Origin of the sequence: Acinetobacter sp. T_3_1, assembly GCF_025377055.1 — a bacterium.
Lineage (GTDB): Bacteria > Pseudomonadota > Gammaproteobacteria > Pseudomonadales > Moraxellaceae > Acinetobacter > Acinetobacter kookii.
Genome location: NZ_JACHVD010000020.1, coordinates 1 through 40,726 on the forward strand (window position 1 = coordinate 1; position 40,726 = coordinate 40,726).

Genomic DNA, 40,726 nt, shown 5'->3' on the forward strand with positions numbered 1-40,726 from the left:
TTTGGGCAGAAGCCAGGTCTTTGATTGAGGGAGCAAGTGAAGCAAGAGGATTCATATTGAGCTTTACAAGGCTGTTATAGCGTTTAATCAGACGCTGATCCAGACCGGAGATGTTAAATTGAAGAGCATGCTCTTCAATTTAACGCAAAGCTCGGGAATTGTGTAGATACCTATGCCTACAAGGAGAGGGAACTCCTCTTAAGAAGATCTATTCAGCATAGAATAAAATTACTGAAACTCGCCTGTAGCACGTTCTTTGGCCCAGTCACGCAAGATGAATTTTTGCAGTTTGCCGGTTGATGTCTTTGGAATCTCGGTAATCACCACATCTTTCGGTACTTTAAAGCGTGCTAAGTGTTGTTTGCAGAACTCAATCAGTTCTTCAGCTGTTGCCGTTTTACCTTGTTTAAGCTCCACAAAGGCACATGGAACTTCCTGCCAGCGCGGATCCGGTTTCGCTACGACTGCTGCCGTCAGGACTGCAGGGTGCTGGTACAGTACTTCCTCCACTTCAAGAGAGGAAATATTTTCGCCACCGGAAATAATCACATCTTTAGAGCGGTCGGTAATCTTGGCATAGCCATCCGGTTGGCAAACCGCCAAGTCGCCAGTGTGGAACCAGCCACCGGCAAAGGCTTCTGCCGTTGCTTCCGGATTCTTTAAATAGCCTTTCATGACGATATTACCGCGGAACATAATTTCGCCCATGGTTTTACCATCATGCGGAACTTCCTGCATGGTGTCCGGATCAAGCACTTTCATACCGTCTTGTAATGGGTATGGAACGCCCTGACGGGAGTGCAGTTGTGCCTGTTCCTGAATCGACAGTTCGCTCCAGCCCGCTTGTGAGGCACACAGTGCAGAAGGGCCGTAAGTTTCAGTTAAACCATAGACGTGAGTGACGTTAATGCCAATATTACGCATGCCTTCAATAATCGCTGCTGGCGGCGCAGCACCAGCAACCATCACTTCGACACGGTGATCAATCTGGGTCTTTTTCTCTTCCGGGGTGTTGATCAGCATTGACAAAACAATCGGTGCGCCACAGAAATAATCGACTTTATGTTCGGCAATCAGTTTAAAAATCAGTTCAGCATCGACTTTGCGCAGGCAGACGTTGGTACCGCCATTGGCCGCCATGGTCCAGGCAAAGCACCAGCCATTGCAGTGGAACAATGGCAGGGTCCATAAATAGGTCGCGCGAGGCATCATGCCGCAGGCAATGATGTTACTGGCGGCATTAATGTAAGCTCCCCGGTGATGGTACACCACGCCTTTCGGGTTGCCCGTGGTGCCCGAGGTGTAGCTTAAGCTGATGGCATCCCATTCATCCGTGGGTAAATGCCATTCAAAATTAGCATCGCCTTGCTCAATCCAGTCTTCATATTCGATCTGGCCAATACGGGTATCTTCACCCTCATATTCTTCATCGGCTACATCAATGACATAAATTTCTTGCGGGATCAGCGCCAAGGCTTCTGTGGCAAGCTTGCTAAATTCAGGGTCAACCAGCAGCACCTTAGTTTCGGCGTGTTCCAGCATGAAGGCAACTGTTTTGGCATCCAGACGGGTATTTAATGTATTCAGTACGGCACCGGCCATCGGCACGGCAAAATGTGCTTCAACCATTGCAGGGACATTGGGCAGCAGTACCGAAACGGTATCATTTTTACCGATTCCGAGTTTTTGGAGTTGGTGCGCAAACTGGCGGCAACGATTATATTTTTCACGCCAGGTAATACGGCGCTTACCGTGAATAATCGCATTTTGGTTCGGGTAAATATAAGCAGCCCGATCCAGATAGCGTAAAGGGGACAACGCTACAAAATTTGCGGGGGTACGCGGTAATTCATCGTATGCGCTAACCATGTTAAAAACTCCGTTATATATATTTATTTTGATATCCTTTTGAAAAAGATATGCACTTCTTGGAAATCTTGCATTTATGCTTTAGTCGAGTGCTATTTGATAATTTTTAAAATATTGAAAATTAAAATATTATTTTATAGCATGGATTTTTTTTGAACGCATGGGTTCCCATATTTGCTTTTTTAGGTATTTTACTCTAAACGGGCAATTAAAATAACATCAGCCAGGGAATAATAATGAAAATACAACAGGCGGATAACCGATGGCAGAACTGGTCTGGAAGCCAACAGGCACATCCAGAAATTTTGCAACCTCGGCATGTGAATGAATTACGAAAAATAGTGAAGTCCTATGCCCATATTCGTGTTGTGGGGGCAGGACATTCGTTTAGTGCTTTGGTCAAGACGGATAAAATTCTGCTTAATCTCGATCAGTTAAAGGGTGTGGTAGCCTTTGATGAAGATAAGAGCCAATGCACCGTTCAAGCGGGTACACGCCTGGAGGATTTAGGCGAATATCTTGCTCCTATCAATCAGGCACTGATGAATCAGGGGGATATTGACCAGCAAAGTCTGACCGGTGCGATTTCTACCGGCACGCATGGCACCGGCATAAATTTGCCCTGTCTATCTGCCTTTGTGAAAGGCTTTGAATTGTTGACTGCAGAGGGCGAGTTGCTGCAATGTGATGATCAGCAAAATACCGCCATCTTTCAAGCCGGACGTGTCGCCCTGGGCAGCCTGGGAGTGCTGACCAAAATTACCCTGCAAAATCGGCCCCGTTATAAATTAAAAGAGCAGATTCGCTTATGTCCAATTCAGGACGTATTTGCCCATATCGATCAATGGAAAAATCAGCACCGGCATATTGAATTTTGGGCCTTCATTCATTCGGATCAGGTGATGCTCAAAACCCTGGATGAGACGGATGAAGCCATTCAACCCCGACAGGATTCATGGCCTTCGGAAGATGCCTTGTTAACGCTGTGTTCTGAATTGACCCGGGTGATTCCGGCATCTAATCCCTATTTGCAAAAACTGCTGAGGGTCTTTGTCAAACCGACTCGTCATGTGGATTGGTCCAGCCAGATTTTTCCCACACCGCGCCATACCAGATTCAATGAAATGGAATATCAGGTTCCTGTCGAACTCGGTTTGCAATGCCTGGAGGAAGTTTTAGCGACTTTAAGGAAGCATCAGGTCGCGATGTTTTTCCCCATCGAGTTCCGTTATGTCAAAGGTGATAATATCTGGTTAAGTCCTTTTTATCAGTGCGATTCGGTTTCCATTTCCATCCACCAGTTTTACAAGCAGGATTATCACGCGATATTTGATTTGGTCGAGCCTATTTTGCAGAAATACCAGGGCCGGCCGCATTGGGGAAAATTGCACTCCATGACCGCAGCCTCGCTGCGCGATCTTTACCCGAAATGGGATGATTTTATGGCATTGCGCCAGCAATTGGACCCTCAGCAAAAATGGCTGAATCCCTATTTAAAGCAATTATTTCTGCTCTGAAAACGAGGAAAGGGTGATGCAATTCAACTACTTTCAGCAATTGACGCAGGATTTACAACAGCAGGGCACAGGCACGCCACAACTGATTCTGGATCTGGCGGCGTATCAGCATAATCTGGATATTGTGCAGTCACACTTGTCTGCACAATTAAAACCGCGTTTAGTGGTGAAATCCCTCGCCAGCCTGTCACTGCTTAAACTGGCCAGTGAAAAACTGAACACCCGGCGCTTTATGCTGTTTCATCTTCCACACATTTTCAGTATTCATGCAGCATTCCCCCAGGCTGATATTCTGCTGGGCAAACCGATGCCGATACACGCTGTAGAGCAGTTTTATCAGGCTGCAGGTGATCGGCAGCCAGATATTCAGTGGCTGATTGATGATCTGGGGCGCTTGCAGCAATATTTGCAGCTGGCACAATGGTTTAACATCTGCCTGAATGTGAATATTGAGATTGATGTGGGACTGCATCGGGGTGGGGTACAAAACCCGCAGCAATTTCGGGCCTTGCTCAAGCTGATCCAGCAACATTCGGCCCATCTTAAATTCACCGGTTTAATGGGTTATGACGCGCATGTCGCCAAATTGCCCAGATTTTTAAAGTCTGCGGAAAAGAGTTATCAACAATCGCAGCAAAGTTATCAACACTACATCGACATTATTCGGCAGCAATTCCCCAATTTATGGCATGAAGATTTATGTTTTAACGGTGGCGGCAGTCCCACGTTTATGCAGCATTGTCAGCAGAGTGTCTGTAATGATCTGGCTTTTGGCTCGTTGCTGCTCAAGCCAGGCGATTTCGAGCTGGCCAGTCTGGCTGAACTGCAATGCGCGTTATGGATAGCCACGCCCGTGTTAAAAGTTTTGCGCTATAGCCAATTGCCGGGTCTGGAAGTCCTGAACCATTTTCCGCATAAATATAAGGCCCTGTTTGTGTACGGCGGTTACTGGCAGGCCGATTATCTTTATCCTGAAAAAAGCAAGCTGCATGGTTTGTATGGACGCAGTAGCAATCAGGAAATGCTGCTGGTGCCGAAATCCTGTGAGATCGATCGGGATGATTATGTGTTTTTAAGACCCACCCAGAGCGAAGCGGTAATTCCGCAATTTGCCAAGCTATATGCCTATGCACAGGGCAAGTTCGAAGCATGGGATAGCTTTAGAGAATAAAAAGTGAAGTGGAAATTGCTGGATTGAGCGAGAGCTAAGGCATTGGCAAATAAATTCAAAATGTGCCAAATTGCGAATTTTATAGGTGAAAAGGTTTAATCCTGTGGATAAGACGTGTAAAATTCTAGGCGATTTTTATTTATCCACCGTTTTTATCTTTTGAGGTTCTCCTCGATCATAATCTCGCGGTGACATGCCCTATGGTACGGGGCATCACTCCTTAAGGATTTTTTATGCCAATTATCACTTTGCCTAATGGCGATCAAAAACAGTTTGATCAAGCCGTATCTGTGATGGACGTTGCACTGAGCATTGGTCCGGGTCTTGCAAAAAATACAGTTGCGGGTCGTGTAAACGATCGCTTGGTTGATGCGTCTGATCTCATCACCGAAGATGCAACCTTACAAATTATCACGCCTAAAGATGAAGATGGTGTACACATCATTCGTCACTCTTGTGCACACCTGGTTGGCCATGCGGTTAAGCAATTGTTCCCAGAAGCAAAAATGGTGATTGGCCCGGTCATTGAAGAAGGTTTCTACTATGACATCTGGATGCCACGTCCGTTTACTTTAGACGACTTGGCGGCAATTGAAGAGCGCATGAAAAAGCTCATCGACCAGGACTATGATGTCATCAAAAAAATGACACCGCGTGATGAAGTCATTAAAGAATTCACTGCACGTGGCGAAGAATACAAACTCCGCTTGATTGAAGACATGCCTGAAGAAACGCAAATGGGCTTGTACTACCATCAGGACTACCTGGATATGTGCCGTGGTCCGCACGTACCGAATACCAAATTCTTAAAATCGTTCAAACTCACTAAAATCTCTGGTGCTTACTGGCGTGGTGATGCGAAGAATGAACAGCTGCAACGTATCTACGGTACAGCCTGGGCGGACAAGAAACAGCTCGCAGCTTACATCAAGCGTATCGAAGAAGCTGAAAAGCGCGATCACCGTAAAATCGGTAAAGCCCTGGACTTGTTCCATATGCAGGAAGAAGCACCGGGTATGGTGTTCTGGCATCCAAACGGCTGGACCATTTACCAGGTACTGGAACAGTACATGCGTAAAGTTCAGCAAGAGAATGGTTACCTTGAAATCCGTACCCCACAAGTGGTCGATTTCACGCTTTGGGAAAAATCAGGACATGCTGCAAACTATGCAGACAACATGTTTACGACTCATTCAGAGAACCGTAACTATGCGGTAAAACCAATGAACTGTCCATGTCATGTACAGGTGTTCAACCAGGGGCTGAAATCTTACCGTGACCTGCCAATCCGTTTAGCGGAGTTTGGTTCATGTCACCGTAACGAGCCATCAGGTTCATTACACGGTATTATGCGTGTGCGTGGCTTTACCCAGGATGATGCGCACATTTTCTGTACCAAAGAACAGATTGGAACTGAAGTTGCAGACTTTATTAAACTGACTTTAGACGTTTATAAAGACTTCGGTTTTGAAGATGTTCAAATGAAACTCTCTACACGTCCAGAAAAACGTGTCGGTGATGACGCACTTTGGGACATGGCGGAAAAATCTCTGGCAGATGCTTTGGATGCTGCCGGTCTTGAATGGGAACTGCAACCGGGTGAGGGCGCATTCTACGGTCCGAAGATTGAATTCTCATTGAAAGACTGTCTGGGCCGTGTATGGCAGTGCGGTACCATTCAGTGTGACTTCAACTTGCCGGAGCGTCTGGAAGCATCTTACGTAACAGAAGATAACGACCGTGATCAGCCTGTTATGTTACATCGTGCAATTCTTGGTAGTTTCGAACGTTTTATTGGTATACTGATTGAACACTACGCAGGCTTTATGCCACCTTGGTTGGCACCTACACAAGCATGCGTAATGAACATTACCGATTCTCAAGCGGAAGCATGTGAGTCAGTCGTCGCTAAACTTAAAGAAAACGGAATTCGTGCCATTTCCGACTTGAGAAATGAGAAAATCGGCTTTAAGATTCGTGAACGTACTTTAGAGCGTATTCCTTACTTGCTGGTACTTGGGGACCGTGAAGTAGAGGAAGGTACAGTAAATGTGCGTACCCGCTCAGGAAAAAATTTGGGTACTATGTCAATCGATGCCTTCGTTGACCTAGTGAAAGCAGCCGTTGCCGAACGCGGCCGGTACATTGTGGAGTAAAAGCGATTAAACAGCCTGACCGTAATCAACAGGGCGGTAACAAATCAAACCGTCCTGCTTTGAATGATGAAATTCGTGCGAAAGAAGTCCGTCTTGTAGACGAAAATGGCGAGCAAAAAGGTATCGTAAGCTTAAATGATGCTTTACGTGCAGCTGAAGCTGCCGATCTTGACCTGGTTGAGATTGTTGCAAATGCTGAGCCACCTGTGTGCAAAATCATGGACTTCAACAAGCATTTGTTTGATCTGAAGCAAAAGCAGAAAGAAGCGAAGAAAAAACAGCATCAAGTACAGGTGAAAGAAATCAAGCTCCGCCCTGCGACTGATGTTGGTGATTACAACGTAAAATTACGTGCCATTATCAAGTTCCTTGAAGAAGGCAACAAGGTAAAAATCACTTTACGTTTCCGTGGTCGTGAAATGGCTCACCAGCAGCTTGGTCTGGCTCAATTGCAAAAAGTTGAAGCAGATGTGGCTGAAGTCGGTGTAGTTGAACAAGCGCCAAAAATGGAAGGTCGTCAAATGGGTATGCTGCTTGGTCCTAAAAAGAAAAAGTAAGCCTCTCTTGATGAAGAAAGCCCTGCAAAAGCAGGGCTTTTTTATGGCTATGACTTTTGAATTGGCTTTTTAACAGTATTCAAAAGAGCCGTCATTGACCTGTTTCTTGAGGACTTGTTTCGCCGTTTTCCTGTTGAGGTGAAGCGAGCTGCTGCGTGGTTTTGCTGCCGATTGGAATCTGGCGCGGCATGGCTTCTTCGGGAACACTGCGTTGCAAATCGATTTTCAGTAAACCATTTTCATAATCGGCTTGTTGGACCTCTATATGTTCATCCAGGCGTAGCGACAGTTTAAATGAACGGCTGGAAATCCCTTTATGTAGAAACTCGACCGTGCTGTCTGAAGACTCGTCCACGGCTTTGCCGGTAATGGTCAATAACTGGTTTTCCAGATTAATCTCGAGCTGGTCCTGATTAAATCCGGCAGTGGCAACAACAATACGGTAATTATTATCGCCTGTTTTTTCAATATTATAGTGTGGATAATTGGGAGTATCGCTTTGCATTGCATAATCGAACAGGTCATTGAAGCGATCAAAGCCAATACTTCGGCGAAATAGCGGACTAAGGCTGAAACTGCTCATTGATAGAACCTCCTGAGGATCACGAAGTTTTTACAAACAGGAAAAAAATCCTGTTTGCTATTGCATTCACAGTATTTCAAGCAATCTCTGAAAAGATCATTGCCTTATTTTTATATAAGACTGTTTGGCATATTTTCAATCACGGATATTCATTTTTTAAAGGATGCAGAAATCTGGTCAGGCTAAAGCAGAATAAGTGTTGAGATTGGTAATTTTACTTCTAAGCGTTGCTAAGGATTTAAGATTTGTCCATAAAAAACATGCTATAACTAAGTACGCAGTTCAATAACGTCATGTAAAACGAAAAAGGCAAAAGGTAGCAAACATGATTGATCTCTATTATTGGGGAACGCCCAATGGTCATAAAATTACAATAGCATTAGAAGAAATGGGTTTGGAATATCAAATTTTTCCAGTCAATATTTTAGAAAATGATCAGTTTCAACCTGACTTTTTGCGTATTTCTCCCAACAATAAAATTCCCGCGATTGTGGATCAGGATGGACCGCGTGGTGAAGCCATTTCAGTATTTGAGTCTGGGGCAATTTTGCAGTATTTAGGCCGTAAAACCGGGTTGTATTATCCTGTCGATGAGCAACAGCGCGTTGAAGTTGAACAATGGCTGATGTGGCAAATGGGTGGACTGGGACCGATGCTGGGACAGAACCATCATTTTGGCCGTTTTGCGCCGGAAAAAATTCCTTATGCCATAGACCGTTATGTAGCCGAGACCAAGCGTCTGTACGGGGTGCTGAACAAGCAGCTGATCGGGCAGAAGTATGTGGCGGGCGAGTATTCGATTGCCGATATGGCAATTTTACCTTGGATATTGCGCCATGAATGGCAGCAAATTCAGCTTGAAGATTATCCTTATGTGAAAGAATATGTAGATCGTCTGACTGCACGTCCTGCCATTCAGAAAGCATTGTCGATTCAGGTCACTGGCTAAAATGACTTGAACCTCAGTTGTGTTAAGATGGCGGTATAGAAAAATAAACCACCCATGCGGTGGTTTTTTATTGGATCAGCACCTTATGAAAGCATTCTTTTTAAATTCAACGCGTATTCTGGAACACAATACCAAAATCTATTGGAGCATTATTTTTGGTATAGCGGCCTGTCTAATCCTTTTTATTGCCGAAGCCGTGCACATCCAGAATTTTATGGCGACTTTAAATACCCAAGACCAGAATGCTTTATACGCAGCCATCCAGCCTTTGACACAGCGCTATAGCTATAGCCGTTATCTGGTTCTGGTTTTAGCTTTGCTTTGGACAGTTTATGAATATATCTCGACCAAGAAAAAACTCGGGCTTTAAACCGGTCGCAGCCTGATGCCGGCTTACCTGCTGCTGTTTATTTCGGCCTTTGGTGCGGCAACTTTATTGCCTTTGCAGTCCGAAGCGGTTTTATTGGCTTTATTGGCGGAGTGTAGTCATTCAGTTCCGTGGCTATTGTTTGTTGCAAGCTTGGGAAATATTCTGGGATCCTGCGTGAACTGGTGGCTCGGTTTTAAGGTTGAACACTACAAAGACAAAAAATGGTTTCCTGTTTCACCTCAGCAAATGGTAAAAGCACAGGCGAAATATCACAAATATGGCTACTGGTCATTACTGTTGAGCTGGGTGCCTATAATTGGCGATCCGATTACCCTTATTGCCGGTTTGCTAAAAGAAAATTTTGCCCGATTTTTATTGATGGTTGCAATTGCTAAAATAGGGCGCTACTTGTTTATCTATTTGGCTTTTAGTCTGTTTTAAAAAAACGGGATGCTTGCGCATCCCGTTTTAATTTTGCTTATTCACAGTGATTTAGGTCGAACTTAATTTCATCTTTAAATTTAGATTTTTTATACATCCATAAAGTGCTGGCCGTACGTTTTACATTAATTTGGCTATTGGATACGGCTTGAACAACTTTTTGGTCTAAAGCGTAAATTCCCGAACCCTGAGTAACTTTGACCTTTTTCACATCACCGTGTTTATTCACCTTTAAATTGAATTTAACGCTACGATTGTGGCCAGCCAGTAAGTCAGAATCAAGCTCTAGCTGGGGCTGGGCACGGTATGAAAAAGCTGTTTTTCTGTTCTGCTGTTGAGCCTGCCAATTTTTCGATTCAAACTGATAGGGACAGGCTTCAACATCCTCCTGGTCTAACTTTAAGCTAAAGGTTTGATAGCCAATGAGGGGCGTTGCTGTGTCATTTTCGATATGGGGTTTGACACGTGCTTCACGCACGGCTTGAACCAACAGGTTATCCAGATGGGCTAAGCCGGTACTTTCCTGTACGCTGGCCTTGCTGATATTGCCAGTTTCATCGGCATAAATGCGGATAATGGCACTGCGGTTCTGGTCTTTTAAATCTTCATTTTTATAGTTTGGACGCGGAAATTTGGTCCACTGAATGCGCGTGGTCAAATGCGCGGGAAGGGCTGCACTTTTCTGAACGGCAAGCTGTTTGGTTGCTTTGGATTCAGCACTATAAACAGTACTGAAGGGAAAGCACATGAGTAGAGAAAAACACAGTATTTGCTTCATAAATATTTATTTCTTAGTCAAACCAGATATTGCAGCGGTAGCCGGGTATTGTGAGTACGCAGTATTTCCTGAATTGGAAATACTGGCAAGTCTAAAAATTCAATTAATGTTCATGATCATGCACTTTGGTAATGTCGATGCCAAATAAATCGCGAGTTTTTGCCCAGCTCAGCGCCACTACAATCATGGTCATACAGCCCCCAAAGACGGTTGCCATAATGGTGCCCATATATTTCGCGGCTAAACCGGATTCAAAAGCGCCCAGTTCATTGCTAGATGAAACAAACATGCCATTCACCGCAGCGACACGGCCACGCATATTTTCTGGCGGGTAAATTTGCAGAATGGTCTGGCGGATGACCACTGAAATACTGTCACAGGCACCGGTCATGGCTAAAGCAAACAAAGACAGCCACAGGTTATTCGAGAAGGCGAACAGCAGGGTAAATAGGCCAAACCCGGCAACCGCGAGCAACATATTCCGCCATGCATTTTGGGTCGGTGGAAATCTGGTTAAGGCAATCATGGTGATGAGCGCGCCAATTGAAGGTGCTGCACGCAAGTAACCCAAACCTTCAGGCCCGACTTTTAAAATATCTTCGGCAAAGATCGGCAGCAAGGCAATGACCCCACCAAACAGCACCGAAACCAGATCCAGCGAAATGGCCCAGAGCACGATTTTGGTTTTCCAGATAAAGCGAAAACCATCTCCCAAACTTTCGATTAAATTATCTGTTTCGATTTTGGGAAAACTGCGCTTTTGTAGCAGGTTAATCAGGATAAAACAGATGGCCAATAGCCCGGCGACTGTCCATAAACTGTTTTCACGGCCTAAAAAAGCCAGCATAAAACCACCAAGCATGGGACCAATAATCACGCCGCTTTGCCAGCCAATGGTGGTCCAGGTCGCGCCATTCGCATAAAGCTCGCGCGGGATTAGAAAAGGCTTGAGTGAAGTGGCAGAAGGATTATAGAAGCCACGAATAGTGCCTAGAGCAAAAATCACCGCATAAATTCCCCAAGACAGGGCATTTACGCTAATTTGAGTCAAGCCATAAGCATGAAATAGCCACCATAAAACCACAGGCAAGGGCACGGCAAAGAACAGGCAGATTTTCATGATGGTCTGTTTGTTAAAGCGGTCGGCAAAATAGCCACCCCATAAGGACAAGGCAATAAAGGGAATGGCTTCGGCCAGGCCAATCAAACCCAGCGTCAAAGGGTCTTTGGTAATCTGATACAGCGAATACGCGACAATAATTTCTTGAATTAAAATGGCGAGCGTCAGGCAGAACTGGTTAATCGTGACAATGGAAAAGTCACGATAACGCAGGGCGGCAAAAGCATCCTGTGCAGGGTTCATAGCAGTCCAGTATTCTTATGGTGTGATAATTATAATGCCGAATAGTGGATTTATTAATAAAAACATCCCGCTTTTGATAGTGAAAATAAGACTAAGTGAAACAGATGATTGGCAGACTATTTTCAGTATATCTGCTTTTGTTTTGAACAAAGATGCTTTAGAATGTTCGCTCCCTTACCTGCAGGTCGTTTTTGCAATGGTGCAGACGTGCCGAACAGGTGTTTAAAGAGGTTGTTATGGCTAAGTTAAAAACTCGCCGTGGTGCAGCTAAACGTTTCAAAGCGACTGCTAACGGTTTCAAGCGTAAACAAGCGTTCAAACGCCACATTTTGACCAAAAAGTCTTCTAAACGTATCCGTCAGTTGCGCGGCTGTGTAATGGTTCACGTGAGTGACGTTGCTTCAGTTCGTGCTATGTGCCCATACATCTAAGGAGATTATAAATGGCTCGTGTAAAACGTGGTGTACAGGCTCATCGCCGTCACAAAAAAATTCTTGCTCGTGCTAAAGGTTACTATGGCGCGCGTTCACGTGTTTATCGCGTAGCGTTCCAGGCAGTAATCAAAGCTGGTCAATACGCTTACCGTGACCGTCGTCAAAAGAAACGTCAATTCCGCGCTTTGTGGATTGCACGTATCAATGCCGGTGCTCGTCAAAATGGTTTGTCGTACAGCCGTATGATCGCTGGCTTGAAAAAAGCTCAAGTGATTATCGACCGTCGCGTACTTGCTGACATCGCTATGCATGACGCAGTTGCATTTGCTGCTTTAGCTGAAAAAGCTAAAGGCGCATTAGCTGCTTAATCATCGCTTGATGATTGAAAAAGACCGCTTTTTAGCGGTCTTTTTTATTTTCGGCTTTAGAAATACATTCAATAGATATCTTTCATAAATCAGAAAATGTTCAATATTTGATATTTTAAATCAGCACGGCTTCATTTGATGGATTTAATTTTTTACCTTCTCGTAGGCAATCTCTCTACTTTTGAGAGGTCAAAAGTAGCCAAAAACCTTTTGTTTCCCATACACGACATCCTGAGCCAGTTTTAAGCACTGCTTTAAAATGCAGCACAAGGGATGGGAAACGTGTGGCATCCATGCCACACTCATGACTCTAATATCGACTAAAATTTATTTTCAATTTCAGCTTTACGAACAATTTTTAGTTTTCAAAATGATTTATGAAAGAAGGTTATTATCGATTTATATTTATTTAAGTATTTGAAATAAAATATAAAGTTATTAAATCTAATCAAACCTGCGCTTTGGAAAGCCCGATAATATAAATAAGCCAATGGCAGCAAAGCCAATTACCTGAATGGCAAGCATCAGCTTATGTTGTGGGGGCAACACAGAAATCAAGGTAATTATGGCCATCAGTGGCATGATGAATACAAGAATTGCAAAACCTTTCTTATACGGATTATCTGCCGCAATTTTTAAGCTTAACGCTCTTAACACATGAATTCCCATACCAATGCCCACGCTTACTCCTGTCAACATTGGCGAAAGCTGCTGTACGGTAGAACAGAGATAAATGATTACACAAGTTGCAATGCAGACCATCAGTTTCAGCTGGCGGCTACATTGGTCTGAATACCAGAATTCCAGCATTATTTTTGCTCATCCAATGGGGTATTTTTATTCAGTAAAGACAAGGGTGAAAACAGGCAGATGGCCAAAGCCATAAAACCAATGCCTTGGGCACCCGGAATGAGAATTTCGCCACTTTGCATATGCATGAAAATCAGGGCCAGCAGCAGGGCAATCGGAATCCAGACCAAGAGTCGATAGAACAGGCCGGTCGGGTTTTTGGCAGCAAAATGAATTTTGCAGTAACGGCAAATCAGGAAAATAATCCCTGTACCCATGAACATCAGGATGGCATCCGGTTTGAGAGGTTCCATCCAGTACAGCACGCCTGTGGCGATGGCAATCCCCACAAAGATCAGCAGTTTATGAAGGATGGAAACTTTAGGATTAAACCAGAATTCGAGCATGTTTTTCTATTGGATGAATAAGAATTAAGGGCACTTTAGCATACGAGCAAGAGGGAAGCACAGATTCAACCTGCCTGTAAATTATTTTAAATCTCTTTCTTAAGAGTACATAACCAGAGAGATAAAAAAAGGAGACATTTTTTGTCTCCCTCATCCTAACCTTCTCTTACTCTTAAATTTAAAGCAGTGCTTAAACTTAAGTTCAGGGAGAAGGAATTTTATTTAGCTATTTTTATTTGGACCCCAGTCATAGATTTTCTTTTGATAGGCATACCACATCATCCACAGGCCAATCAAAATCATCGGGACAGTCAGGAACTGGCCTTTACTCATCCAGCCAATAAACAGCTGGCCATTGTCGGGTTCGCGGAAGAATTCCACCACAAAACGTGCAATACCATAACCGATCAGGAACAGGGCAGAAACCGCCATACGTGGACGCGGCTTGGAGCTGAACCACCACAATACAATAAACAGGATTAAACCTTCGCCCAACGCCTGATAAAGCTGTGAGGGATGGCGGACCAACTGCAATGGATCGGTAGGGAAGATCATCCCCAGTGCAAAGTTTGGATCAGAGACCGGACGGCCATAAAGCTCACCGCCGATAAAGTTGCCAATACGACCGAACATCAGGCCAGTCGGGACACAAGGGGCAATAAAGTCCAGCGTCTGAAACCAGGTTTTCTGGTATTTCTTGCACCAGAACAGCATGGCAAGCATGACACCCAGGAATCCGCCATGGAAGCTCATGCCGCCAGTCCAGACCTGAAACAGCCACAGCGGATTGGCCAGGAACTGTTCAAAGCCATAAAAGAACACATAGCCTACACGGCCACCCACCACGACCCCTAAGGCACCATAGAAAATCAGGTCAGAGACCATGTCTGGCGTCCAGCCATCACGCTGTTTGGTCCGATAGGTTGCCAGTCCCCAGGCAAATAAAAATGCCAGTAAATACATCAGTCCATACCAGTGGACTTGTAATGGTCCCAGCGATACCGCAACCGGGTCTATATTCGGGTAGGTCAGCATTCCTGTTCCTTGTGATTCTGTTTTGCACAGATTTTAGCTGAAACCTAGGAAAAATGTTGTACATTCAATGTGTAAAGATAAAGAGCATGAATTATGTGTATTGTAGCTTTAGCTTGGCAAGTCCTGGATGATACACCGCTATGCCTGATTTCCAATCGGGATGAGTTTTATCAGCGGCCGAGTGCAGCATTGCATTGCTGGGAAAACAGTCCGATTATTGCCGGAAAAGACTTGCAGTCCGGCGGGACCTGGATGGGGATTACCGCCTCAGGTCGCTGGGCAGTGTTGACCAATTTCAGGGATGCCAGTGATAAAACACAGTATCCGACTTCACGCGGTCATCTGATACAGGCTTTTCTGGAATCCGATTTAACGCCGATCCGCTTTGCGCAAGCATTGGAAAAACGCCAGTGTGATTATGCCGGCTTTAACTTGTTTTTAGGGGATTCAAATCAGGCGGTTTATATGAGTAACCGTGGCGAAGCACCGCAGGTTTTAGCCCAAGGCGTGTATGTGGTGTCAAATGGTTTAATGACCGAACATTGGGAAAAGACCCGTCATCTGCGTAAACGCTTTACCCAGGAATTTTTACCGATGCTGCAGCATACGAATACCCCTAAAACCGATCTGGAATTTGCGGTATGGGACATTCTGGAAGATGAACGGAAAATTATTCCTGAACTGCTACCACAAACCGGCATCAGTCTGGAGATGGAAGAATTACTCTCTTCGACCTTTATTCAAAGCCCGTTGTATGGCACGCGCTGTTCCAATTTTTTAAGGCTGAAAAACGATGTCTGGCTGTGGCAGGAAAAATCCCAGCAGGGGGAAACCCAGGGCAATATTATCCAGATAGATTTACCTTTGAGTAAATAAAAAAATGCCGACACGAGGTCGGCATTTTTAAAATTTGGAAACTTATCCAGCAATCACTCCCCCATTTTTACGGGTAATCACGACCGTTGCTGAACGCGGACGTGCAGTGGTATTGCTTGGATCTGTTTGCGTCGCAGGCCAGTGGCTGGTTGCATTATTATAAGCAGTTGAGTCTTCACCTGGATGCTGAACGTTAATGAAGATGGCTTTGTAATCCGGTGTCATGGTTACGCCGGTGATTTCACACTCTTTCGGTCCAGTCAGGAAGCGACGTAAGTTTTCATCGGTCACTTTGGCACCCATAAAGGTATCTTGTGTACCCGCACCTGAAAGTGCAGTTGCTTTGCCACCATCACCCATCGTACCCGGCAATGCAGCCAGCATCATGCAGTTCGTCACGTCCGTGTAGGCGCCGTCGTCGGTTTGAATCCAGAGTACGCCGCGTGGGTCAAACCACATGCCATCCGGGCTAGAAAAGTCATTATTGTCAGTTAGGCCAGACAGGTTAACATTTTCAAGCATTTTTGCTTCAGCACCAAACAGGTAAATATCCCATTTGAATGTGGTGGCTGTTGTATTGTCGGCATCTTCACGGAAGCGGATAATGTGACCATTCACGTTACCTTTGCCGCCTTCAGGATCTGTATAGTTACGTGGGTTGGCGGCATCGGTTACATAGTTGGTACCACGGTTACTGTTATTGGTGAGAGTGACATACACTTCACCATTGTTCGGATTGACTGCAACCCATTCAGGACGGTCCATTTTGGTTGCGCCAACAGCATCTGCAGCGATACGGGCATGCGTTACGACATCCGCCTGGTCTGCAAATTTATAAGTCGTGTAAGCAGAAATTGCCGGGTTGCTCATCGATAGCTCAATCCACTGACCTGTACCATCGCTATTGAATTTGGCAACATACAGTTTACCGCTATTCATGTATTTATCGCCGGCTGCATAGCCACCGTTGACATCCTTTGCATCCCATTTCGCATCAGAAACAAATTTATAGATGTATTCACCACGTGAGTCATCACCCATATAAAATGCAAGGTTCTGACCTTCAATGGCACGGCTGGTACGGCAGTCTTCATGTGCAAAACGGCCCAGCGAGGTGCGTTTTACAGGGTCCTGACGGCTATCGAATGGGTCAATTTCTACAATCCAGCCAAAAGTATTCGGGATATTGCGATAGTCTAAAGATGCAGATGCACCTACAACAGACGCATTCCAGCGATCATACATATCTTGATTTTCTACACCAGCAAGGGCTGTTTCCCATTGATAACGCGATTTAGCACCTTGTTTTAAACCGTAACGGTTTAATGCCACAACTTCATTGGTGCTGCGCAACGTATCATCTGTTGCATTACGCACAAAATAACCGATGAAGTTTTCTTCAGCGGTCAGATAGGTGCCCCAAGGTGTATAGCCATTACCGCAGTTATTTTGAGTACCACGGGTTTTTAAACCAGATGGAGAGAAGCGGGTTGAAAGTAAAGTTGAACCTGCAGCAACGCCGGTAAAAGTCATAGGGGTAGAAGCGGTAATACGGCGGTTGAAAATTGAATTTTTCAAAATTTCAACGGCTTGGGTTTTGCTGTCTTTTTTCAGGTGAATAATCGATACGCCATGCGCATTAACTTCACGGATCACTTCATCTTCAGGACGAGGACCAGTTCCCTTATTGGTCGGACCTGTCGGGTGTAAGAAAGTCTGGTTAATATATTCGTGGTTTAGAACTAATAAACCATGATCAGATTTAGTGTCATCATAACGGCCTGTTGTAGTATTTAGACCAAAATAGCTCATACCATCATGACAGTCACCAGAACGGAACTGGAAGCTCGGACCTGAAGGAACTTGGCTGTCATCCCATGCAGCATAGGATTGATTGATGGAATCGCCCATTGCATACAGTACTTTCGCTTCATAACCTTCTGGTACCGTCACGATATCATTCAGGTTTTTCGCGACTGGGGTAAAGCTCAGTTTCTGCGGTAATTTGGTTGGATCAACAGGAGGAGTTGTTGTGACCGGGGTGCTGCTACTATCACTATCGCTGCCGCAAGCGGTCAAAGTTGAAGCCAAAGTCAAGGCAACTGCGCCGCTTGCAGTTTTGCTGATAAGGCTGCGGCGTGTAATCGCCTGCTCTAAAATGTCACGAAAATGGATATTTTCAGAAGTGTTATTGTCTAATTCTTGATCTTCATGATATGGCGTAAAGTCTGTCATGATAATTTTCCAAATGTATGGTTGTTGTAAAGTTGTTTTAAACTTAGGTGAAAAATATGACAGCGTCCTGACGTTTGAATGACAGTCTGGTGAAGAAAATAAGTCGTTTTTATGAAAAAAGCAGACCTCTGTCTGCTAACAACATCGCGGTTGAATTTAAACGGTACGCCGTTTTTCCAGCAGCTTACCCAGCCATAAACCTATTTCAAACAACAGCCACATTGGAACGGCCAGCATAATCATCGACAGGGCATCCGGCGGGGTAACAAACATCGCCACAAAGAAGCAGCCCACCACAATAAAGCGACGTTTTTCCACCAATTGTTCGGTACTGACCAGCCCGATTAAGATTAAAAGCAAGGTAATCACCGGAATTTCAAAAGTAAATCCGAATACCAGGAACAGCTTCAAACAAAAGGCCAGATAGCTATTAATATCTGTCATCGGGGCAACGGTTTCGGGTGAAACACTGATAAAAAAATGCAAAATAGAAGGCAGGGCAACAAAATAGGCAAAGCTGATTCCGATATAAAATAGACAGATACTGCCAATCAGTAAGGGTAAAGCCAGATTCTTTTCTTTTTCATATAAGGCAGGTTTTACAAAGGCCCACAGTTGATAAAGGATATAAGGCATGGCCAGTAACAAGGCCACAAAAAAGTTCAGCTTAAAGGGAGCCATAAACGTTGCCGTGACATCGGTGGCAATCATGGTCGAGGTGCTAGGCAACTGTGCGCGTAACGGCTCCGACAAAACCTGGTAGGTTTTATTGGCCAAAGGCAATAAACAAAAAAATAAGCCAATCAGCAAGGCAATCATTTTAAACAGATGTTTACGCAGTACCATTAAATGCTGGGTAATCGGCATTTCTTCAAGCGCTGATTGCTGTTGCGTTGCCAGGGGAGCGGGTAACTGGTGCTCTAGGGGAGTACTCATACGGCCACCTTTAACGGATTGAACTGTGCACTTGCAGGCATGCTGTTTAAGGGTGCTGCTTGGATCATTGTCTGCTTGGCACAACCCGGTGTTTTTAGATAAATACTACAGGGCTGTTGTGATTGAATAAAAATATAAAAAGTGGGAGCATTTTTATTATGTGGCACTGCATTTTGTGCTTGTTCTTCTGCTGCAAGTTGTGATTGTTGTTGTAGTTCATGCATTTGAGCTTGCATCTTTTGTTCCAGCTCTTGAATACGCTGCATTTCCTGTTGCATCTGTTCCCGTAGTTCAGACAAACGCAGCTCTCGATCAATATCATTTTGTACGTTACTGATCATACGTTTGATTTTAGCAAACCATTTTCCAGCAAAACGTGCAGCTTCCGGCAGCTTATCCGGTCCAAGTACCAACAAACTAATGATGCCAAAAGCCAGCAGTTCAGTCATACCGATATTGAGCATAACGTTTTAGCCTGAATGTGTTTTTGCTGTGGAATTGACATCTGCAGGATTGCCTTGATGTTCAATGGTGCGCGGTTCATTTAATGCAGAAGTCGTGACTTCATCTTCTTTAATCGACTTTTTAAAATCTTTGACTGCACCGCCGACATCTTTACCCAGATTTTTCAGTTTGGATGTGCCAAACAATAAAATCACTACAATTGCAAAAATGACAACGTGCCAAATTGATAATCCTGCCATGAAAATATCCTCATTTTTATTGAGAACTATCTCAACAGGTCTGTATGACATTGCCGTGACGTTTCTGTTTCGGTTTTAATACAAAGATTCATGGCAAGATGAATATAAAAAATAAACCCTGCAAGATCATGTTTGAATATCAGCTGTGCTAGGATGGGTTTCTTAAGTAAAAAACCAAGTTTGCACCCTCATGGCACTGATCCTTCCTCTTGTTTCTTTTCTTGCCGGATATTGGGGAGTGCATGTTTTAAAGCCGATACGGCCATTATTGGCAGCTTTGCTGGCCCGTCTCTTTATACCGCTGCTGATCATTTACAATATGGTGTTTTATAAAGAAGGCAGTCTGTGGCTGATTGGTTTCAGCCTGTTCAGTTCGATTGTTTTCTTCAGTGGTTTTTATTATTTTCAAAAAGACAAATTACGAGCCCTGTGTTTCAGTTACTTGAATGGTGCATGGTTAGGCCTTCCTTTTGCTTTAGCTGTCTTTGGCCCAGATGCCAGCAGTACCATTGTCGCCTTATATATCGGCGGTTCTTTGTTTGGCAATATCTGTGCGGTGATGGCGGTGAGTGAAACCCGGCAGGATACGGGATTTATTATTAAAAATGTCATACTGTCACCCCCTGTCATTGCCTTGACCGCGGCTGCTGTTTTGTCATTTTGGGACTTCAGCAGCTATGAATCTCATCCCCTAATACAGCTGATTTACCAAGCCAATAAAGTCTTGGTGACCTTTGCCGGTATGTGTGTTTTGGGAATGTGGCTGAGCAAGGTCAGGATTGGCTGGCGTGATTTGAAAGGTAGTTTGCTGCTCATCAGTAGCAGGATGTTATTGGCGGTTTTATTGTGTGCAGCTGCTTATCTGTTTTTGCCTATTCCGCATCAAATGCTGACCTATGCCGTAATGTTGATGTTCTTTCTATTGCCGCCAGCAGCGAATATTGTGGCGCTGGAAACGCATTATCAGGGGACGGGCTATTCAGCAAAATATATTGCGTCGGGTAGTGTGGCCAGTGCAATATTGATCGGGCTTTATGGGGTACTGCTGCATGTATTAGTGCCGGCACTATAAATGAAGAGTTCTCTCTCCCTTTGGGAGAGAGTTAGAGAGAGGGTTTTGAAAGATTAACCTCCCTTGCGAAGCTGAGCTTCTCATCCCTCCTTTTAGGAGGGAGAATAAATAATGAAATTACTTCTCCAGGCTTGCCTTAAACAGCTCCATCGCCTGACCGCGATGGCTGATTTTATTTTTATCTTCCTTGCTCATCTCGGCACTGGAAATACCCAGTTCAGGCAACCAGAATAGCGGGTCATAACCAAAACCATTTTCGCCGCGAGGAGCTTCCAGTACTTCACCTGTCCAGATGCCCTGGAAAATTTGAGGCAGCGGATCTTCAGCATGCTGAACCAGCGCAAGTACGCAAACAAACATGCCCTCAATACTTTCACCTTCTTTACGAAGCGGTTTCAGTCGGCTTAAGAGCTTTTCATTGTTGGCGGCATCATTGCCATGTTCGCCGGCAAAGCGTGCAGAATAAATACCCGGCGCACCGCCCAGTACCGGAACACAAATACCAGAGTCATCTGCTATGGCCGGTTTGCCTGAAATTTTGGATGCATGACGCGCTTTAATAATGGCATTTTCAACAAAGCTCAAACCATCTTCAATCGCATCTTCAATATTCAGTTTGCCTTGAGGAATCACTTCTACAGGCAGATTTAACTCGGCAAACATTTTTTCAAATTCGGCAATTTTCCCTTTGTTGTTGCTGGCAAGAACAAGTGTGCCTTGAGATAACCAATCTTGTGCAGACATTCGATAAAAACTCTAATCTTTAAAATAAGTTCAATTTTACCTGAAATAGGGACGAAGAATCAGTCAATAAAAAAGCACCCGAAGGTGCTTTATAGAATCAGGCAGAATTATTGAGCCTGAATCCATTGGTCTGCACGGTCACGTGCCTGACGAATCTGTTCCTGGCTCAAGTTGGCAGCCAAAGCGGTTTTCTTGCCTTCAGACAGTGAAATCACTTTATTGTCGAGCATACCGTCACGGGTAGACAGTTCATACCACTGGTATGCACCCACGTAATTTTTCTTTTGTTCTTCCATCATGGCCAGATTAAAGCTGGCGCGGTTGTCACCATGACTGGCTGCTTTTTCAAAATATTTACGTGCCAAAGCTTCGTCTTTTTTGGTGCCAATACCATCAGCCAGCATACGGCCGACATTCAGTTGTGCAGCACTCAGACCCTGATCGGCAGCGGCTTTGTACCAGGAAAAAGCTTGCTGCTCATCCTTTTGAACTTCTCTGCCTTGCTGATATTTGGTGGCCAGATAAAATTGTGCAGCGGGTTGACCAGCTTTGGCAGCTTTGGTCAGGCTATTGATATCCATGACTGAATATTGCGCAGCCTGGCTTGAAACCGAAGCTGTAGGGGCAACATATTCTGCATGGGCTTGAATGCTAAACAGTCCAACAAATAGTGTGCTTAATAATATTTTTTTCATAGCGCGCTCACTCGATAAATAGCGACTTCACCAAACAGATTTGGGATATGTTTACTGAGTAAACTACCTTGCTGATCCCCATTCACGGCGAGTCGATTAATAATCCGGATATCATTTTCCGCACAAAGTGCTTCAAAATCACGGAAAGTACATAAATGAATATTTGGCGTGTTATACCACATATACGGTAAAGCTTCCGAAACCGGCATCCTTCCTTTTAATGCCAAGAAAGAACGGGTCTTCCAGTACGCAAAGTTAGGAAAGGTGATAATGGCCTGTTTCCCTACACGCACCATATCACGCAATAATACGTCTGGTGCATCTACAGCTTGCAAGGCCTGTGCCATCACCACATAGTCAAAGGACTGGTCTGCAAAGCGGCTTAAACCGAGGTTCAAGTCTTGTTGGATAATATTTAACCCCCGACTTACCGCAATTGCAATCTTTTCCTGATCAATTTCTAAGCCATATGCACGAATATTGTGCTTTTTGCTCATATGTGCCAGCAGTTCACCATCGCCACAGCCTAAATCCAGCACGCTGGAATCGGGTTTAATCCATTTTTCTGCCAGTTGATGATCGATACGCATTACACAGTCTCCTTAGGTGTGGCTTCGAGGTGTTCTGCACCACCTAAAAATGCACGTAATGATTTAACGTAAAGCGGAATCGGGAACAGGAACGAGTCGTGACCCTGTTCTGCATCAATATCGACATAGCTGACAGGTTTATGGTTGCTGATCAGTGCATCGACAATTTCTTGTGAACGCTGCGGGGTAAAACGCCAGTCGGTGGTAAAGGACACCACCAGAAATTTGCACTTGGTATTGGCCATGGCTTTTTTCAAGGACTGCTCGTACTCGCGCGATGGGTCAAAGTAGTCCAGCGCCTTGGTCATAATCAGGTAAGTGTTGGCATCAAAGTTACGGCTGAACTGCTCGCCCTGATAACGCAAGTAACTTTCGACCTGGAATTCAACGTCAAATCCATACATAAATTTGCCCGACTTCAAGTCACGGCCAAATTTCTGTTTCATGGCTTCTTCAGACAGATAGGTAATATGACCGACCATACGTGCCAGAATCAGTCCGCGTTTCGGATAGCTGTCATTTTCCAGATAACGGCCATTATGGAAGTCCGGATCAGACAAAATGGACTGACGCGCCACTTCGTTAAAGGCAATATTCTGGGCCGACAGTTTGGGAGCGCTGGCAATGATCACACATTTTTTTAAACGGTCCGGATAATCGACTGACCATTGCAAAGCCTGCATGCCACCCAGAGAACCGCCAATAATGGCATACCAGACATCAATGCCCAAACGGTCAGAGAGCAGGGCCTGGGTTTTGACCCAGTCACGCACGGTGACAAGAGGAAAATCCGGACCATAAGGACGGTTGTCATTTTCCGGATTCGGCGAGATCGGGCCGGTTGAACCGCTGCAACCGCCAATATTATTCAGGGCAACAACAAAGAATTTAGAGGTATCAATGGCTTTGCCTGGTCCAATACATGCGTCCCACCAGCCCGGTTTTTTGTCATCTTCATGATGATAACCTGCCGCATGGTGATGGCCAGACAAGGCATGACAAATCAGGATGGCATTGGATTTGTCGGCATTGAGTTCGCCATAAGTTTCGACCATGAGCTCAAAACGTGGAAGAATTCGGTCACATTCGAGCTCTAACGGCTCTTCAAAAATAAACTTTTGCGGGGTAACTAAGCCCACTGAGTCAGCTGGAAAAGACACAGGAAATTTTCGCCTTAAATCTTTAGAATGAATAACAAAAGGATACCACTTGAGGGTATCCTTTCTAAAGTTTTTTATTTGATAAAGCTTATACGGCAGCAGCAATGACCTGATCGGTACTCAATACACCCTGGTCAATCAAGCGGTTGGTGCAGGCAATAATCGCTTCGATAGATGACGTCACAATGTTGTCATGCACGCCGGCACCAAATGCAGATTTACCGGTACCTTTGACCTGAAGTTCAACCAAGGCCAATGCTTTGGCACTTGCACCAGAACCGATACTGCGTTCTTCATAGTTCAACACGTCAATTGGCAACTGTAATGCATTCAAGATGGCTGAGATCGGACCGTTACCTTCACCACGCAAGTGCTGAACTTCGCCGTTTACTTCAATATCCAACTCAATGACCTGATTGCCATTTTCATCTGACAATTTGTAGTTTTTGGCAGAGTAATGAGCATCTTTCGTTGCTACATAAGTGTCTTTGAACAAGGTCCAGATGTCTTGTGCAGAAACTTCTTTGGCCTGTTCATCCGTTACCTGTTGAACCACTTGCGAGAATTCAATCTGTAAGCGGCGTGGCAATACCACGTTGTAATTGGATTCTAACAAGTAAGAAATACCGCCTTTACCAGACTGTGAATTGACACGGATCACGGCGTCATAGTCACGGCCCAAGTCTTTCGGATCGATTGGCAAGTAAGGCATATCCCAGATTTCTTCGTTTTTCTGGAATTCAAACCCTTTCTTGATCGCATCCTGATGCGAACCAGAGAACGCGGTGAACACCAAGTCGCCTGCATATGGATGACGAGGGTGCACTGGCAAACCGGTACATTCTTCAACAGTGGCAATAATTTCGTTGATGTTGGAGAAATCCAAGTTTGGTGCCACACCCTGGGTGTACATGTTCAAGGCAATCGCAGCAACGTCGACGTTACCGGTACGTTCACCATTGCCAAACACACAGCCTTCAACGCGGTCAGCACCGGCCATAATCGCCAATTCTGAAGCTGCAATACCACAGCCACGGTCATTGTGACAATGTACGGAAATAATCACGCCATCACGACGTTCAATATTGCGGTGCATCCATTCCACCTGGTCGGCATACACGTTCGGTGTAGATACCTCTACGGTGGCAGGCAAGTTTAAAATCACTTTGTTTTCAGGAGAAGCTTCCCAGATTTCAGTCACGGCATCACAGGCTGCTTTTGCCACTTCCAATTCAGTCGCAGAAAAACATTCTGGGCTGTACTGGAATACCCATTCAGTTTCAGGATATTGCGCAGCGTATTCTTTCACTTTTTGCGCCGCATTGATCGCCAACTGACGAGCACCTTCCACATCCACATTCAAGACTTTTTGACGGAAAGTTGGAGAATTTGAGTTGTAAATATGCACGATGGCACGTTTTGCACCGACCAAGGATTCGAAAGTACGCTGAATCAAATGATCACGTGCCTGCACCAACACTTCGATGTAAACGTCATCCGGAATATGATTTTCTTCAATCAATTTGCGGGTGAAGTCGAAGTCAATTTGCGATGCAGAAGGGAAGCCGATTTCAATGTGTTTGAAACCGATTTTGACCAACATCTGGAACATCTTGAATTTTTGATCCATATCCATCGGTTCAAAAATGGCCTGGTTACCGTCACGAAGGTCGGTGCTCATCCACATTGGCGCTTTGGTAATTTCGTTATTTGGCCATTGACGGTCTGGCAAGTCGACACGCTGGTACATGCGACGATATTTTTTACTTGGATCAGCCAACATCATGAGGTAACTCCTTGTGTAGCACCGATTGCTTAAAGTCGTGGATAACGGCAACCTGCTACTGATATAGATTGTGTCTATTTTAGCAATTTACAAGTCTGACACTGGAAAACATTAGTCGAAAGTTGTAATAAAACCAATGCTTTCTTATGGATTAGTTTTGCCACAGACTGTGTAAATCTATAACTTAATATTAATCCATTTATTCCGGAAATATTTTTCTATTTTTGCATGTAGAACCAAAGTTAAGAAAATATTTTTCAATAATTTTATCTTTTTTGGAAAATACACTCACTGTTAATGTCATTTAGCGTGGCTGTTCCCATTAATGCCATGGTAATCTCAAATTCTTCCTTCAGTATTTTAATCACGTGCGCCACGCCCAAGGCGCCTGCAGTTGCCAACCCATAAATATAAGGCCGCCCGATGAAAACCGCCGAAGCGCCCAGCGCAATCGCTTTAAACACATCTGAACCACGACGAATCCCGCCATCATAGAGCAGTGGAAAATCGGCCGGCACTACTTTTTTAATCAGTTGCAAGGCGGTGAGTGGAGCAATGCAGGTATCTAAAACACGACCGCCATGATTCGATACAATCAGGCCTTGTACGCCGTGCTGTATGGCCAGCCGGGCATCCTGCGGATTGACGATGCCTTTTAAAATGACCGGTAATGAAGTGTGCTGAACCATCCAGGCAATATCCTCCCAGGTCGGTGCGATCTTCATTAAGCCATTAAATACGGGATGGTCTCCCTCCTGCAGTTCAGGCAAGGGAATATGTGCCGGGGTGTGCGGATGCTGCATGTCTTCAGGCAAATGGAAAAATACCCGGCGTTCGCGGTCACGGATGCCGGTGTGCGGCGAATCCACGGTAATCACCAGGGCTTTAAAGTTTTGCTGTTCGGCCAGCTTCACCAAAGCCAGAGATTTTTCCCGGTCGCCTTGCCAGTACAGCTGAAACCATTTGTATGGATTGTCCTGTTTCAGCTGGCGCATGTCGGTATTGCTGAAAGTACTGAGCACTATATTGCTGCCAAGCACTTCTGCTGCCAGTGCAGTTGCTGCTTCAGCTTCAGGATGGAACTGTTGCTGGTGCCCAATCGGGGCCAGAAAAATCGGATGCGGATATTCCTGCCCTAAAATTTTACAGCGGGTATGGCCTTGAGTCAGGTCTTTGAGCATTTGGGGCAATAAGTGAATCTGTTGAAACTGATCCAGATTATCCCGAACGCTGACTTCATCCATGGAGCCGCCTTGCAAGTATTGCCACACCATGTCGGAAAGATGCTTTTGTGCTTCAATTTCATAATCGGCGACGGTCTGTAAATAGGCCGGAATCTGCGAGAGGGGAGCGATGGGTGCAACGGTTTTCATAGATCGCCCCATTGGCGTAATAAATTATGGTAGTGACTGGTCAAACCCAGAATTTCTTCGCTATCGCCAATCTGCTGGCGTAATTTAATAATGTTCATGTCGAGGTTAAACAGCATGCTGCGCTGCCAGTCATCTTTGACCATGCTTTGTATCCAGGTGCATGCCGCAATCCGCTTGCCTTGGGTCACTGCTTCCACCCGATGTAAGCTGGTAGCCGGGTAGAGTATGGCATCTCCGGCATCCAGTTTCACTTCATGGCTGCCATAATTGTCTTCAACAATCAGTTCACCGCCTGCATATTCATCCGGTTCAGATAAAAACACGGTAATGGAAACGTCAGTCCGAATCGCTTGTCCGATGCTGCTGGAATATTGCACGGCATTGTCGACATGATTGCCATAATGCCCCTGATCCTGATAACAGTTAAATAAAGGCGGAAGAATATGCTTGGGCAATGCTGCCGATTTGAGCAGGATGTTGTGTTGCAAGGCCTGGAGAATTTTGGCCGAAAAGGATTGATAAGCAATGCTGTTGGGATCAATCTGCAAATTATTTTTTATTTTCTGTGCCTGAAAGCCGGCACTGTGCTGACCCGGAACCCAGGCCTGACTGCTATCTAATTGTTGGCGTAGCTCGGCAACCTGCTGTTTGCTCAGAATTTCAGGAATATGTAACATCATCAGCTTGATCTGCATCCCTTAAATAACTTGAATCCAAAAGAATAATGTAGTGCATTAGAGCTCTAATACACTACAGTTATACTCAATCTGCTCAGACTTGGCGAATGACTTAAAACTTGTAGTTAAAGGTTAAGGCTGCTGAACGCGGTTGTCCTAATATCACACGGCCACCACCATTGTTCAAGGTGCTGATGTATTCCTTGTCTGCCAGGTTATAGACATTCAAGTTGACCGAGGCATTTTTATTGAAGTTATAGCCTGCCATCGCATCAAACACCACATAGCCTGGAATGTTAGGCATATTCGCCGCTGCCGTGCTGTCGGTAATCACACGTTTTTGCTCATCCACATAACGTGCGCCTAAACCCAGTTTAAAGCCGGCAACATCATAGGTCGACCATAAGCTTGCTGTCCATTCAGGTGACCAGCGCACATTGTTGGTTCGGGTAATTGCGCCAGTGGTTGCATTCACGCTCAGCTGATCTTCTTGTTCGGTTTTCATGTGCGCAACGCCGGCAGATACATTCCATGCTTCGGTAATTTTACCCACAGCACTCAGTTCAACCCCTTTTACGCTCGTTTTACCTTGCTGAATGGATTCTTGAGTAATGGCATCCTGGGTAAACTGGTTTTCATTTTCAGTGTAATAGGCAGCAGCATTAAGTGCCAGTTGATCATTCAGCAGATCCCATTTGGTGCCAATTTCATAGTGATGGGTTTCTTGCGGTTTTGCAGCCGCACTGTTAATTCCGTCTGCTGAAAGACTAAAGTTGGCACTTCCCGGAGGGGTCAGAGATTTGGCATAAGAAGCATATACGCTACTTTTAGCGGTAGGTTTAAATAGGCCGCCCAGTTTCCAGCTGACCAAGGTGTCATTCGCACCAAAACTCGCAGGAACCAAGCTGCTGCTACCCGATGGCAAGGTCAAAGCATCATATGCGGTATCATAATAGTCGACCCGTACTCCGCCATTCAGCTGGAAGCGCTCACCAAATTTAAGCGTATCGAATAAATAGGCGGCAGCTGTATCGGTTTCACCATGGGTATAGCCACCGTTATACATCAGTGCTGGCATTGCTTCATTGCGATCTGGATCATAAAGATTGGCCCAAGAGGTTGCTACCGTCGCTTGCCCCGGCATTTGTGTGGCCATGGTTTTGTTGTGTTGCTGTTCTTTTAAGAATTCCAGACCTGCAACCACATCATGCTCAATCGCACCGGTTTTTAAATTCAGGTTCAAAGTCGTTTGGTTAGCCAGAATCTTGTTTTCCTGATCGACACCCTGACGTGAACGGTTAACTTCCCAGTCTTTCGGATCAGTTGAACCATTGGTTCTTAAGCCCGCTGAACCGGTGTTGATCCCGGTTAAAACACGGTTCATGCTGGTTTTACCCAAACGGGTGATGTTGGTCAGCTTGACGTTTTCAGCCAGATCACTTTCAATTTTTGCCGTGTACATGTCTGCATCGACATCTTCATGGTCATTGGCCTGGCCATAATAATTTTCACGGTTGACTTTAGGCGCTGAAGCTAAAGCAGAATCGGCGTTGTAGAAACCCTTCATACCAATGGTCGGGATACCGCCATCCGGAATGTTGCGTTGACGGATATGCTGTGAATAGAGATACAAACGGGTATCGCTATCCAGTCCAAAGGCAATCGAGGGTGCAATGGCCCAACCGTTATTTTCAATAAAATCGCGACCTTCAACGCCGCCGTCCTGTCCCATGGCATTTAAGCGAACCGCCACGCTATCGTTGATCACCTGATTAATGTCGGCAGTCAGGCGGGCATGTTCTGCAGTATTGTAAGTGGCAGAAACTTCACGGCTATTTTCAGTGTGGGGCAGTTTGCTAGCCAGGTTGATATACCCGGATGCTGCGCCACGGCCGGCTTCCGCACCAGACGGACCTTTGACCACTTCAATCTGTTCCACGTTAAAGACATCGCGGGTGACCGCACCCAAATCGCGGATACCATCGACATAGGTAGAGGTTTGAGTCGAAAAGCCGCGCATTTGGAAGGCATCACCGGCACTGGTATTGCCATTTTCACCCAGTTGCAGGGTAATTCCCGGGGTGTTTCTTAAGGCTTCAACCAAAGAGGTTGCACCTTGTTCTTTTAATAGTTCTTTTTTAATCACTGAAATGGTTTGCGGAGTATCGACCAGTGGCTGGGTATATTTTGGGGAGCTGACGCTATCGGCTTTATATTTATTTTCTGCTTTAGATTCCAAGGTAATGGTCGGGAGCTGAGTTACGCCATTACTCGCCGCTGCATGAGTCATGAGCGGAAACGAGGCCGCTAATGCAACCAGTTGAGCGTTTCTGTGGTGTTTGCGGCTTTTGATGTGTGCCATGGTCAGTCATCCCTAGTTTCGTATAAGACAGAATTCCAATACTGCTTTGCAACTTTTGTGGTCAGTAATCTGGAACTAAAAGTGAACGTATTGTTATGGAATGTAACAATGGTGTAAATATTAATGATAATTATTATTATTTGCAATAAATTTATATGAGATTATCCGCTTTTATTTGAAATACTGTTTAAAAAAGTGCAATCGATGTACTGAATCCATTGCACTACTGAAAAAGAATAATGATTGGGTTGTGATTTTTATGCTCACTGACAATGAAATGCTTAACTCTGCTGCTCAGTTTCAGGGAAATTAAAATCATCCTCGCATTCATGCAGCACTTGAATCATGTGCTTTTCATGAGTTTAAACTTAGAGTTCAGCCCATTTGCGCATTAAATTATGATAAAGATTGGTCAGCTTGATCACTTCTTCGTGCTTGTCACCCAACTGCATACGCAAGTTCTGAATGGACTGATCCAGATTAAACAGCATGTGGCGTTCCGCATCATCACGAATCATGCTTTGTACCCAAAAGAACGAAGCAAGACGGCAGCCGGAGGTTACCGGCGTGACTTCATGCACACTGGTGGACGGGTAGAGAATCATATCGCCCGCCGGCAGTTTAACCTCATGATAGCCATAGGTATCTTCTACCACCAGGTCGCCACCTTCATATTCTTCCGGTTCACTCAAAAAAACCGTGCAGGACAAATCCGTTCGTAAGCGCTCATTGCTGCCACGGATACGACGAATCGAATTGTCGACATGAAAACCAAAGGCTTCATTGTTTTCATAACGGTTAAACAGGGGAGGAATAATGTCGAGGGGAATGGCCGCAGATAAAAACAAGGGATGCTGACCCAATGATTCTAAAATGATGGTACTTAAGTGATGCGTCAGGGGATGATCTTCAGGCAATTGCTGGTTTTGCTTGACCGTTGCTGAAAGTGTGCCGGCAGTGACTTTACCATTGACCCATTCAATTTTTGCCATTTCATCACGGAAATATTGAACTTGTTCTTTACTCAGGACATGCGGAATATGATGGATCACGGCAATACACCTTTGGATGAATAAATTTTTGTAGCTATAAAAATAGCCTCATGATGAGGCTATTTTCAATAAAATCCCATAAATAAATTATGGGATTTTAAAAGTCAATTTTAGTATTTAAAGTTGAGCGACAATACTGCGCTACGCCCTTCAGCTTCAGTGGCATAGTGAGACGCATACGCTTTAGTGAAATAGCGTTCATCAGACAAGTTATTGACATTCAATTGCAGGTCAACATTTTCATTGACGTTATAACGTGCCATGGCATCGTAACGCACATAACCTGGAACGTATTTGGTATTGGCTAGGTCGCCATAGACTTTGTCCATAGCAGTTGCACCAGCACCAAGTTGCAGTTGTGGCAGAACCTGATAGGTTGTCCAAAGTGTAGCGCTGTTTTTAGGAACATTCGGCATTTGGTTGCCGTTAAATACCGTTTGGTCAGTACAGGTTGTACCGCGACAGCTTACGCCATTCTTGGTCGCTTCACTATCTAGGTAGGTATAGCCTGCGCTGATATCCCATTTATCTGTAATTTTACCGTTCAAGCCCAGCTCGATACCGTCAACTTTGCTTTCGCCAATATTACTATAAGTAGTTGGGCTCAACTGGATACGTGCATTCTGCTTTTCAGTACGGAAAATAGCGGCAGTTAAATTCAAGCGATCTTGTAAAAGATCCCATTTGGTACCGATTTCAAAAGTCTGGCTTTCTTCAGGATCCAAGTTGCTATACGCTGCGCCTATACCTTCAGAACCGTCACCAGCATCTACACCCACAGGGTTGGCAGATGTTGCATAGCTGGCATAGATTGAACCATTTTCAACCGGTTTAAAAGTAAGGCCTGCCTGATAAGTGAAGAAATCAGTATCACTTTCAGTTTTAACTTGCTCGCCAACTTGTCTTGTTGGAGGGGTAGTGGATGAACCTAGAACAGCACTGTTACGTGCACCATAGGTCATGGTTTGTTCTGTATCAAACTTGTCCCAACGTAAGCCTAAATCTAAAATCCATTGTGGATTGAATTCAATGCTGTCCAGGAAATAAACAGAAGTGGACTTGGTTTGGGTGTTGTATTGGTCTGCACCTTCAGTACTGATACTTCCTGTCCATGGTCCCCGATTAGGATTCTGAACAGAAGTACACCAGCCCGAAGCAATATCGGCAGGGCTGCATTTGTTGTATTCTGCACCTGTGGTAGACAAACCATTCAGAATATATTGGGTACGATCTGTTTCTTGGTCGCTATATTCAGCACCTAAGTTAAAGCTATGCTTAAGAGCGCCGGTATTAAATTTTCCGGTTAACGCTAACTGGTCGGTAAATGTATCGGTATCGGCAATACGTGAGTTTACACGTGCCCATACATTCCCATTCTTATAAATGTTTCCTTGAGAATCATCCGGGTTGGTCCACAGATAATCATTTTTAGATTTGTTATAAACCGCGGTATTTGTAATGGTCAGATTGTCAGTCAGGTCATGTTCTAACTTGATTGTACCCACCTGATTTTCCTGTTTCTGGAAATCACGGTCTTCCCAGCCGTAATAAACGCCTTGCTTGACATCAATTGGCTTCCCTGAATATTGCGAATATCCAGTAGGATTGTTGTAGGGTACGCCTGAATCAGGAGTATCGTCTGTTTTTAGGTAGTAATAGCTTAAGGTCGCACGGGTAGGCGTATCCAAGCCAAAAGTAATACTTGGAGCAATACCGGCACGTTTATATTCAGTGCCATCGGCTTGACCGGCTTTTTCATTATGGTGGCCCATTACTGCTACACGGGCAGCAATACCGTTACCAAAATCTTTGTTGCCATCTAAAGTAATACGCTGGTAACTGTCTGTCCCTGCGCCAACAGAACCTTCTAATGAGTCGCCTTTTTTCGCAACTTTAGAAATCATGTTAACGCTACCGCCAGTTGTACCTGCACCGCCCATTGCAGAGGCTGAACCTTTGGTCACTTCAACCTGTTCGACAGCAAACATTTCACGGTTTTGTGAAGTGGCGTTACGCACACCATCGACATACATGGAACTTTCTGAGTTATAACCGCGAATAAATGGACGGTCGCCATTCGGGTTGCCGCCTTCACCAGCCCCTAAAGTAATCCCGGGCACTGTACGCAAAGCATCGCTCAAAGTTGTCACTTGAGTATCTTCAATCAGCTGCTTGGAAATGACAGAAACTGATTTAGGTGTATCCAGCAAAGGAGCAACAAACTTGGAGTTGGCAGATTGATCTACTTTTAGACCTTGAGCTGTTTCTGCTTCCGCCTGAGCATGAATAGTTTCAAGTTGAGCAACTTGATCTTGTGCAAATGCATTCGCTGCCATCACTGAAAGTGAGGAAACAATCGCAGAAGATACGATTTTTTTGCGTGTTTTAATGAAGGCCATGTCGAACTCAAAAGGGTACTGTGAAAACGTATGAGAATAATAATGATTCTTATTTTTTATCACTATGAAGTTGAATTGGAATTGACGATTCTTAAGATAAACTAAAACGGGATATTGAATGAAATAATGTAACTATTTGTAATTAAGTATTTGATTTATTTTAATATAGAAAAACCCTGCTTATGCAGGGTTTTTAATGGGGATTTTGAATATTAGAATTTAAACGTTGTACTTAACTGAACACGACGACCTTCTTGGGTATTGCTGTAATGGTTGTAATAACTGCCATCAATCAGTTCATGCTCATTAAAGTCTTTATCAAATACGTTATATAAAGCAACGCCCAGGTCCCAATTGTCGTTTACCCTAAAGTTGGAACCAACATGCAGCAAACCATAACTTTTAAACTCACCTAAAGCATCATAAACTTTTTGATTGGCAGCAGTTAAGTTCTCATAAGTTGAGGTGAAGCGTGCCCGTTCGCTACGGTATTCGCCACGTGCCCATAACTGAATATTGTCATCGGCTTGCCATTTTAATGAGGCATTTACGATATGTTCTGGCGTATCGTTAAGCGGAGGATTACCTAAAGTACTGTCTTTAATTTCAGTTTCTGTCCAAGTGTAATTCACACCGAATTTCCATGCCGGTGCAAATTCCCAGTTGAAGCCGGTTTCAATTCCATAGACTTCCGCTTTTTCTGCATTGGTAGGACGGGTAATGTTCCACGAATCTGGAAGTTTTTGTCCTCTACTCTGATAATAATCCATGACCCAAGGTGTACCAATGGATGCCATAAACTCTTCACAAGCAGCTTTATTGGTATTGGTATTACATCTTTGTTCAACATTGCCGGTAACGATTTTGTCTTCAATCTGGCTGTAAAAGGCCGTGATATTGGCATCAAAATTAGAATTGTTATTAAAATACGTGCCGATTTCAAAGTTATTACTGGTTTCAGGTTTTAAATCCGGATTACCAAAAACCGGAGTACGGCCTTGACCGCTAACATTATAAATACCCGTGGTGAGACGTTCCAAACGTGGAGCCTTATAACCTTCTGAATAGCCTCCCTTAAAGGTCCAGTTATCATTTGCATTCCAGACCAAATAAGCGCGTGGCGTCCAAAAGTCGCCAAATGTGCTGTGATCATCAAAACGTAGGCCGAGAGTTAAAGCCAGGCTGTCTGTAAATGACCAGGTGTCTTCTGCAAATAAACCCAGTTGATCAAATGACACTTCTTTATTGACACGTAAACCATCTTTAATGCTGGCATCCCACCATTGACCACCGAGGGTAATATTGTGTCCACTAAAATGTTGCGTGGTAAATTTGCTATCAAAAATGGTGTCTTCACTTTCTAGCAGCCGTGGGGTCACGGCTTGTGATAGACCTTGTGCACGCGAAGGAATTAAGCGGCCAACCGTTTCTGTTTGTGTATTACTGATACTTGAATCCAAAGTCCCCACACGGGTTTTCCAGCTATGGGCAAGAATGATTTTTTCACGGTTATATTCTTGCGCAGAGTTATAACCGCCATTGGCACCTAGAGTACCGAGCTGGCCATTACTGTTGTCATACCATTGTTCGGTCTGTTCATATTCTGCTGAGATATCATGATCATCGCTAGGGGTTAGAGTAAGACGAACGCCAATAGTTTCCAAATCAGACTTTGTCGGGTTATTGCCTTGAGTTAATTCGGTATCTGAATTGGCATCCGGGGTTATATGCGATTGATCGCGTTCAGCCTTACGACCACGGAGCTGAATACCCAGTAAATTCTGAATCAAGGGACCAGTGACATAGGCATCTACAGCACGATGGTTGCCAAAGTCAGAGGAGTTCGGGTTAAGGGTCCCTTCAAGTGTTACAGCGCCCGTCCATTCAGGTGAAACCTTTTTAGTGATGATATTCACCACACCCCCAATTGCATCTGAACCATAAAGCGTAGATGCAGGGCCACGAATCACTTCAATTCTCTCGATTGCGGAAACAGGCGGAATAAAACTATTGTTAGATTCACCAAATCCATTCGGTGAAATATCGCCAGTACTATTTTGTCTGCGACCATCGACTAATACCAAGGTGTATTCTGAGTCCATTCCACGAATACGAATGTTTAGCCCGCCAGTTTTACCCGCGGTCGGGCTAATATCGACACCTTCCACATCTACTAAAGCATCTGCAATCGAAGTAATTCTTTTATTTTTCAAGTCTTCTGCTGTGATGACTGTAATGGATGCAGGCGCATCTTTTAATTTTTGTTCGTAGCCTGTAGCCGATACCACAAGAGTTGAAAGCTGATGGGGAGCAGATTGTGTTTCAGTATTGGCAAAAACGGAAGGAGAGGTAGTTAGAATGGCAAGGCCAAGCGGGCGGAGATTGAACTGACTCATACAATAGAATTCCAAAGATGGACGAGATAAATAACTGAAAATAAACAAGACAGAATAAAATGCATTAATGGTAATGATAAGACTTATCATTTGCAATAAAAAATATACAAAAATATTAAAGTGGGAATAAAGAGAGGAGATTTTTTACATTCAATTTAAATTTAATCGCAGAACAAGACAAAAATAGTGGTTAATTCATACTGCTTTGTATATCTTTCAATGTTGTCATATAATGTGGCACTTTCAAAATTGCAATTACTATTTCTATATCGAGGAAGCCATGCAAGTAACTTCTGAAGCGGTTTCGGGCGTTGCCCGTCGTTTAAATGTATCTGTACCGACGAGCCGTGTGAACGAGCAATTTGAAGCTCGTTTAAAACGCACTGCTAAAACTGTGAAGATCAACGGCTTCCGTCCAGGTAAAGTACCTTTAAATGTAGTACGTCGCGAATATGGCGCAAGCATTTATCAAGAAGTTGTGAACGATGTAATTCGTGACACAGTGTTTGAAGCGATCCAGCAAGAGAAAATCAATGCTGTTGGCATGCCAAACATTGAAAAAGTTGAAAACAAGGAAGACGCTCTTGTTTATGAAGCAACTGTAGAGGTTTATCCAGAAGTTGACGTTAAATTTGACGGCTTGGAAGTTGAACGTAAAGCAACTGAAGTGAGCGACAAAGACGTTGATCAAATGATCGAAAACCTTCAAAAGCAACGTGCAAGCTGGACTGAAACCAAAGGCATGGCTAAAAAAGACATGCAAGTGACTTTCGACTTTGAAGGTTCAGTAAATGGCGAAAAATTTGAAGGCGGTTCTGCAACTGACTTTAAACTTGTTTTAGGTTCTGGCCGTATGATCCCTGGCTTCGAAGACGGTATCGTTGGTATGAAGAAAGGCGAAGAGAAAGTGATTGATGTTACTTTCCCTGAAGACTACCAGGCTGAAAACCTTGCGGGTAAAGCAGCTCAATTCAAAATCACTGTGAAGCTTGTTGAAAAACAAAAACTTCCAGAAGTTGATGCTGAATTCTTGAAAATCTTCGGTTTAACTGAAGAAGAAGGCGTTGAAAAATTAAAAGCTGACGTTCGTAAAAACATGGAACGTGAAGTGAAAAACGGTCTTCGTAACCAGGTAAAAGGCGCGACTTTTGATGCCCTTGTAGCTGCAAATGAAGTTGAAGTTCCTGCTGCGATGTTGTCTCAAGAAATTGATCGTCAACGTCAGCAAATGATTCAACAGTTCACTCAACAGTTTGGTGCTCAAGGTGCGAAAGCATTTGACAGCAGCATGCTTCCAGATGACCTGTTCAAAGAACAAGCTGAAAAATCTGTAAAACTTGGCGTGTTGGTGAGCAAGGTTTTAGCGGACGCTAAAATTGAAGTAGATCCTGCTCGCGTTGACGCTTACATCGAAGATATGGCTTCTTCTTACGAAGACCCAACTGAAGTGATTGAATACTTCAAAAATGACAAACAGCAACGTGCTCAAATCGAAGCTGTTGTATTAGAAGATCAGGTTGTTGATCACATCTTGGCTTCTGCTAAAGTGACTGACAAAAAAGTAAGCTATGAAGACTTATTGAAAGAGCAGCAAGCTCGTCAACAAGGTTAAGCTTAACTGACTGAAAAAGGCGCATCATGCGCCTTTTTTTATGTACAGGCTTATCGTGAACCTGTCCTGAATTCACAATGCTTATATAAAAAATATCTGTTATTTAATTGGGAATATTTTGCATTTTCAGCAATTATCCCTCATATTGTGACTATGAGTTGAGTAACAAAAAATTTAGGAATAAATAACGTATGTATGTTCCAACAATTGATAACGCTTTAGTGCCAGTGGTGGTTGAACAGTCTTCTCGTGGTGAGCGTTCTTTCGATATTTTCTCACGTCTTTTGCGTGAACGTGTCATCTTTTTAACCGGTGAAGTCGAAGACAATATGGCAAATTTAATTGTTGCTCAAATGTTGTTTTTAGAAGCAGAGAACCCAGATAAAGATATACACCTCTATATTAATTCACCAGGAGGTTCAGTGACTGCAGGTATGGCGATTTACGATACCATGCAATTCATTAAACCAGATGTCGTGACGTATTGTATGGGACAGGCAGCCTCTATGGGAGCCTTCCTGCTCAATGCAGGTGCTAAGGGTAAACGTTATTGCCTAGAAAATGCCCGTGTGATGATTCACCAGCCACTTGGTGGTTTCCGTGGTCAAGCATCGGATATTGAAATTCACGCACGTGAAATTCTATTCATTAAAGAACGTTTAAACCGTTTAATGGCAGAGCATAGTGGTCAAGACTATGAAACTGTTGCCAGAGATACTGACCGTGACAACTTTATGACAGCGCAGGCTGCTAAAGAGTACGGTCTCGTGGATGAAGTGTTAAGCAAACGTCCATAATTTTCAGATTTTTATATTGGAGTGAATATGTCCGATCATCCTCAAGGACAAAAGCATTGTTCATTTTGCGGTAAAACGCAGTCTGAAGTCGGGAAACTGATTGCAGGTGAGGACGCTTACATCTGTAATGAGTGTGTGGACGTATGCCTGGATTTAGTCCAAACCAGCCAGCAGGTTGAATCTGGTGATTGGGCAAGTAAGCCTTTGCCTAAGCCACACGAAATTCGCGCTGCACTTGATCAATATGTGATTGGTCAGGATGTGGCGAAGAAAACGCTTTCAGTTGCAGTCTATAACCATTACAAGCGTCTAAAAGTGACTCATAGCGGTCATAAGCATGATGATGCGGTTGAACTGGCGAAAAGTAATATTTTACTGGTTGGACCAACAGGTTCGGGTAAAACCTTGCTTGCACAGACTTTAGCGCGTTTGCTGGATGTGCCATTCGCCATGGCAGATGCCACCACGTTGACCGAAGCAGGTTATGTCGGTGAAGATGTTGAAAACATCGTACAGAAGCTGTTGCAAAAAGCCGATTATGATGTAGAAAAAGCGCAAAAGGGTATTATCTATATCGACGAGATCGACAAGATTACCCGCAAATCTGAAAACCCGTCGATTACCCGTGATGTATCCGGTGAAGGTGTTCAGCAGGCGTTGTTGAAAATGATCGAAGGTACGGTTGCTTCCATTCCTCCGCAAGGTGGTCGCAAGCATCCGCAGCAAGAGTTCATTCAGATTGATACCTCAAATATCCTATTTATCTGTGGCGGTGCCTTCTCTGGTCTGGAGAAAATCGTACAACAGCGTCAGGAAAAAGGCGGTATCGGTTTCACTGCTGAAGTGAAGAACAAAGATGAAACTCGAAAGTTGTCTGATTTGTTCCGTCAGGTTGAAGCAACAGACTTGGTGAAATTTGGCTTAATTCCAGAATTTATTGGCCGTCTGCCAGTCATTGCAACTTTGGACGAGCTGGATGAAGAAGCATTGATGCAGATTCTGACTGAACCGAAGAATGCTTTAACCCGTCAATATCAATATTTATTTGATATGGAAAATGTGGATCTGGTATTTGAAGATTCAGCACTGCGTGCGGTAGCGAAGAAGGCCCTGGAGCGTAATACAGGTGCACGTGGTCTGCGTTCAATTCTGGAAAATGCATTACTTGAAACCATGTATGATTTACCAAGCCGTACCGATATCGGGACTGTGATTGTGAATGATGCAGTGATTTCTGGTGAAGCAAAACCTATGTTAAAAGCAGAACGTCAGCCCAAGTCAGAGACTGAAAATGCCTCTAAAGTAGATTTAAAAGTGGTTAATTCTAAATCTGCTTAATTTGCTATTCGTCAGAAACGTGCGGAAAACTTGTGTTTTCGCACGTTTTTTATTTTCAAAAATAAAACGCGATGTTAATCTCGGTGATTAGGCGTGGACGCCTAAATAAAATCAATACATAGCGAACAATGAAGTGCTTAATTTAATTTCGTACAAAAATAAAAAATACGCGGTGAGGGAAAATCATGCGTGGAGTCTGTATTGCAGTCTGTGCAAGCTTTATTTTATTGGGATGTCATGGCAAATCTGCTATGGAACACACTCAAGCGACATCAACCTTAAAACCTGTAGATACTGAGCATGAACCGGGATTATTGGAACAATACCGTTTTGGCATGTTTAGCATTGGAGGTTGGGTCAATCAAAAAATGGGACAGCGCTTTCAACCGGTGCAGGCACAAGATGAGCAGGCTGCCATAGTGTATCTATACCGTCCTGACAGCAAATGGAACCGTCAGGAAATTGTGGCATCCAGTCTGTTTATTAATAGTGAGCGTATCCCAAGCTTATTAAATAATCACTATTATTGGGTAGAACTGCCTGCCGGAACCTATCGCATATCAACCAGCCGCCCTGTGGGTGTGCAGCATTTTCAAAAGCCCAAATATCTGGATTTTACCGTGCAAGCGGGACAGTCTTATTTCATTAAGTATGATGAAGAAAACTTAAGTACCCGTCGTGAAGTTTCCGGACCTTTAATTATGGTGCCGGAAAAAACCGGTTTAAATGAAATTGCCTACACCCAGCTGAAGTCAGAAAGTTATAACTTTGTTGCCCTGGATCAAAAAAGCGGGAAGTTACGTAAGAAAGCGCAAAAACTGAAACCAGCAAAATATGATCCAGCGGAAGATGTGCAACTGACCAAGCCGTTTAAGATTTGGAATCCTCTTACGTGGTAAAGGGCTTTCAGGTTTGAAAAGACAGCTGATTGATTGCATATAGCAGAGATCAATCATGCAAAAAAAAGCACCCATTTGGGCACTGCTGTCCCACAATTTTTACAAGAGGAAGCTCACATGAGCTTCCTCTTGTTTGATGGGGATCTTATCGGGTGAGAATAAAGCTTTTAAAGTTTTTCTTTCAAATAAATTCACTTGAATTATTCTGAGTAAGCGTTGAACTGTCCAACCCGCTT

37 protein-coding genes and 1 pseudogene are annotated in these 40,726 nt (G+C 44.2%); 15 read left to right on the forward strand and 23 right to left on the reverse strand.

All coding sequences use genetic code 11. The annotated features are described in order from the left end of the window. Positions 1 to 228 precede the first annotated feature (228 nt). Positions 229 to 1,869 (reverse strand): acyl-CoA synthetase, encoded by a 1,641-nt coding sequence (locus H4I94_RS14140; RefSeq protein WP_261183507.1) that lies wholly within the window; start codon positions 1,867 to 1,869, stop codon positions 229 to 231. Between the two features lie 236 nt (positions 1,870 to 2,105). Here H4I94_RS14140 and H4I94_RS14145 point away from each other — a divergent pair, with 236 nt between their 5' ends. The 4 genes from H4I94_RS14145 (at position 2,106) to infC (ending at position 7,270) form a co-directional block, all read left to right on the forward strand. After that, complete coding sequence (locus H4I94_RS14145) at positions 2,106 to 3,386, forward strand: D-arabinono-1,4-lactone oxidase (RefSeq protein ID WP_261183508.1); 1,281 nt, start codon at positions 2,106 to 2,108, stop codon at positions 3,384 to 3,386. 16 nt (positions 3,387 to 3,402) lie between these two features. Further along, positions 3,403 to 4,557, forward strand: coding sequence for an alanine racemase (locus H4I94_RS14150; protein ID WP_261183509.1), 1,155 nt, complete (start codon positions 3,403 to 3,405; stop codon positions 4,555 to 4,557). A 233-nt stretch (positions 4,558 to 4,790) separates the two neighbouring features. Beyond that, positions 4,791 to 6,713: a threonine--tRNA ligase gene (gene thrS / locus H4I94_RS14155; protein WP_131273924.1), complete on the forward strand. Its 1,923-nt coding sequence runs from the start codon at positions 4,791 to 4,793 to the stop codon at positions 6,711 to 6,713. 5 nt (positions 6,714 to 6,718) lie between these two features. Further along, positions 6,719 to 7,270 (forward strand): translation initiation factor IF-3, encoded by a 552-nt coding sequence (gene infC / locus H4I94_RS14160; RefSeq protein WP_092819002.1) that lies wholly within the window; start codon positions 6,719 to 6,721, stop codon positions 7,268 to 7,270. 91 nt (positions 7,271 to 7,361) lie between these two features. Here the strand turns inward: infC and H4I94_RS14165 are convergent, their stop codons facing one another. Continuing rightward, a complete protein-coding gene (locus H4I94_RS14165; protein WP_092819001.1) occupies positions 7,362 to 7,853 on the reverse strand; it encodes an Hsp20 family protein in 492 nt (163 codons plus the stop codon). Positions 7,854 to 8,178: 325 nt separating this feature from the next. Here H4I94_RS14165 and H4I94_RS14170 point away from each other — a divergent pair, with 325 nt between their 5' ends. The 3 genes from H4I94_RS14170 to H4I94_RS14180 all read left to right on the forward strand — a co-directional run bounded on the left by H4I94_RS14170 (position 8,179) and on the right by H4I94_RS14180 (position 9,613). Continuing rightward, complete coding sequence (locus tag H4I94_RS14170) at positions 8,179 to 8,802, forward strand: glutathione S-transferase N-terminal domain-containing protein (RefSeq protein ID WP_261183510.1); 624 nt, start codon at positions 8,179 to 8,181, stop codon at positions 8,800 to 8,802. A gap of 85 nt (positions 8,803 to 8,887) precedes the next feature. Beyond that, entirely contained in the window at positions 8,888 to 9,172 is a 285-nt protein-coding gene (locus H4I94_RS14175) for a hypothetical protein (RefSeq protein ID WP_261183511.1), read from the forward strand. A gap of 15 nt (positions 9,173 to 9,187) precedes the next feature. Beyond that, positions 9,188 to 9,613, forward strand: coding sequence for a YqaA family protein (locus tag H4I94_RS14180; RefSeq protein WP_261183512.1), 426 nt, complete (start codon positions 9,188 to 9,190; stop codon positions 9,611 to 9,613). A gap of 37 nt (positions 9,614 to 9,650) precedes the next feature. Here H4I94_RS14180 and H4I94_RS14185 read toward each other — a convergent pair whose 3' ends face one another. Together H4I94_RS14185 and H4I94_RS14190 are read right to left on the reverse strand one after the other, a co-directional pair. Next, entirely contained in the window at positions 9,651 to 10,391 is a 741-nt protein-coding gene (locus H4I94_RS14185; protein WP_261183513.1) for a TonB family protein, read from the reverse strand. Positions 10,392 to 10,494: 103 nt separating this feature from the next. After that, positions 10,495 to 11,754 (reverse strand): MFS transporter, encoded by a 1,260-nt coding sequence (locus H4I94_RS14190; protein ID WP_261183514.1) that lies wholly within the window; start codon positions 11,752 to 11,754, stop codon positions 10,495 to 10,497. A gap of 236 nt (positions 11,755 to 11,990) precedes the next feature. Here H4I94_RS14190 and rpmI point away from each other — a divergent pair, with 236 nt between their 5' ends. Continuing rightward, complete coding sequence (gene rpmI / locus H4I94_RS14195; RefSeq protein WP_092818994.1) at positions 11,991 to 12,185, forward strand: 50S ribosomal protein L35; 195 nt, start codon at positions 11,991 to 11,993, stop codon at positions 12,183 to 12,185. A gap of 11 nt (positions 12,186 to 12,196) precedes the next feature. Continuing rightward, complete coding sequence (rplT, locus tag H4I94_RS14200; protein ID WP_005182440.1) at positions 12,197 to 12,556, forward strand: 50S ribosomal protein L20; 360 nt, start codon at positions 12,197 to 12,199, stop codon at positions 12,554 to 12,556. 444 nt (positions 12,557 to 13,000) lie between these two features. Here rplT and H4I94_RS14205 read toward each other — a convergent pair whose 3' ends face one another. From H4I94_RS14205 to lgt, 3 genes are all read right to left on the reverse strand, one after another. Beyond that, positions 13,001 to 13,366 carry a hypothetical protein gene (locus H4I94_RS14205; protein ID WP_261183516.1) on the reverse strand — a complete coding sequence of 122 codons (366 nt, stop codon included), beginning with the start codon at positions 13,364 to 13,366 and terminating at the stop codon, positions 13,001 to 13,003. Next, positions 13,366 to 13,752, reverse strand: a complete 387-nt coding sequence (locus H4I94_RS14210) for a hypothetical protein (protein WP_261183517.1) — start codon at positions 13,750 to 13,752, stop codon at positions 13,366 to 13,368. The genes H4I94_RS14205 and H4I94_RS14210 overlap by 1 nt, the downstream gene beginning before the upstream one ends. 222 nt (positions 13,753 to 13,974) lie before the next feature. Continuing rightward, positions 13,975 to 14,787 carry a prolipoprotein diacylglyceryl transferase gene (lgt, locus tag H4I94_RS14215; protein ID WP_092818991.1) on the reverse strand — a complete coding sequence of 271 codons (813 nt, stop codon included), beginning with the start codon at positions 14,785 to 14,787 and terminating at the stop codon, positions 13,975 to 13,977. A 93-nt stretch (positions 14,788 to 14,880) separates the two neighbouring features. On the opposite strand from lgt, the gene H4I94_RS14220 reads away from it, so the two are divergent. Beyond that, positions 14,881 to 15,663 (forward strand): NRDE family protein, encoded by a 783-nt coding sequence (locus H4I94_RS14220; RefSeq protein WP_261183518.1) that lies wholly within the window; start codon positions 14,881 to 14,883, stop codon positions 15,661 to 15,663. 42 nt (positions 15,664 to 15,705) lie between these two features. Here the strand turns inward: H4I94_RS14220 and H4I94_RS14225 are convergent, their stop codons facing one another. From H4I94_RS14225 to tatA, 4 genes are all read right to left on the reverse strand, one after another. Then, positions 15,706 to 17,898 carry a PhoX family protein gene (locus H4I94_RS14225; RefSeq protein ID WP_261183519.1) on the reverse strand — a complete coding sequence of 731 codons (2,193 nt, stop codon included), beginning with the start codon at positions 17,896 to 17,898 and terminating at the stop codon, positions 15,706 to 15,708. A gap of 156 nt (positions 17,899 to 18,054) precedes the next feature. Further along, a complete protein-coding gene (gene tatC / locus H4I94_RS14230; protein ID WP_092818988.1) occupies positions 18,055 to 18,834 on the reverse strand; it encodes a twin-arginine translocase subunit TatC in 780 nt (259 codons plus the stop codon). After that, entirely contained in the window at positions 18,831 to 19,298 is a 468-nt protein-coding gene (gene tatB / locus H4I94_RS14235) for a Sec-independent protein translocase protein TatB (protein ID WP_261183520.1), read from the reverse strand. Before tatB ends, tatC begins: the two co-directional genes overlap by 4 nt. 6 nt (positions 19,299 to 19,304) lie before the next feature. Then, entirely contained in the window at positions 19,305 to 19,538 is a 234-nt protein-coding gene (gene tatA, locus H4I94_RS14240; RefSeq protein WP_261183521.1) for a twin-arginine translocase TatA/TatE family subunit, read from the reverse strand. A gap of 190 nt (positions 19,539 to 19,728) precedes the next feature. Between tatA and H4I94_RS14245 the strand changes: the two genes are divergently transcribed. Continuing rightward, on the forward strand, positions 19,729 to 20,610 hold the full coding sequence (locus H4I94_RS14245) for a permease (RefSeq protein ID WP_261183522.1): 882 nt from the start codon (positions 19,729 to 19,731) through the stop codon (positions 20,608 to 20,610). Between the two features lie 117 nt (positions 20,611 to 20,727). Here H4I94_RS14245 and rdgB read toward each other — a convergent pair whose 3' ends face one another. The 11 genes from rdgB to H4I94_RS14300 form a co-directional block, all read right to left on the reverse strand. Further along, the gene (gene rdgB, locus H4I94_RS14250) at positions 20,728 to 21,354 is read right to left on the reverse strand and encodes an RdgB/HAM1 family non-canonical purine NTP pyrophosphatase (protein ID WP_092818984.1); all 627 of its coding nucleotides are present in this window, start codon (positions 21,352 to 21,354) and stop codon (positions 20,728 to 20,730) included. Positions 21,355 to 21,461: 107 nt separating this feature from the next. Continuing rightward, positions 21,462 to 22,049: a tetratricopeptide repeat protein gene (locus H4I94_RS14255; protein ID WP_131273910.1), complete on the reverse strand. Its 588-nt coding sequence runs from the start codon at positions 22,047 to 22,049 to the stop codon at positions 21,462 to 21,464. Then, complete coding sequence (metW, locus tag H4I94_RS14260) at positions 22,046 to 22,639, reverse strand: methionine biosynthesis protein MetW (RefSeq protein ID WP_261183523.1); 594 nt, start codon at positions 22,637 to 22,639, stop codon at positions 22,046 to 22,048. Before metW ends, H4I94_RS14255 begins: the two co-directional genes overlap by 4 nt. Continuing rightward, positions 22,639 to 23,799, reverse strand: a complete 1,161-nt coding sequence (locus H4I94_RS14265) for a homoserine O-acetyltransferase (RefSeq protein ID WP_261183524.1) — start codon at positions 23,797 to 23,799, stop codon at positions 22,639 to 22,641. Before H4I94_RS14265 ends, metW begins: the two co-directional genes overlap by 1 nt. Positions 23,800 to 23,887: 88 nt before the next feature. Continuing rightward, entirely contained in the window at positions 23,888 to 25,585 is a 1,698-nt protein-coding gene (leuA, locus tag H4I94_RS14270) for a 2-isopropylmalate synthase (RefSeq protein WP_261183525.1), read from the reverse strand. A gap of 266 nt (positions 25,586 to 25,851) precedes the next feature. Further along, positions 25,852 to 26,958 carry an alpha-hydroxy acid oxidase gene (locus H4I94_RS14275; RefSeq protein WP_261183526.1) on the reverse strand — a complete coding sequence of 369 codons (1,107 nt, stop codon included), beginning with the start codon at positions 26,956 to 26,958 and terminating at the stop codon, positions 25,852 to 25,854. Then, positions 26,955 to 27,638: a Fe2+-dependent dioxygenase gene (locus tag H4I94_RS14280; protein ID WP_261183527.1), complete on the reverse strand. Its 684-nt coding sequence runs from the start codon at positions 27,636 to 27,638 to the stop codon at positions 26,955 to 26,957. Before H4I94_RS14280 ends, H4I94_RS14275 begins: the two co-directional genes overlap by 4 nt. A gap of 109 nt (positions 27,639 to 27,747) precedes the next feature. Continuing rightward, on the reverse strand, positions 27,748 to 29,997 hold the full coding sequence (locus H4I94_RS14285) for a catecholate siderophore receptor Fiu (RefSeq protein WP_261183528.1): 2,250 nt from the start codon (positions 29,995 to 29,997) through the stop codon (positions 27,748 to 27,750). Between the two features lie 368 nt (positions 29,998 to 30,365). Next, positions 30,366 to 31,049, reverse strand: coding sequence for a Fe2+-dependent dioxygenase (locus H4I94_RS14290; protein WP_261183529.1), 684 nt, complete (start codon positions 31,047 to 31,049; stop codon positions 30,366 to 30,368). Positions 31,050 to 31,159: 110 nt separating this feature from the next. After that, the gene (locus H4I94_RS14295) at positions 31,160 to 33,448 is read right to left on the reverse strand and encodes a TonB-dependent receptor (protein ID WP_261183530.1); all 2,289 of its coding nucleotides are present in this window, start codon (positions 33,446 to 33,448) and stop codon (positions 31,160 to 31,162) included. Between the two features lie 212 nt (positions 33,449 to 33,660). Continuing rightward, the gene (locus tag H4I94_RS14300; RefSeq protein WP_261183531.1) at positions 33,661 to 35,844 is read right to left on the reverse strand and encodes a TonB-dependent receptor domain-containing protein; all 2,184 of its coding nucleotides are present in this window, start codon (positions 35,842 to 35,844) and stop codon (positions 33,661 to 33,663) included. A 280-nt stretch (positions 35,845 to 36,124) separates the two neighbouring features. Between H4I94_RS14300 and tig the strand changes: the two genes are divergently transcribed. From tig to H4I94_RS14320, 4 genes are all read left to right on the forward strand, one after another. Further along, a complete protein-coding gene (gene tig, locus H4I94_RS14305; RefSeq protein WP_261183532.1) occupies positions 36,125 to 37,456 on the forward strand; it encodes a trigger factor in 1,332 nt (443 codons plus the stop codon). Positions 37,457 to 37,647: 191 nt separating this feature from the next. Continuing rightward, positions 37,648 to 38,253 carry an ATP-dependent Clp endopeptidase proteolytic subunit ClpP gene (gene clpP / locus H4I94_RS14310; protein WP_086198326.1) on the forward strand — a complete coding sequence of 202 codons (606 nt, stop codon included), beginning with the start codon at positions 37,648 to 37,650 and terminating at the stop codon, positions 38,251 to 38,253. Positions 38,254 to 38,280: 27 nt separating this feature from the next. Further along, positions 38,281 to 39,591, forward strand: coding sequence for an ATP-dependent protease ATP-binding subunit ClpX (gene clpX, locus H4I94_RS14315; RefSeq protein WP_261183534.1), 1,311 nt, complete (start codon positions 38,281 to 38,283; stop codon positions 39,589 to 39,591). A gap of 185 nt (positions 39,592 to 39,776) precedes the next feature. Next, positions 39,777 to 40,490, forward strand: coding sequence for a DUF2846 domain-containing protein (locus H4I94_RS14320; protein ID WP_261183535.1), 714 nt, complete (start codon positions 39,777 to 39,779; stop codon positions 40,488 to 40,490). Positions 40,491 to 40,589: 99 nt separating this feature from the next. Here H4I94_RS14320 and H4I94_RS14325 read toward each other — a convergent pair. Then, a pseudogene (locus H4I94_RS14325) lies at positions 40,590 to 40,726 on the reverse strand (IS4 family transposase); the annotation flags it as partial.

Bases quoted from the DNA above. Each gene is read 5' to 3' on its own strand.
- H4I94_RS14140 (WP_261183507.1), bottom strand. From the start codon at position 1,869: ATGGTTAGCGCATACGATGAATTACCGCGTACCCCCGCAAATTTTGTA.
- leuA (WP_261183525.1), bottom strand. From the start codon at position 25,585: ATGATGTTGGCTGATCCAAGTAAAAAATATCGTCGCATGTACCAGCGT.
- H4I94_RS14190 (WP_261183514.1), bottom strand. From the start codon at position 11,754: ATGAACCCTGCACAGGATGCTTTTGCCGCCCTGCGTTATCGTGACTTT.
- H4I94_RS14320 (WP_261183535.1), top strand. From the start codon at position 39,777: ATGCGTGGAGTCTGTATTGCAGTCTGTGCAAGCTTTATTTTATTGGGA.
- H4I94_RS14280 (WP_261183527.1), bottom strand. From the start codon at position 27,638: ATGATGTTACATATTCCTGAAATTCTGAGCAAACAGCAGGTTGCCGAG.
- rdgB (WP_092818984.1), bottom strand. From the start codon at position 21,354: ATGTCTGCACAAGATTGGTTATCTCAAGGCACACTTGTTCTTGCCAGC.
- H4I94_RS14295 (WP_261183530.1), bottom strand. From the start codon at position 33,448: ATGGCCTTCATTAAAACACGCAAAAAAATCGTATCTTCTGCGATTGTT.
- tatA (WP_261183521.1), bottom strand. From the start codon at position 19,538: ATGGCAGGATTATCAATTTGGCACGTTGTCATTTTTGCAATTGTAGTG.
- metW (WP_261183523.1), bottom strand. From the start codon at position 22,639: ATGCGTATCGATCATCAACTGGCAGAAAAATGGATTAAACCCGATTCC.
- H4I94_RS14220 (WP_261183518.1), top strand. From the start codon at position 14,881: ATGTGTATTGTAGCTTTAGCTTGGCAAGTCCTGGATGATACACCGCTA.
- H4I94_RS14300 (WP_261183531.1), bottom strand. From the start codon at position 35,844: ATGAGTCAGTTCAATCTCCGCCCGCTTGGCCTTGCCATTCTAACTACC.
- thrS (WP_131273924.1), top strand. From the start codon at position 4,791: ATGCCAATTATCACTTTGCCTAATGGCGATCAAAAACAGTTTGATCAA.
- clpP (WP_086198326.1), top strand. From the start codon at position 37,648: ATGTATGTTCCAACAATTGATAACGCTTTAGTGCCAGTGGTGGTTGAA.
- lgt (WP_092818991.1), bottom strand. From the start codon at position 14,787: ATGCTGACCTACCCGAATATAGACCCGGTTGCGGTATCGCTGGGACCA.
- H4I94_RS14225 (WP_261183519.1), bottom strand. From the start codon at position 17,898: ATGACAGACTTTACGCCATATCATGAAGATCAAGAATTAGACAATAAC.
- H4I94_RS14275 (WP_261183526.1), bottom strand. From the start codon at position 26,958: ATGAAAACCGTTGCACCCATCGCTCCCCTCTCGCAGATTCCGGCCTAT.
- tig (WP_261183532.1), top strand. From the start codon at position 36,125: ATGCAAGTAACTTCTGAAGCGGTTTCGGGCGTTGCCCGTCGTTTAAAT.
- H4I94_RS14185 (WP_261183513.1), bottom strand. From the start codon at position 10,391: ATGAAGCAAATACTGTGTTTTTCTCTACTCATGTGCTTTCCCTTCAGT.
- H4I94_RS14145 (WP_261183508.1), top strand. From the start codon at position 2,106: ATGAAAATACAACAGGCGGATAACCGATGGCAGAACTGGTCTGGAAGC.
- H4I94_RS14205 (WP_261183516.1), bottom strand. From the start codon at position 13,366: ATGCTGGAATTCTGGTATTCAGACCAATGTAGCCGCCAGCTGAAACTG.
- H4I94_RS14150 (WP_261183509.1), top strand. From the start codon at position 3,403: ATGCAATTCAACTACTTTCAGCAATTGACGCAGGATTTACAACAGCAG.
- rpmI (WP_092818994.1), top strand. From the start codon at position 11,991: ATGGCTAAGTTAAAAACTCGCCGTGGTGCAGCTAAACGTTTCAAAGCG.
- H4I94_RS14210 (WP_261183517.1), bottom strand. From the start codon at position 13,752: ATGCTCGAATTCTGGTTTAATCCTAAAGTTTCCATCCTTCATAAACTG.
- H4I94_RS14255 (WP_131273910.1), bottom strand. From the start codon at position 22,049: ATGAAAAAAATATTATTAAGCACACTATTTGTTGGACTGTTTAGCATT.
- clpX (WP_261183534.1), top strand. From the start codon at position 38,281: ATGTCCGATCATCCTCAAGGACAAAAGCATTGTTCATTTTGCGGTAAA.
- H4I94_RS14285 (WP_261183528.1), bottom strand. From the start codon at position 29,997: ATGGCACACATCAAAAGCCGCAAACACCACAGAAACGCTCAACTGGTT.
- tatB (WP_261183520.1), bottom strand. From the start codon at position 19,298: ATGCTCAATATCGGTATGACTGAACTGCTGGCTTTTGGCATCATTAGT.
- H4I94_RS14180 (WP_261183512.1), top strand. From the start codon at position 9,188: ATGCCGGCTTACCTGCTGCTGTTTATTTCGGCCTTTGGTGCGGCAACT.
- H4I94_RS14165 (WP_092819001.1), bottom strand. From the start codon at position 7,853: ATGAGCAGTTTCAGCCTTAGTCCGCTATTTCGCCGAAGTATTGGCTTT.
- H4I94_RS14170 (WP_261183510.1), top strand. From the start codon at position 8,179: ATGATTGATCTCTATTATTGGGGAACGCCCAATGGTCATAAAATTACA.
- H4I94_RS14245 (WP_261183522.1), top strand. From the start codon at position 19,729: ATGGCACTGATCCTTCCTCTTGTTTCTTTTCTTGCCGGATATTGGGGA.
- tatC (WP_092818988.1), bottom strand. From the start codon at position 18,834: ATGAGTACTCCCCTAGAGCACCAGTTACCCGCTCCCCTGGCAACGCAA.
- rplT (WP_005182440.1), top strand. From the start codon at position 12,197: ATGGCTCGTGTAAAACGTGGTGTACAGGCTCATCGCCGTCACAAAAAA.
- H4I94_RS14175 (WP_261183511.1), top strand. From the start codon at position 8,888: ATGAAAGCATTCTTTTTAAATTCAACGCGTATTCTGGAACACAATACC.